Origin of the sequence: Pseudomonas sp. S10E 269 (assembly GCF_002798465.1) — a bacterium.
In the GTDB taxonomy this organism is placed as follows: domain Bacteria; phylum Pseudomonadota; class Gammaproteobacteria; order Pseudomonadales; family Pseudomonadaceae; genus Aquipseudomonas; species Aquipseudomonas pergaminensis.
This window is the reverse complement of the sequence record NZ_PHIJ01000001.1, coordinates 1-54,935: the sequence shown is the minus strand read 5'-3', so window position 1 is coordinate 54,935 and position 54,935 is coordinate 1. Positions and strand designations below refer to the sequence as shown.

The 54,935-nt window shown below is 62.2% G+C and carries 51 protein-coding genes and 3 pseudogenes (1 of these 54 running past the window's edge); 27 read left to right on the top strand and 27 right to left on the bottom strand.

Annotated features, from left to right (window positions below):
- Positions 1-362, bottom strand: partial view of a response regulator transcription factor gene (locus tag CWC48_RS00275; protein ID WP_100491106.1) — the 5' portion only. Its footprint begins 10 nt before the window's first position; 362 of the gene's 372 nt are visible here — the first part of the coding sequence; the start codon lies at positions 360-362; its stop codon lies off the left edge, out of view.
- Positions 362-1,924 (bottom strand): PAS domain-containing sensor histidine kinase, encoded by a 1,563-nt coding sequence (locus tag CWC48_RS00270; protein ID WP_100491105.1) that lies wholly within the window; start codon positions 1,922-1,924, stop codon positions 362-364. Before CWC48_RS00270 ends, CWC48_RS00275 begins: the two co-directional genes overlap by 1 nt.
- Before the next feature lie 197 nt (positions 1,925-2,121).
- Here CWC48_RS00270 and CWC48_RS00265 point away from each other — a divergent pair, with 197 nt between their 5' ends.
- Both CWC48_RS00265 and CWC48_RS00260 read left to right on the top strand, forming a co-directional pair.
- Entirely contained in the window at positions 2,122-2,538 is a 417-nt protein-coding gene (locus tag CWC48_RS00265) for an organic hydroperoxide resistance protein (RefSeq protein ID WP_099494521.1), read from the top strand.
- A gap of 148 nt (positions 2,539-2,686) precedes the next feature.
- Positions 2,687-3,658: a quinone oxidoreductase gene (locus CWC48_RS00260; protein ID WP_177409462.1), complete on the top strand. Its 972-nt coding sequence runs from the start codon at positions 2,687-2,689 to the stop codon at positions 3,656-3,658.
- Here the strand turns inward: CWC48_RS00260 and CWC48_RS00255 are convergent.
- Positions 3,639-4,865 carry an MFS transporter gene (locus tag CWC48_RS00255; RefSeq protein ID WP_100491104.1) on the bottom strand — a complete coding sequence of 409 codons (1,227 nt, stop codon included), beginning with the start codon at positions 4,863-4,865 and terminating at the stop codon, positions 3,639-3,641. The genes CWC48_RS00260 and CWC48_RS00255 overlap by 20 nt on opposite strands.
- A 173-nt stretch (positions 4,866-5,038) precedes the next feature.
- Here CWC48_RS00255 and CWC48_RS00250 point away from each other — a divergent pair, with 173 nt between their 5' ends.
- Entirely contained in the window at positions 5,039-6,331 is a 1,293-nt protein-coding gene (locus tag CWC48_RS00250; protein WP_100491103.1) for an epoxide hydrolase family protein, read from the top strand.
- A gap of 7 nt (positions 6,332-6,338) precedes the next feature.
- Here the strand turns inward: CWC48_RS00250 and CWC48_RS00245 are convergent, their stop codons facing one another.
- Both CWC48_RS00245 and CWC48_RS00240 read right to left on the bottom strand, forming a co-directional pair.
- Positions 6,339-9,209 (bottom strand): winged helix-turn-helix domain-containing protein, encoded by a 2,871-nt coding sequence (locus CWC48_RS00245; RefSeq protein ID WP_100491102.1) that lies wholly within the window; start codon positions 9,207-9,209, stop codon positions 6,339-6,341.
- A 90-nt stretch (positions 9,210-9,299) separates the two neighbouring features.
- A complete protein-coding gene (locus CWC48_RS00240; protein ID WP_099494529.1) occupies positions 9,300-10,514 on the bottom strand; it encodes a CynX/NimT family MFS transporter in 1,215 nt (404 codons plus the stop codon).
- A 105-nt stretch (positions 10,515-10,619) separates the two neighbouring features.
- Here CWC48_RS00240 and CWC48_RS00235 point away from each other — a divergent pair, with 105 nt between their 5' ends.
- Complete coding sequence (locus CWC48_RS00235; RefSeq protein ID WP_100491101.1) at positions 10,620-11,435, top strand: helix-turn-helix transcriptional regulator; 816 nt, start codon at positions 10,620-10,622, stop codon at positions 11,433-11,435.
- Here the strand turns inward: CWC48_RS00235 and CWC48_RS00230 are convergent.
- The 6 genes from CWC48_RS00230 to CWC48_RS00205 form a co-directional block, all read right to left on the bottom strand.
- Positions 11,406-12,752, bottom strand: a complete 1,347-nt coding sequence (locus tag CWC48_RS00230; protein WP_100491100.1) for a HAMP domain-containing sensor histidine kinase — start codon at positions 12,750-12,752, stop codon at positions 11,406-11,408. The two genes, CWC48_RS00235 and CWC48_RS00230, sit on opposite strands and share 30 nt — an antisense overlap.
- Positions 12,749-13,489 carry a response regulator gene (locus CWC48_RS00225; protein WP_099494558.1) on the bottom strand — a complete coding sequence of 247 codons (741 nt, stop codon included), beginning with the start codon at positions 13,487-13,489 and terminating at the stop codon, positions 12,749-12,751. The genes CWC48_RS00230 and CWC48_RS00225 overlap by 4 nt, the downstream gene beginning before the upstream one ends.
- A gap of 5 nt (positions 13,490-13,494) precedes the next feature.
- Positions 13,495-14,928 carry a catalase gene (locus CWC48_RS00220; RefSeq protein WP_100491099.1) on the bottom strand — a complete coding sequence of 478 codons (1,434 nt, stop codon included), beginning with the start codon at positions 14,926-14,928 and terminating at the stop codon, positions 13,495-13,497.
- 96 nt (positions 14,929-15,024) lie between these two features.
- On the bottom strand, positions 15,025-15,441 hold the full coding sequence (locus CWC48_RS00215; protein ID WP_100491098.1) for an organic hydroperoxide resistance protein: 417 nt from the start codon (positions 15,439-15,441) through the stop codon (positions 15,025-15,027).
- A 37-nt stretch (positions 15,442-15,478) separates the two neighbouring features.
- Entirely contained in the window at positions 15,479-15,850 is a 372-nt protein-coding gene (locus CWC48_RS00210; RefSeq protein WP_099494538.1) for an RNA polymerase sigma factor, read from the bottom strand.
- A gap of 79 nt (positions 15,851-15,929) precedes the next feature.
- Positions 15,930-16,709: a creatininase family protein gene (locus tag CWC48_RS00205; protein ID WP_099494540.1), complete on the bottom strand. Its 780-nt coding sequence runs from the start codon at positions 16,707-16,709 to the stop codon at positions 15,930-15,932.
- Positions 16,710-16,935: 226 nt separating this feature from the next.
- On the opposite strand from CWC48_RS00205, the gene CWC48_RS00200 reads away from it, so the two are divergent.
- Entirely contained in the window at positions 16,936-18,003 is a 1,068-nt protein-coding gene (locus CWC48_RS00200; protein WP_078047789.1) for an AI-2E family transporter, read from the top strand.
- A 3-nt stretch (positions 18,004-18,006) separates the two neighbouring features.
- Here the strand turns inward: CWC48_RS00200 and CWC48_RS00195 are convergent, their stop codons facing one another.
- The 3 genes from CWC48_RS00195 to CWC48_RS00185 all read right to left on the bottom strand — a co-directional run bounded on the left by CWC48_RS00195 (position 18,007) and on the right by CWC48_RS00185 (position 19,053).
- Entirely contained in the window at positions 18,007-18,189 is a 183-nt protein-coding gene (locus tag CWC48_RS00195) for a hypothetical protein (RefSeq protein ID WP_068931761.1), read from the bottom strand.
- A 91-nt stretch (positions 18,190-18,280) separates the two neighbouring features.
- Positions 18,281-18,475 (bottom strand): hypothetical protein, encoded by a 195-nt coding sequence (locus CWC48_RS00190; protein WP_068931762.1) that lies wholly within the window; start codon positions 18,473-18,475, stop codon positions 18,281-18,283.
- A 224-nt stretch (positions 18,476-18,699) separates the two neighbouring features.
- On the bottom strand, positions 18,700-19,053 hold the full coding sequence (locus CWC48_RS00185; RefSeq protein WP_068931763.1) for a hypothetical protein: 354 nt from the start codon (positions 19,051-19,053) through the stop codon (positions 18,700-18,702).
- A 156-nt stretch (positions 19,054-19,209) separates the two neighbouring features.
- Here CWC48_RS00185 and CWC48_RS00180 point away from each other — a divergent pair, with 156 nt between their 5' ends.
- The 3 genes from CWC48_RS00180 to CWC48_RS00170 all read left to right on the top strand — a co-directional run bounded on the left by CWC48_RS00180 (position 19,210) and on the right by CWC48_RS00170 (position 23,160).
- Entirely contained in the window at positions 19,210-20,028 is an 819-nt protein-coding gene (locus CWC48_RS00180) for a shikimate 5-dehydrogenase (protein WP_078047791.1), read from the top strand.
- 104 nt (positions 20,029-20,132) lie between these two features.
- Complete coding sequence (nosP, locus tag CWC48_RS00175) at positions 20,133-21,278, top strand: nitric oxide-sensing protein NosP (RefSeq protein ID WP_100491097.1); 1,146 nt, start codon at positions 20,133-20,135, stop codon at positions 21,276-21,278.
- On the top strand, positions 21,220-23,160 hold the full coding sequence (locus CWC48_RS00170; protein ID WP_100491096.1) for a NahK/ErcS family hybrid sensor histidine kinase/response regulator: 1,941 nt from the start codon (positions 21,220-21,222) through the stop codon (positions 23,158-23,160). Before nosP ends, CWC48_RS00170 begins: the two co-directional genes overlap by 59 nt.
- Positions 23,161-23,301: 141 nt before the next feature.
- Here the strand turns inward: CWC48_RS00170 and CWC48_RS00165 are convergent, their stop codons facing one another.
- Positions 23,302-23,967: a response regulator transcription factor gene (locus CWC48_RS00165; protein ID WP_078047794.1), complete on the bottom strand. Its 666-nt coding sequence runs from the start codon at positions 23,965-23,967 to the stop codon at positions 23,302-23,304.
- A gap of 27 nt (positions 23,968-23,994) precedes the next feature.
- Positions 23,995-24,534 carry a PQQ-dependent catabolism-associated CXXCW motif protein gene (locus CWC48_RS00160; RefSeq protein ID WP_078047795.1) on the bottom strand — a complete coding sequence of 180 codons (540 nt, stop codon included), beginning with the start codon at positions 24,532-24,534 and terminating at the stop codon, positions 23,995-23,997.
- Positions 24,535-24,687: 153 nt separating this feature from the next.
- Between CWC48_RS00160 and CWC48_RS00155 the strand changes: the two genes are divergently transcribed.
- Positions 24,688-25,314: a response regulator transcription factor gene (locus tag CWC48_RS00155; RefSeq protein ID WP_078047796.1), complete on the top strand. Its 627-nt coding sequence runs from the start codon at positions 24,688-24,690 to the stop codon at positions 25,312-25,314.
- 615 nt (positions 25,315-25,929) lie between these two features.
- Here CWC48_RS00155 and CWC48_RS00150 read toward each other — a convergent pair.
- Positions 25,930-26,577, bottom strand: a complete 648-nt coding sequence (locus CWC48_RS00150) for a pentapeptide repeat-containing protein (protein WP_100491095.1) — start codon at positions 26,575-26,577, stop codon at positions 25,930-25,932.
- A 57-nt stretch (positions 26,578-26,634) separates the two neighbouring features.
- Positions 26,635-28,530: a quinoprotein ethanol dehydrogenase gene (gene exaA, locus CWC48_RS00145; RefSeq protein WP_078047798.1), complete on the bottom strand. Its 1,896-nt coding sequence runs from the start codon at positions 28,528-28,530 to the stop codon at positions 26,635-26,637.
- Between the two features lie 254 nt (positions 28,531-28,784).
- Here exaA and pedF point away from each other — a divergent pair, with 254 nt between their 5' ends.
- The 8 genes from pedF (at position 28,785) to CWC48_RS00105 (ending at position 36,931) form a co-directional block, all read left to right on the top strand.
- The gene (gene pedF / locus CWC48_RS00140) at positions 28,785-29,246 is read left to right on the top strand and encodes a cytochrome c-550 PedF (protein ID WP_078047799.1); all 462 of its coding nucleotides are present in this window, start codon (positions 28,785-28,787) and stop codon (positions 29,244-29,246) included.
- A gap of 3 nt (positions 29,247-29,249) precedes the next feature.
- A complete protein-coding gene (locus tag CWC48_RS00135; protein ID WP_078047800.1) occupies positions 29,250-29,993 on the top strand; it encodes a quinoprotein dehydrogenase-associated SoxYZ-like carrier in 744 nt (247 codons plus the stop codon).
- The gene (locus tag CWC48_RS00130; protein WP_371857036.1) at positions 29,990-30,928 is read left to right on the top strand and encodes a quinoprotein relay system zinc metallohydrolase 1; all 939 of its coding nucleotides are present in this window, start codon (positions 29,990-29,992) and stop codon (positions 30,926-30,928) included. The genes CWC48_RS00135 and CWC48_RS00130 overlap by 4 nt, the downstream gene beginning before the upstream one ends.
- Before the next feature lie 13 nt (positions 30,929-30,941).
- On the top strand, positions 30,942-32,462 hold the full coding sequence (locus CWC48_RS00125) for an aldehyde dehydrogenase family protein (RefSeq protein ID WP_099494550.1): 1,521 nt from the start codon (positions 30,942-30,944) through the stop codon (positions 32,460-32,462).
- A 234-nt stretch (positions 32,463-32,696) separates the two neighbouring features.
- Entirely contained in the window at positions 32,697-32,768 is a 72-nt protein-coding gene (gene pqqA, locus CWC48_RS00120) for a pyrroloquinoline quinone precursor peptide PqqA (protein ID WP_010209364.1), read from the top strand.
- A gap of 104 nt (positions 32,769-32,872) precedes the next feature.
- Positions 32,873-34,036: an alcohol dehydrogenase-like regulatory protein ErcA gene (gene ercA / locus CWC48_RS00115; protein ID WP_078047802.1), complete on the top strand. Its 1,164-nt coding sequence runs from the start codon at positions 32,873-32,875 to the stop codon at positions 34,034-34,036.
- Positions 34,020-35,390, top strand: coding sequence for a hybrid sensor histidine kinase/response regulator (locus CWC48_RS00110; RefSeq protein ID WP_100491094.1), 1,371 nt, complete (start codon positions 34,020-34,022; stop codon positions 35,388-35,390). The genes ercA and CWC48_RS00110 overlap by 17 nt, the downstream gene beginning before the upstream one ends.
- Positions 35,391-35,467: 77 nt before the next feature.
- Positions 35,468-36,931, top strand: coding sequence for a DASS family sodium-coupled anion symporter (locus tag CWC48_RS00105; protein ID WP_100491093.1), 1,464 nt, complete (start codon positions 35,468-35,470; stop codon positions 36,929-36,931).
- A gap of 50 nt (positions 36,932-36,981) precedes the next feature.
- Here the strand turns inward: CWC48_RS00105 and CWC48_RS00100 are convergent, their stop codons facing one another.
- The gene (locus tag CWC48_RS00100; protein ID WP_078047805.1) at positions 36,982-37,629 is read right to left on the bottom strand and encodes a YceH family protein; all 648 of its coding nucleotides are present in this window, start codon (positions 37,627-37,629) and stop codon (positions 36,982-36,984) included.
- A gap of 115 nt (positions 37,630-37,744) precedes the next feature.
- Between CWC48_RS00100 and CWC48_RS00095 the strand changes: the two genes are divergently transcribed.
- Positions 37,745-38,254, top strand: coding sequence for a DUF1993 family protein (locus tag CWC48_RS00095; protein WP_078047806.1), 510 nt, complete (start codon positions 37,745-37,747; stop codon positions 38,252-38,254).
- Positions 38,255-38,322: 68 nt separating this feature from the next.
- Here the strand turns inward: CWC48_RS00095 and sstT are convergent, their stop codons facing one another.
- The gene (gene sstT, locus CWC48_RS00090; protein WP_078047807.1) at positions 38,323-39,543 is read right to left on the bottom strand and encodes a serine/threonine transporter SstT; all 1,221 of its coding nucleotides are present in this window, start codon (positions 39,541-39,543) and stop codon (positions 38,323-38,325) included.
- Positions 39,544-39,781: 238 nt separating this feature from the next.
- Here sstT and CWC48_RS00085 point away from each other — a divergent pair, with 238 nt between their 5' ends.
- The gene (locus CWC48_RS00085) at positions 39,782-40,939 is read left to right on the top strand and encodes an MFS transporter (protein WP_078047808.1); all 1,158 of its coding nucleotides are present in this window, start codon (positions 39,782-39,784) and stop codon (positions 40,937-40,939) included.
- Between the two features lie 4 nt (positions 40,940-40,943).
- On the opposite strand, the gene nhaR is transcribed toward CWC48_RS00085, so the two are convergent.
- On the bottom strand, positions 40,944-41,846 hold the full coding sequence (gene nhaR / locus CWC48_RS00080) for a transcriptional activator NhaR (protein ID WP_078047809.1): 903 nt from the start codon (positions 41,844-41,846) through the stop codon (positions 40,944-40,946).
- Positions 41,847-41,980: 134 nt separating this feature from the next.
- On the opposite strand from nhaR, the gene CWC48_RS00075 reads away from it, so the two are divergent.
- Both CWC48_RS00075 and CWC48_RS00070 read left to right on the top strand, forming a co-directional pair.
- Positions 41,981-42,232, top strand: coding sequence for a hypothetical protein (locus CWC48_RS00075; protein WP_078047811.1), 252 nt, complete (start codon positions 41,981-41,983; stop codon positions 42,230-42,232).
- Between the two features lie 41 nt (positions 42,233-42,273).
- A complete protein-coding gene (locus CWC48_RS00070; RefSeq protein ID WP_078047812.1) occupies positions 42,274-43,026 on the top strand; it encodes a TerC family protein in 753 nt (250 codons plus the stop codon).
- A gap of 695 nt (positions 43,027-43,721) precedes the next feature.
- Here CWC48_RS00070 and CWC48_RS00065 read toward each other — a convergent pair.
- A pseudogene (locus CWC48_RS00065) lies at positions 43,722-44,422 on the bottom strand (histidine phosphatase family protein).
- A gap of 251 nt (positions 44,423-44,673) precedes the next feature.
- Here CWC48_RS00065 and CWC48_RS00060 point away from each other — a divergent pair.
- The 4 genes from CWC48_RS00060 (at position 44,674) to CWC48_RS00040 (ending at position 48,691) form a co-directional block, all read left to right on the top strand.
- Positions 44,674-45,372, top strand: a complete 699-nt coding sequence (locus CWC48_RS00060) for a glutathione S-transferase N-terminal domain-containing protein (RefSeq protein ID WP_078047814.1) — start codon at positions 44,674-44,676, stop codon at positions 45,370-45,372.
- A 2-nt stretch (positions 45,373-45,374) separates the two neighbouring features.
- Positions 45,375-46,217 (top strand): PhzF family phenazine biosynthesis protein, encoded by an 843-nt coding sequence (locus CWC48_RS00055; protein ID WP_100491092.1) that lies wholly within the window; start codon positions 45,375-45,377, stop codon positions 46,215-46,217.
- Between the two features lie 124 nt (positions 46,218-46,341).
- Positions 46,342-47,316 (top strand): porphobilinogen synthase, encoded by a 975-nt coding sequence (gene hemB, locus CWC48_RS00050; protein WP_016977356.1) that lies wholly within the window; start codon positions 46,342-46,344, stop codon positions 47,314-47,316.
- 289 nt (positions 47,317-47,605) lie between these two features.
- Entirely contained in the window at positions 47,606-48,691 is a 1,086-nt protein-coding gene (locus CWC48_RS00040) for a DUF1615 domain-containing protein (RefSeq protein ID WP_100491091.1), read from the top strand.
- A 71-nt stretch (positions 48,692-48,762) separates the two neighbouring features.
- Here CWC48_RS00040 and CWC48_RS00035 read toward each other — a convergent pair whose 3' ends face one another.
- Positions 48,763-49,626, bottom strand: a complete 864-nt coding sequence (locus CWC48_RS00035) for a DUF4349 domain-containing protein (RefSeq protein ID WP_100491090.1) — start codon at positions 49,624-49,626, stop codon at positions 48,763-48,765.
- A 149-nt stretch (positions 49,627-49,775) separates the two neighbouring features.
- Here CWC48_RS00035 and CWC48_RS00030 point away from each other — a divergent pair, with 149 nt between their 5' ends.
- Positions 49,776-50,198: a PaaI family thioesterase gene (locus tag CWC48_RS00030; RefSeq protein ID WP_100491089.1), complete on the top strand. Its 423-nt coding sequence runs from the start codon at positions 49,776-49,778 to the stop codon at positions 50,196-50,198.
- Between the two features lie 181 nt (positions 50,199-50,379).
- Here the strand turns inward: CWC48_RS00030 and CWC48_RS00025 are convergent, their stop codons facing one another.
- The 3 genes and pseudogenes from CWC48_RS00025 to CWC48_RS00015 all read right to left on the bottom strand — a co-directional run bounded on the left by CWC48_RS00025 (position 50,380) and on the right by CWC48_RS00015 (position 52,964).
- A complete protein-coding gene (locus CWC48_RS00025) occupies positions 50,380-51,561 on the bottom strand; it encodes an acetyl-CoA C-acetyltransferase (protein ID WP_100491088.1) in 1,182 nt (393 codons plus the stop codon).
- Between the two features lie 11 nt (positions 51,562-51,572).
- The gene (locus CWC48_RS00020) at positions 51,573-52,232 is read right to left on the bottom strand and encodes a CoA transferase subunit B (RefSeq protein ID WP_078047819.1); all 660 of its coding nucleotides are present in this window, start codon (positions 52,230-52,232) and stop codon (positions 51,573-51,575) included.
- 34 nt (positions 52,233-52,266) lie between these two features.
- Positions 52,267-52,964: pseudogene (locus tag CWC48_RS00015) on the bottom strand (CoA transferase subunit A).
- A 133-nt stretch (positions 52,965-53,097) separates the two neighbouring features.
- Here CWC48_RS00015 and CWC48_RS00010 point away from each other — a divergent pair.
- A pseudogene (locus tag CWC48_RS00010) lies at positions 53,098-53,993 on the top strand (LysR family transcriptional regulator).
- A 58-nt stretch (positions 53,994-54,051) separates the two neighbouring features.
- Here CWC48_RS00010 and CWC48_RS00005 read toward each other — a convergent pair.
- Complete coding sequence (locus CWC48_RS00005; RefSeq protein WP_016977362.1) at positions 54,052-54,381, bottom strand: hypothetical protein; 330 nt, start codon at positions 54,379-54,381, stop codon at positions 54,052-54,054.
- Between the last annotated feature and the right edge of the window lie 554 nt (positions 54,382-54,935).

The window sequence follows — 54,935 nt, the reverse complement described above, 5'->3', positions numbered from 1 at the left end:
GGAAAGGCCGCGCTCAGCGCTTTGAGCAATTGCGCTTCGCTGAACGGCTTCATCAGGCAGTCCACCACGCCGGTGCGCATCAGTTTGAGCCGGTCGCCGGCATCGCCATGGGCAGTGATAAAGATCACCGGAATGCCATGGCCGCGCAGTTGGAGGGTGGCGTGCAGTTCCGGGCCGGACATGCCTGGCATCGCCACATCCAGGATCAGGCAGCGCGTGCCTGTCACATGGGGCGATGCCAGGAACGCTGGCGCCGAGGAAAACGCTTCGACCGCAAAACCGAACTCCCGGAGCAGGTCCGGCAGGGATTCGCGCACCGATTCGTCATCATCGACAACCGCTATAAGAACAGGCTGTTCCATCAGATTCCCTCCTTGGTCGAGTCGGCGTCCTGGTCGGTCATGCGCGGCAGGGCAAATCGGAAAGTGGCCCCGGGGCCGTCATGGGCGGTGGCCCACAACACGCCATCATGGCGCTCGATAATGGAGCGACTGATGGACAGCCCAATGCCCATGCCGGTGGCCTTGGTGGTGTAGAACGCCTGGAACAGGCGCTCGGCATCCTGCGGGTCGAAACCATTGCCGTTGTCCTTCACGGCAAGGTAGACGCTCTGTTGTTCATCCAGTCCGGTGGTGACATGCAGGTGCCGCGAACGACCCGTCATGGTGTTCATCGCCTCAGTGGCATTGAGGATCAGGTTGAGGATCACTTGTTGCAGTTGCACGCGGTCGGCGTTGACGGTGGGCAGCGCGTCGGCAAATTCCGGGATCAGCTTCACGTCATTGCGCTGCAATTCGCCCAGCAGCATGGCGATGACCTCCTGTGCCGCCTCGTTCAAATCGACTGGTTCGAGGGTGATGCATTTCTTCGAAAAGAGCGCACGCAGGCGGTTGATCACCTCGGCGGCGCGGTTGCCATCGCGAATGGTACGCCGCGCGGTCTCCAGGGCACCGGTGACATTCGGCGGGTCGGCGCCCAACATGCGCAGGCAGGTGCTGGCATTGGTGATGATGCCGGCCAGCGGCTGATTGACTTCGTGGGCAATCGAGGCGGTGACGGTGCTCAGGCTCGCCACACGTGCCAGGTGCGCCAGCTCCGCGCGCACCTTGCTCAGGGTTTCTTCCGATAACCGGCGTTCGATGGCGATGCTCGCCGCGAGCATTTCGGCGCGCTTGCGGTCTTCGATATCGGTGTTCTCGCCGTACCAGCGCAGCACCACGCCCCACGCATCACGTTGCGGTACCGCGCGCACCAGGAACCAGCGGTAGTCGCCGTCGAAGCGGCGCAACCGCGCCTCGTACTCTCCGGCTTCGCCCGACTGCAGCAGGGCACCCCAATACTGTGCCAGTTGCTCGGCGTCGTCGGGGTGGACCGAGCGCGCCCAGCCATCGCCGCGCGCTTCGTCCAGGCTCATGCCGGTGTAGTCGCACCAGCGCTGGTTGACGAAGCCGACACTGCCGTCGGGCGCCGCACTCCAGACAAATCCGGGAATGGCGTTGATGATGTTGCTGAGGCGGTCTTCCGAGGCGCTGGCTTCGGCCAGTGCGTGGGCGATTAAGGCTTTGTCGCGCTTTTGCTCGTTGATGTCCACGCTGATCACCCACCAGCGGAGGATCCGGCCCTGGCTGTCGCGCATCGGCTTGCCGTCACTGACAAACCAGCGGTAGGTACCGTCTGCCTGGCGCAGGCGCAGTTCCTTGCGATAGGGCTCGCCACTGCGTACCGCCTCGCGCCAGGCGTTGAGCGTGGTCTGCAGGTCGTCCGGGTGCACGGCCGCCTGCCAGCCGCAGCCGATGGCTGCGCTGGCACTGTGTCCGGTGTAGGCGCACCAGCCTTGGTTGACGTAGTCGACGCTGCCGTCCGCCACGGCGGTGAAGGCCACCCCAGGCAGTGCATCGACGACGCGATCGAATTCATTCGACATACCGGTTCTCTAGTGACAGGCGCCGTGCGCAGAGAATGCCCTGTGGGCGGCTGTTCGCCCATCATACTTAGGTGTCGCATGCCCACGCTGGCGGGCAGGCAAACGATACCATCGTGTTATCGATGGCGGGCACGAATGCTGTTTTGATTGAGTCGCGCATCCCGAGTGCGCTTTCCTCAATTTCCCGGAGCTCTGCCATGACCGCCAAACAAGTACTCTACACCGCCAAAGTCCACACCACCGGTGCCCGCGACGGGGGCACCTCGCGCAGCGACGACGGGCGCCTGGACATCCTCCATTCCCCGCCGGGCTCCAAAGGCAGCGGTACCAACCCCGAGCAACTGTTCGCGGCCGGCTGGTCGGCCTGTTTCAACGGCGCCCTGGGGTTGGCGGCGCGCAAGTTGAAGGTCGAGTTGCCGGCTGACGTGGCCATCGATGCTGAAGTCGACCTGTGCATGGAGGGCGACGCTTACTTCCTGCGGGCACGCTTGAACGTCAGCCTGCCGGGCTTGGAGCGGAATGTGGCGCTGGCGCTGATTGAAGGTGCCCACCAGACATGCCCGTACTCTAAGGCGGTGCGTGGCAACATCGATGTGGTGCTCAACCTAGTGTGAACGTAAGCCACTGTATCCAGCGTGACTGACGTTACACAGTCATTCAAACCTGCTGCTTTGCCGACATGCCGCAGATACACGTGCTGCACAGCATGGCGGCAGGTTTGGCGTCATCCGACGCTGACGGATGTTGAAGGCTGTGAACACGATGAAAGCAGTGATGATCAACGCATTTGGCGGCCCCGAAGTCTTGGCCGTGCAAGAGGTTTCACTGGCCCGGCCAGGGCCTGGGCAGGCACTGGTTCAGGTCATGGCCGCCGGGGTGAATTTCATGGATACCGGCGCGCGCCGAGGTCTCGGCGCCGCCAGCCCGTTGCCGCTGACGCTGGGCGCAGAGGGCGCGGGCGTGGTGCTGGCCGTCGGGCCGGAGGTGACTGAGGTAACACCCGGTGATCGGGTGGCCTGGTATTACGTCCCTGGCAGCTATGCGCAACAGGTCATCGCCCCGGTCAGCCAATTGGTGCCGTTGCCCGATGACATCGGCTTCGAAACCGCCGCCGGCCTGATGATGCAAGGCCTCACCGCGAGCAACCTGGTGTTTGACGTGCACGCGATCCAGAAGGGTGACGTGGCATTCATCCACGCTGCGGCGGGGGGAGTAGGGCTGATGCTGACGCAGATGGTCAAGCTGCTCGGCGGCCAGGCGATTGGCCGGGTTTCCCATGCCGACAAGGTTGACAGCGTATTGGCGGCTGGCGCCGATTACGTGGTGATCGGGCACGCCGGGCATATCGCCGGTCAGGTCGAACGCCTGGTGGGCAAGCACGCGGTAAATGTGGTGTATGACGGCACCGGCAATGAAGGTTTCAACGAGTCACTCAATCTGCTGGATTACTTCGGCACCTTGGCCCTTTTCGGCCCGTTCATGGACCCGATTGCGCCGATCGATATCTTTTCCATCCAGCGCAGCGTCAAGCTGACCTACCCGGTGGTGATGCATCATGTGCGTAACCGCGAGACCCTGCTGGCCCGCGCGCAGCAGTTGTTCGCCTGGGTAAGTACTGGAAGGCTCAAGGTGAACATCGGCCAGCATTATTCATTGGCGCAGGCGCACCAGGCACATCGGGATATCGAGTCACGCCGCAGCACAGGCAAGCTGATTATCCTGCCTCAAGCCTAGGCCGGCGCCTGCGCCAGATCAGCAGGGCAGCCAGCAATTGGCTGCCCGCATAGAAGGTAAACAGATCCTGGGGACGCCACTGGGCGTCGAGCAGTACACCGGCGAACGTGGGCGACACAATGGCCCCCAGCCTTCCCGCGGCCAGCACCAGGCCCACGCCGCGCGTACGTTCGGAGCTGTCGAACGTCTGGGGCGCGAGCACAAACAGCGCTGCAATGGCGGCATAGAGCAACAGGCCGGCCGTGAACCCCGTGGCAATCGCCAGCAGCGGTATGCGCGTGGCCGTCACCATCAGCAGCATCAGCACGGCATTGAGCAGCAGGCACATGCACAGCAACCGGTTGCAGCCCCAGCGAATTGCACCCAAGCCCAACAGCAGTGCACCGAACATGCCGCCAACCGTGAGCAACATGCCGCCGGTGATGCCGTGGCGTGCGGAAAAACCGCTATGGGTCAGCAGCATGGGGGTCCAGTTCATCACAAAATAAAACCCGAACATCAGCAAAAAGCATACGCAGGCCAAGGTGCAGGTCGATGCCCAGCGTCCGTGGCTGAACAGACCGCGATAACCTTGGCCTGGCCGCTCGGCCGCCAGCGCTACCTGCGACGCAGACTCGCGCAACCACAGCACGCCGGCCACGCCGACCAACAGCGTCAGGCCGCCCCCTGCCAGGAACACATAACGCCAACCGAGGCCGTCATTAAGCAGATGGGCCAGCACCCCACCCAAGGTGGCGCCCAGCGCAAAGGCCACCGATTGCAAGGCAATTGCCAGGCTGCGACGGGTGGGCGGTGCATGGTCGTGGGTCAGGACATTGGCGCCCACCAACACCGCGCCCACGCCGATACCCGTGAGCAAGCGCAGGCACAGCAAAGTGCAATAACCCTGGCTCCAGAAACACAGCACCATGGTCATGCCGCTGAGCATCAGGCTCGCCAGCAACACCCGGCGGCGTCCATGCCGGTTGGCCATCGGCGCAGCCCCCAACGAGCCGCAGGCCATGCCCACCAGGCTGGCGCTGAGCAGCAGGCCGATTTGCGCCGCGCTCAATGACCACTGCGCGGCCACGCGGCTGGCCGTGAACGCCATGGCCATGGCGTCCAGGCCGTCGATCACATTGAACAGCAAGCACAGCCCCACCACGATCCACGCAGCGCGCCACGTCGGAATGCCCGGTGTAGCCGAACTGATTGCCTGCCCACTCATTGGTTTTGGGTCCTTTATTTATCGAGGGTGGATGGCAGCATCGGGCGCTTCTGCTGGCAAGTCATACAAAGGTATCGACCGACACCTACGTGCAATCGTCCGCGGCAAACGCCGATGGTCTGATCGGTCTTGCACGGGCCACGAGGGCGCAGTGCCACGACAGGAGATTCATCATGCTTGCAGCTTCGTCCCATTACCTGCGGCTTCGCTGCCGGGCCTCGTTGCTCGGCCTGGCGCTGCTCGCCGGCAGCCAGGCCGCGTGGGCGGCCACCGACGCCATCCGTCCTTACCGCATTCACGTTGATGAAACCCAACTGACCGACCTGCATAAACGCATCGCCGCCGCCCGCTGGCCGGATAAGGAAACCGTCAACGACACCTCCCAGGGCGTGCAATTGGCGCAGGTACAGGCACTGGTCAAGTACTGGGGCAATGGTTACGACTGGCGCAAGGCCGAGGCCAAGCTCAATGCGCTGCCTGAGTTCATGACCACCATTGACGGGGTCGACATCCAATTCATTCATGTGCGCTCGCGCAATCCGAACGCGCTGCCGTTGATTCTTACCCACGGGTGGCCGGGTTCTCAATTTGAATTCCTCAAAACCATCGGCCCGCTGACCGACCCGGTCGCCTACGGTGGCCGCATCGAAGATTCGTTCGACGTGGTGATCCCATCGATCCCAGGCCACGGTTTTTCCGGCAAGCCCACCGAACTGGGATGGGGCCCGGACCGGGTCGCCAAGGCCTGGGATGTGCTGATGAAACGCCTGGGCTACCAGCATTACGTGTCCCAGGGGGGCGACCATGGCTCGGTGATCTCCGACGCGCTGGGCCGCCTGGCGCCCCCCGGTTTGCTCGGCATTCACCTGAACATGCCGGCCACCGTGCCGCCTGAACTGGTCAAGCCGATCAACAGTGGCGAACCGGCGCCCGCCAACCTCACCGAACCTGAGCGCACGGCCTACAACGCGCTGAGTACCTTCTTTGGGCGCAACGCGGCGTACGGCGCGATGATGGTCACTCGCCCGCAAACCATCGGCTATCTGCTGGCCGACTCGCCGGCCGGTACGGCCGCCTGGATGTACGAGAAATTCGCCGCCTGGACCGACAGTGATGGCAAGCCCGAGCGTGTGCTCAGTCGTGACGAAATGCTCGACGACATCAGCCTGTATTGGCTGACCAACAGCGGTGCGGCGTCTTCGCGTTTCTACTGGGAGAACAACAACAATAACTTCAGCGCCGCAGCGCAGAAGACCGACACCATCAAGGTTCCGGTTACCATTACCGCGTTCCCCCGCGAGATCTACCAGGCCCCGAAAACCTGGGCCCAGCGCGCCTATCCCTCGTTGTCCTACTACAGCCAGGTCAGCAAGGGCGGGCATTTCGCCGCCTGGGAACAGCCGCAACTGTTCAGCGAGGAACTGCGCGAGGCCTTCCGCCCATTGCGCCCTTTGGCCAAGCCCTGAGGCTTTTTCAGGTACGTTGAGCATCGTCCAGGCGCGCCTGTAGCAGGCGCAGGTCCTGGGTATCAAAGCCTTCCGAAAACTGCTCGCGGTGTTGGCCCAGCAAACGCTGGGCCTCACTGCCACGACCTTGCGCCTGCCACAGCGCGGCCAGGTCGATGGCACTGCGCAACGCCCAGCTGCGTGAGCCTTGCTGCTGACTCAGGCTCAAGGATTCTTCCAGCAGTGTCTCAGGCCGTTTGTTGTCGCCGGGCACTTGTGCCTTATGAATGCTGGCCTGGAGGCGCAGCAGTTCCGGCAGGGGGAAGGCATCGCCGCTGTGTCGACAGTGTTCGATGGTCGCCTTCACTTGTACCAGGGCCTTTTCAAATTGCCCTTCCAGGATCAAGCCCTCGGCCAGGGCGATCTCGAAGGAGGTTGTCAGCAATTCGTAGCGCATGCCGTGCAGGCGGGCCAGGGTTTCCTCAAGGACGGCGACGGCATTGCCGGGCTGGCCTGCGCGGATGGCGACCGCCGCGCCAAAGCCCATGGCTGCGGCGATATAGGGGCCGAAGGCGTTGGCTTCGGCAATGGACTTGAAGGTGTGCAGGCGCTCGGCGGCGGTGTGCAGGTCACCGGTCCAGATGTAAATCTGCAGGGTCCAGACCAGCGCGATGCAATAGGTGGTTGCATGGTCCAGCGCGGCGGCTTCGGTTTCGACCTGCTGGGCGCCTCGCCTGGCCTGGTCGGGAAAGCCCATCAGCCACAGGGTGCGCGCCAGGGCCAGGCCGGTGCGGTTGCGATGGTCGAAGCCGTAGTGAATGGTCAGACTGCGCTGCGACGGCACACTGTTGCGCAGGGAGTGTTCCAACGCGTGGCGCGCCAACGCCTGGTCCCCCAGCAAGTGATAACAGATGCCCGCAAGGGAGGCGGCCACCGCGATGGCTTCCGGCTTGGCGATCACTGCGCTGATCTCCACGGCGCGTTCGGCCCAGGCCAGGGACGCCTTAAAGTCACCAATGCGTTCGTAGAAAATCTGTAAACGCCCCAGCAGGCGCAGTTGCGAGCGGTGCTCGCCAAGGCTCATGGCAATGTCCAGGGCGCGTAACAGGGCTTTTTCTGCGGCGGCGCTGTTGCCCTTGGTGAACATCAGCACCAGGCCCAGGGCGGCTTGCAGTTCCATTTCGGTGGGCGTGCCGAAGTAGCCGAGTTCCAGCAACTCAGTGGCGCGGGTGCACCAGGTGCGGCATTCCACCAACAGGGAAAAATGCAGGAACAGTTGTGCACTCGCCGCCGCCAGCGGCAGTGCCAGGCCGGGGTCGCCCTGAGGGCCGAAGCTCCACTCCAGCGCGCTGCGGATATTGCCCAACTGGCAACCCAGCCGCGTGGCGCTGGCGAAGATCGCGTGAGGGGTGTCGCCCAGGTGCTTGAGCTGCTCCATATGGTACGCCGCATGCCTGAAGGCCAGGGCGTGCACCTCGGATGGGCCCCGCACCTGGAGTTTTTCCCGCGCATAGGCGCGGGTCATTTCCAGCAAGCGGTAAGAGGCCGTGGCGTTGCTGCGGTTCACGGTGACCAGGCCCTTGGCGGCCAGCTCATCCAGGGTCGCGGCCACGCTGACGGGGTCGATCCAGTCGTCGGCGGCAATGTGCGAGGCCGCCTCCAGGGCAAACGGTCCGACAAATGCCGCCAGCCGCTCGAACACCAGGCGTTCATTGGCCGAGAGCAGGTCGTAACTCCAGTCCAGCATTGCGCGCAGCGTCTGATGCCGTGGCAGCGCGGTCCGGCGACCGGCCCATCCCAGGGAAAAGCGCTCGCCGAGCAGGGCGTGAGTGGCGTGTACGCCATGCACCGCCACGCGCACTGCCGCCAATTCGATGGGCAGCGCCATGCCTTCCAGGCGTTGGCACATGTCGGCAATCAGACGTGCATCGCCGGGTGCCAGCGCCAGTGCGGCATTGCTGGCGTACACGCGCTCGACAAACAGTTGCACGGCGGTAAATCCCAGCAGTTGTTCAACGCTCAAGTCCTGCAACTCGCTGGGAAAGGCCAGCGGGTCGAGCCGATACACGTGCTCGCCGCGCGCCCGCAGCGGTTCGCGACTGGTGGCGAGAAGGGCCACGCCCGGGGCCGCATCCTGGATCTGTTCAACGAGGGCGCAGACCGCATCGATCAGGTGTTCGCAATTGTCGATGATCAGCAGCAACCGTTGCGCACGCAGGTGGGCGAGCAACACCTGCATCGGTTCTTCGGCCTGCACCGCAATGCCCAGTGCGCTGGCGAGGGCGATGGGCACCAAGTCCGGATCCTCGACCTGGGCCAGGTCGACGAAGTGCACGGCGTCTTCCTCTGCGCGGCAGTGGCCGGTTTCCACGGCCAGGCTGGTCTTGCCCACGCCGCCTGGGCCGACGATGGTGAACAGCTTGGGTTGTCGCAGCCGCTCCATCACCAGCGCCACATCGGCGTGGCGCCCGATCAGGCTGGGGCGCGGCGGCAGGCGGCCGACGCCATTGGCCACTCGAGGGTGGCTGTACGGGGCAGGCAAAGGGCGCGCCGCGCGCTCCATCGGCGCGACGAACGCGTAGCCAACGCCGACTTGGGTGTTGATATAGCGTGCACCGTCTTCGCCATCGCCCAGAATGCGGCGCAGCCCGGTCATGTGAAAACGCAGGCTGCCTTCTTCGACGATGATGTCGGGCCACACCAGGCTGATCAGTTCACGTTTGGACACCACGCGTCCTGGGCGTTCGAGCAGGGCGATCAGCAGGTCGAGGGCACGACCGCCGATTTCCAATGCCGCGCCATCTTTCGTGAGCAAGCGTTTGCCCGGAACCACGCGAAAAGGGCCGAAGGCAAAGTCCAGGCTCGCGGCCTCATGCAGGTCGTCAGGGGCGGACTCCACGGTTATCGCGCTCTCGAAAAGAGGAAGGTGTATTCAAGGGGATTGGAACCCTGTTTCGGTCTGAGCATGATAGGAGATCCCAACGTTGGTTCAAGTCCGTACAACCTCGGCCGCGTGTGGCGCGAGGGCGTTGGTCTGGGCCGGTTTGAGCATCGGCGTCAGGCACAGCATGAAGACCAGCACGGCAAACAGCATGGCGTAGGCTAGGCTGTAGTTGCCGCTGTGGTCGCGCAATGCACCGAAACACAGCGGGCCCAAGGCGGCCAACAGATAGCCGATAAACAGCATGAATACCGTCCAGGCACCGGCTTGTGCAGGGCTGCTGGCATTGTCCAGTGGCAGCGTCATGCCCACGGTGAACGCCATGCCCAGGCCGATCGCCACCAGCAACACGTACAGGGTTGGCCACGCCGTCGGCGCAAACGCCATGCCTGCGGTGCCCAACAGCGCGATCAATGTGCAGACGGCCAGCAGGCCGCGACGGTCATGGGCCTTGCCGGGGATCAGGCCGGCGCCGACGCTGGCAACCGCGAATACAGCGGTGAACAGCCCCAGCAAGGTGCCGGCGGACAGGTGGGTGACGGCCGTTTCCGTGGAGGACGGTGCCAGCCAGGCGAACAGGGCATAGACCACAAACTGGCTGGCACCGAAGTACAGCGCCACCAGCCACGCCTGGGGATTGCGCCACGGCAGTCGGATCGACCGGGCCGGTGCTGGGGCCAGCCGAGGCGCATCGGCCTCGAAACGCCGGGCCATCCACACCCAGCTGATCACCGCCGTGACGCTCAACAGGCTCCATGCACCGGCGCCTACACGCCAGCTGTGGGCGAGTTCGGTGATGGGCGCGGTGAACAGCGCAGAAAGGGTGGCCCCGACACTCAAGCCTGCGGCATAAATACCCATGAAAAACGCCGGACGGTGGGCAAAGTGGGTTTTGATCCAGCCCCCCATCAACGCGCCGGCGATGGCGATGCCGACACTGATCACAAAGGTGTTCAGCAGCAGCAGCGCGGCATTCGGCGAGACCGCCCGCAGCAGACACGCGGCACCGATCAGCACCAGGGCCGCAATCATGCAGCGGTCCGACCCGAAGCGTCGGCTCAAGCCTGGCGCAAGCAGGGCGAGCACACCCATGCACACGTCCGGGATCGACGTCAGCAGCGCCGCCTGGGTAAAGCTCAACCCATACTGGTCCTGGATCAACAGCAGGATCGGCCCGATGGACACGATGGCGGGGCGCAGGGCGATGGACAGCACCAACAGGCCGAGGACGGCTGCCAGGCTGTGCTTGTCAGTGGAGGTCATGTCGACGTGCTCTTCGGGTCGTGGAAGTCGAACCGATCGTAGCAATGTGCAAGAATCGACAAATGCCAGCTTATATCGACAAAGTGACAATGCGATGAGCCCACCATGAAGCAAGATGCCCGCGCCGTCGGTAAACCCGTCGAAATGAACGGACGCAGCGAGGACTACCTGGATTACCAGGACGTGCCCCGTGTGCTCATGGCCCTTGTGCGCAACCAGGCGGCCGGTGCCTATAACGCGCCGCACACCCATCGCCACGGCCAGTTGCTGTATGCGGTCAGTGGGGTGATGCGCGCCGTTGCCCAGGGCAGCCTGTGGTTCTTGCCACCCAAACGGGCACTGTGGATTCCCGCCGAAGAAGAACACGATCAACTGATGCTGACGCCGGTGCAGATGCGCTCGATCTATATCCAGGCCGACGCGGCCGCCGGTTTCGGTGACCGGTGCCGGATCGTCGATGTATCGCTGCTGTTGCGTGAGCTGATTCTGGTGCTGGCCAATGAGCCGATCGAGTACGAACTTGAAGGCCGCAATAGTCACGTGGTGGCGCTGATCCTCAGCGAGCTGGCCGCCGCGCGCACCTTGCCGTTGCAGATCCCGTGGCCGCTCGACCGCCGACTGCTGATGGTGTGCCGCGCGATACTTGAAACACCTGGGCAAACCCACACGGTGGCGTATTGGGCTGACCAGGTCGGCGCCAGTTCACGCACGCTGATCCGCTTGTTTCTCAAGGAAACCGGCCTGACCTACCGCCAGTGGGTGCAGCAGGTGCGCCTGGCCTGTGCCCTGGAACGGCTGGAGAATGGCGAGCCCATCGGCCGGATCGCCCAGGACCTGGGGTATGTGAGCGCCAGTGCCTTCAGTGCGATGTTTCGCCGCGCGATCGGCGTTTCACCGCGCGACTTTCTGGTCCGCGACTGACGGCATGGGTGACTGGCAGCGAGGCAGCAGCAACTGCGCGCACAACCCGCCGCCCTCGCGGTTGTACAGGGTCAGGCCGCCTTGCAGGGTGTGCGCCAGCTGTTGCGCAATGGCCAGGCCTAGCCCGGTGCCGCCGGTGGTGCGGTTGCGTGAGCTTTCGACGCGATAGAACGGCTTGACCACGTCGAGCAGTTGCGCCTCGGGAATGCCGGGGCCACGGTCAAGGATCTGGATCGACAGATGCGCATCGGCGTGGTGCTCGACGTTGACCGTGACGTCGCTGCCGAACTTCAACGCGTTGTCCACCAGGTTCACCAGCACCCGACGCAGTGCGTGGGGGCGGGTGTCGATCACGGTGCTGGTGGGCGCGGTGAGCACCACCTGTTTGCCGACGTCCTGATAGTCGAACACCAGGCTGTCGAGAAACGAATGCAGGTCGACCCGGCGACTGGCCTCGATGGTGCCGTCCATGCTGCGTGCATAGGCCAGGCCTTCCTGGACCAGGTGCTGCATTTCACTGAGGTCATTCCAGAGTTTTTCCCGCTCCACCGACTCCTCCATGAGCTCGGCACGCAGTTTCATACGCGTGATCGGGGTTTGCAGGTCGTGGGAAATAGCCGCGAGCAGTTGCATGCGTTCCTTGATGTGGGTGGCGATGCGTTCCTGCAGGGTATTGAAGGCCACGGCCGCGTAGGCCACCTCGGTGGGGCCGTTCTCATCCAGGCGCGCGCCGCCGCCGTTGGGGTCCAGGCGGTCGACCGCATTGGCCAGGCGTGTCAGCGGCTCAATCGCGGTGCGCACGGCCAGCAGGGTGCAGCCGAGCAGCAGCAACAGCTGCACCCCCAGTAACAGCGGCAGCCAGGGCGACAGCGGTGAGACTTGTGGGCGCACATCAATGGTCAGCGGCGTGCCATCGCGCAGGCGCAAGTGCGCCTGATAATGCGGGCGTTTGTCGGGGATGGTATTGAAGGTCAGGCTGTAGTCCTGGCCCAGGGTGGCCACCATCGAGTGCACCGAGGCGGGCGCGGTGGTCATGTCCATCGGCTGGCCAGGCTGGCCTTCATCCAGTTGGTAGCGATAGGTGGCATGTTCGAAGCGAGGCAGCCAGGCTTGACGCTCTTCTGCGGGCAGGCGTTCGAGCATGGCCACCGAGGTGCTGATGTCCTGTTCGAAATTGCCCAGCATCAGCGACATGGCGCTTTGGTAACGCTCATAAAACTGCAGCCCGAAGGAAAGCCCGTGGGCGATCACCAGGCTGGTCAGAAAGATCAGCGTCAGGCGCGAGGCCAGGGAGCGCGGCCAGCGCAGCCGTTTCACGAGGCTTCTCCCAGGATTTCCACCGGGTAGGTGAACACATAGCCTTCGCTGCGCACTGTCTTGACGTAGGCCGGGTCGCGCGCGTCATCCAGCAGGCGCTGGCGCAGGCGGCTGACCAGCAAGTCGATGGAGCGGTCGAACAGGTCGGCATCGCGGCCCTGGGTGAGATTGAGCAATTGATCGCGGCTCAGTACACGCTGGGGGTGGTCGACAAAGACCCGCAACAGGCGGTATTCGCCGCCGCTCAGGTTGACGATGGTGCCCTGGGCGTCCATCAGGTGGCGTGCGGTGGTGTCCAGCCGCCATTTGCCGAAGGCCACCAGGCGGCTGGCTTCGCTGACGATCAGGTTGGGCGGCAGTGAGCGAGTGCGGCGCAATATGGCGTTGATGCGCGCCAGCAGCTCGCGGGCGGCGAAGGGTTTGACCAAGTAATCATCGGCGCCCATTTCCAGGCCGATGATGCGGTCGGTTTCGTCGTTGCGTGCGGTCAGCATCAGGATCGGCGTGGCTTTGTGTTTGCCCGCACGCAGCTCGCGGCACAGCACCAGCCCATCGTCGCCCGGCATCATGATGTCGAGCACGATCAGGTCCACCGCCGTGGCATCGAGCAAGGCGCGCATTTGCCGACCGTCCGAGGCCACCGTGGTGCGCAAGCCGTTTTTCTTCAGGTAATTGCCGACGAGTTCGCGGATCTCACGATCGTCGTCGACAATCATAATGTGATCGATATGGTCCATCTGGCTCACCCTAAGAGTTCGATGGCGCGGGCAACACCCGCGCCATAGGTAGGATCGGCTTGCGTGCAGTGCTGGATATGGCGCGCTATGGCTTGGGGGCTGGCGCCCTGGATGGAACGCGCGGTGTTGTCGAACAAGGCCTGTTGCTGGGTGGCGCTCATCAAGCGGAACAGTGCGCCGGGTTGGGAAAAATAGTCCGTGTCTTCCCGGTGGTTCCAATGCGCAGCGCTGCCTTCCAGGGCCAGCGGTGGTTCGCGAAAGTCGGGTTGCTCCACCCATTGCGCGTGGCTGTTGGGTTCGTAGCCGAGGGTGCTGCCGGCATTGCCGTCGGTGCGCATCTGCCCGTCGCGGTGGTAGCTGTTGACCGGGCAACGCGGGGCGTTCACCGGGATCTGATGATGGTTCACGCCGACGCGGTAGCGCTGCGCGTCGCCATAGGCGAACAGGCGCGCCTGCAGCATCTTATCCGGCGAAAAGCTGATGCCCGGCACCACGTTGGCGGGGTTGAAAGCGGCTTGTTCGACGTCGGCGAAGTAGTTGTCGGGGTTGCGATTGAGCTCCAGGACACCCACTTCGATCAGCGGATAGTCCTGATGCGGCCAGACTTTGGTCAGGTCGAACGGGTTGATCGCATAAGTGCCGGCATCCGCCTCCGGCATGATTTGCACGTGGAGCGTCCATTGCGGGAAGCGGCCCTCTTCGATGCTGGTGTACAGGTCGCGCTGGGCGCTTTCACGGTCGTCGCCGACCACTTGGCTGGCCTGCTCGTCGGTGAGGTTGTGGATGCCTTGCGCGGTTTTCCAGGTGAATTTCACCCAGAAACGCTCGTTGGCCGGGCTGATAAAGCTGAAGGTGTGGCTGCCAAAACCATGCATGTGTCGATAGGACTGCGGCAACCCTCGGTCGCTCATCACAATCGTGACCTGGTGCAGGGCTTCGGGCAGCAGGGTCCAGAAATCCCAGTTGTTGCGCGCGCTACGCATGTGGGTGCGAGGGTCACGTTTGACGGCGTGGTTGAGGTCGGGAAATTTCAACGGGTCGCGCAGGAAAAACACCGGGGTGTTGTTGCCCACCAGGTCCCAGTTGCCTTGCTCGGTGTAGAACTTGATGGCGAAACCACGGATGTCCCGCTCGGCATCGGCAGCGCCGCGCTCGCCGGCCACGGTGGAAAAACGCACGAAGATATCCGTGGTCTTGCCCACGTGGGAAAACAGGTCGGCCTTGGTGAACCGGGTGATGTCTTGGGTGACGGTAAACCGGCCGAACGCGCCGGAGCCCTTGGCGTGCATGCGGCGCTCGGGGATGACTTCACGGTCGAAGTGCGCCAGTTTTTCCAGCAGCCAGACGTCCTGCAACAACACGGGGCCGCGGGGGCCGGCGGTCTGCGAATGGTTGTTGTCGACCACGGGTGCGCCGGCGGCTGTCGTCAGTTTTTTCATGCTCAAGTCCCCTTGTTTCTGATTGTTGTGTCAGGGAGCATCAAACCAGACCCCTCAGGGCACCGCGATTGCACGTAGGTATCGAGTCACTGAACCTCAGTTCAGGGTGAGGCTGACGTCGATGTTGCGGCGTGTGGCTTTCGAATAGGGGCAATTCTGGTGGGCCGCTTCAATCAATTGCCTGGCTACCTCGGGTTCTATCTCGGGCAACGATACGCTGAGGTGCGCCTGCAAGAAAAAACCCTGTGCGCCGTGCAGCAGGTCGACTTGGGCATCAATCGCCGCCGTGGCCGGAAACAGGATTTTCCGGGCATTGCAGGCATGGCGCAGCGCGGCCAGGAGCGATGCCGACCAGCACACCGCAAACAGTTGCTCGGGGTTGGTGCCGCTCCCCGGAGCACCGGGCGGGGAGAGCTTGATATCCAGCCGGCCATCCACGCTACGCCCTGCGCCCTCTCGACCGCCTGTGGTAGAGGTGTGGCCGGAATACAGAATTTTTTCGATGCTCAGCATGGGCATTTCCTGGGAAAAATCGACGGCAGTGGGAAAGTCAAATTGCCCACTGGATAGATGGCGAATTCAGCAGAGGGGTGACGCTGGTGGACGGCAGATATCCCAACAGCGTCGTACGGGCGATCTCCAGCAACCAGGCCCGGAACGGCGTGGCAGCGTCGTAGCCTGCGGCATTTTCCAGCACGGCCAGGAAGGCTTCACGTACCAGGTATTGGATGTTTTCATGGCGAATGCGCCCGGCCTGTGCCTGGCCCTCATAAAAAGCCACCAATAACGGTGTGACGTTGTCCCACAGTCGCCACACGGCGCCTCGGTCACCGTTGAGCACATGCTCCATCAATGTGCACAGCCTTTCATTGCCGAGACGGCCCACCTTGCACAGGCAATTGCCGCGATAACCTTCGGTCATGGTTGCATCCCTCTTGAATGCTGACGGTGATGAGATTCAAGAGTGATGCCTGGCCGCGTTGGCCACCAGTTATGCGGTGTTAGCAGTTGTTAGTCGAGGCGCTGACCGGGCCGAGCGGAGTTGATTCGTGGCTGAATGCCTCCAGCTCGCGTACCAGGCTTTCGGCCGCCAGCCTGACTAGCTCACCGCCTTTTTTCGGCGTCGCTTGGCCCGGGTCCGAGCCCATGCGGCCGTCCGGGAAGCGTGCGCGGAAGTCATGGGCCTCGCGAATCGGCCCGGAATTGGCGATTTGCGGCGAATAGGTCGCCGACTTGATCGCGTCCGGGTAGGCCCATTGAGTCACCGCAATCTCCGACGGCGTGGCGTGGATCCCGTGGCCGGTGGGGAACTGCCGGTTGGCCAGTGCACCAACGCCTTCCAGGTCCCACCAGTTGCTCAGTTTCAAGGCGAACCCGGCGGATTGCCTGGCGAAACTGGCGCGGGCATACAGTTGCGAAAATGCCGCTTCGATCGAGGCAATGTTGCCGCCATGGCCATTGAGGAAGAGGATCTTCTCGAAGCCGTGGGCAACCAGGGAAAGCACCCAGTCCTCAATGGCCGCGATAAACGTCGACGGGCGTAACGTGATGGTGCCGGCAAAGCCCAGGTGATGCTGGGCCATACCGATATTGAAGGTGGGGGCGATCAGGATATCCGACGTTTCCTGTGCCTGGTGGGCAATGATCTGCGGACACATCCAGTCGGTGCCTAGCAGGCCAATGGGGCCGTGCTGCTCGTTGGAGCCGATGGGAATCACAATGGTGCGGCTGCGTTCAAGAAATTGCTCGATTTCAGCCCAGGTGGACATGTGTAAAAGCATGATGGCCTCTCTGTTTGACAGAGCCCCGGTGGGAGCGTGATGGAGTATTGCAAGTGCACGCCAATCTCATCACGGGGCAGGGGCAGCGGACATTGCACGATGGTGTCGATCCACGCGCTGTGGGCGGGTCTATGCTTGTTCAATAACCGAGGGCACTCCCAGGTTTCGCTGCGGACTAAGCAACAGGGCCTACATGGGCCCTCTGCTTTTCTGACATGGACCGGACATGAATCAAACCAACCTGCAATTCAAAACCCTGCTGTTGCTGCTGGGCCTGGTGACCGTCGCCTTTATCTGGATACTGCTGCCGTTCTATGGCGCGGTGTTCTGGGCGGTGATCCTCGGCATCATCTTTGCCCCGATGCAGCGTCGCCTGCAGCTGCGCTTTGGCTGGAACCGTAACTTCACCTCCCTGGCCACCTTGAGCGCCTGCCTGGTCATTGCGATCCTGCCGGTGATCATCACCAGCGCCTTGCTGGTGCAAGAGGGCGCGACGCTTTATAAGAACGTGGAAAGCGGCAAGCTGGACGTGGCGGGGTATATCGAGCAATTCAAGAATGTGTTGCCGCCGTACTTCCAGCACCTGCTGGACCGCTTTGGCATGGGCAACCTGGAAGGTTTGCGCGAGAAAATCGTCAAGAGCGCGATGCAGGGCAGCCAGTTCTTTGCGACCCAGGCGTTCAGCTTCGGGCAGGGCACGTTTGATTTCCTGGTGAGCTTTTTCATCATGCTGTATTTGCTGTTCTTCTTGCTGCGCGATGGCCCGGAACTGGTGCGCAAGGTGCGCACGGCGGTGCCGTTGGCCGAGCCGCAGAAGCGCCGGTTGCAGCTCAAGTTCAACCGGGTGGTGCGTGCCACGGTCAAGGGCAATGTGCTGGTGGCCGTGACCCAGGGCGCGCTGGGCGGATTGATCTTCTGGTTCCTGGATATCCCCAGTGCGTTGCTCTGGGCGGTGCTGATGGCGTTTCTGTCATTGTTGCCAGCGGTGGGCGCGGGGATCGTGTGGGGGCCAGTGGCCGCCTACTTCCTGTTGAGCGGTTCGATCTGGCAGGGCGTGGTGCTGGCGCTGTTTGGCGTGTTTGTGATCGGCCTGGTGGACAACGTGCTGCGCCCGATTTTGGTGGGCAAGGACACCAAGATGCCCGACTACCTGATCCTGATCTCGACCCTGGGCGGTCTGTCGGTGTTTGGCTTGAACGGTTTCGTGATCGGGCCACTGGTGGCGGCGTTGTTCATGTCCAGCTGGGCGCTGTTCGTGGAGAGCAAGCCGCGAGTCAAGTTGCCATTACCCTGAACCTCAGGCATGCAGCCTGAAGTTCGAGGCCTGTTGCAGTTGTTTTTCAGCGGCCGACAAGGACGTGAGCGGGCCGCTGATGGGTTCGCCATCGCGCACCAGGTACCAGCAGGCGAGTAAACCCGACTCCCGAAGGCGGGCGGGGACGGCGCTGCCGATGACGGACATGATCTGAACAGTGGGCATAAGGACCTCCAATTGCTATGGAGGTCACCTTACGGGTTGGGCCTGCGTAGGAAAAATCACCTGTCTTGATAGTCGACATCGACGCGAGGCGTCAGTCCACCACCTGATCGAGCATGTTCACCACTTCCTGCTCGCTGACCAAACCCTTGCGCACCAGGTTTTCTGCCAGCAGCGCGAGGAACTTGGCGCTGCGGTGGCCTTCCAGGTGCTTGAGCTCGGTGAGGGCGTTGTAGACCTTGCTGGAAGTACAAAGGCCGGCGGTGCGGTGCGGGTTTTGCGTGGGCATGGTCAGTCGTCCTTGTTGTTATTGGGTGGACAGAATCGATAGTGGAAGTATGTCGTGACACAAACATGACAGCGCGAGGCCTGTTCGGGCAAGTAGACATTGGTGTTGATGATGTGCGATTTCAGCCCGATCAGTGTCCTCAAAGCGACCTTGGCGCTGTAAATCCGGACTTTTCAGGCAAAAAAAGGCCCCGCAACCTGCGGGGCCTGTTTCCAGATGAGTCGTTACCAGCCGCGACGGTAGTAGCCGTGGGGAGGGCCGTAGTAGCCACGGGGTGGGCCGTAATAGACCGGCGCCGGGCGATAATAAACCTGCTGTTGCACATACACCGGTGGCGGCGGTGCGTAGTAGACCGGCGGCGGCGCGGCATACACCGGCTGCGGTTGCACATACACCGGCTGCTGCACATAGACCTCACGCGGCTGGCTGGCAACCACGGAGCCCACGACTGCGGCGCCGACTAAAGCACCCAATACGGCCGGGCCACCCCAACCACCACCGTGGGCGGAGGCTTGGCCTGCCATAGCGAGTGCGCCAACAAGCAAGGCGATCTTGGGGATTGTACGAATCATGGTCATTCCTCGGTTAGCCCCAGCGCTTGTGGTCTGTCATCAATAGACTCAAGTAATGTCGCGGGGATACTTTTAAGACAACGTATTTCTAAAAAACAGCACAGCCGCTAGGTAAAGGTTGTGTAAGGTCTGTACCGATTTGCTTACTCAAAGGAGCTACCCATGCAGATGCACCCCAACAAAGACACCCAACTGTGCATGTCTCTGTCGGCGCGCCCGGGGAATTTTGGCCTGCGTTTTCATAACCACCTGTACGAACAGCTGGGTCTGAACTTCTACTATAAAGCCTTCAGCAGCCAGGATTTGCCCGGCGCGATCGGTGGTATCCGCGCGCTGGGCGTACGCGGTTGCGGGGTTTCCATGCCGTTCAAGGAGGCTGCCATTGCCTTGGTGGACGAACTCGACGATTCGGTCCAGGCCATCGACTCCCTGAACACCATCGTCAACACCGACGGGCACCTCAAGGCCTACAACACCGACTATATCGCCATTGAACAACTGCTGAAAAAGCACGCGGTGCCGAAAGACTCGACCTTCGCCCTACGGGGCAGCGGCGGCATGGCCAAGGCCGTGGCCAGTGCCTTGCGGGATGGCGGCTACGCCAATGGCGTCATAGTGGCGCGCAACGCGGCGGCAGGCCGGGCCCTGGCGCAAAACCTGGGCTATGCGTGGCAGGCCGAACTGGGCGACCTGCGCCCACAGATGCTGATCAACGTCACCCCCATTGGCATGACCGGTGGCGCCGAGGCGGATGCGCTCGCGTTTGATGCCGATGCGGTGGATTCTGCCGAGACTGTGTTCGATGTGGTAGCGATCCCCAGCGAAACACCGCTGATCGTGCGTGGCCGTGCCAAAGGCAAGCGAGTGATCACGGGCCTGGAGGTGATCGCCATCCAGGCCCTGGAACAGTTCGTGCTCTATACCGGCGTGCGTCCGACTCCCGAGCAGTTCGAGAAAGCCGTGGCCTTTGCCCGAGCCTGAGGAGTAGGGGGTTCATCCCAACGCATCCCCGACCCAGTACCCAAGTAGCATAGGTCTCCCTCCTGGCCCTTCGTACACTGGTGCCTCAGAGGGGGGAGCCAACGATGCACAACAGTGAAGGCGTAGTCAGTGCCATGTCCCAGGCCACGGATGCCGGGCAGGCCGCCGAAGAGCTGGCGCGGCAACTGCTGCACCCGTACTTGGGGTTTGTGCTGTTTTTCTGCTCGGCGTCCTATGACCTGCAGGCCCTGGGCCAAGCGCTGCAACAGTGCTTTGGCAGCGTACGCGTGGTCGGCTGCACCAGCGCCGGCGAAATCACCCCTCAAGGCTATGGCCGTAACTGCATCACGGCGGTGGGCTTCAACCATGCGCACTTTTCCATCGCCACTGAACTCATCGACCAGGTGGAGCATTTCAGCCTGATCAACGCCCAGGACATGGTCGAGCGCCTGGTCGGCGGCTGCCGCAGCAATACCCTGGCGCCGATCAAGGGCAACACCTTTGCGCTGACATTGCTCGATGGCCTGTCCAGCCGTGAGGAAATGGTGCTGGCGGCCCTCAGCGCGGCCCTGGGGGATATTCCTCACTTCGGCGGTTCGGCGGGTGATGACAACTTCCTCACCCACACCCACGTGTACTTCAATGGCGTGTTCCACAGTGGCGCGGCGGTGGTGGTGCTGGTCAATACCTGGCTGGATTTCGAGGTGTTCACCACCCACCACATCCTGCCGCGCACGGAAAAACTGGTGGTCACCGGCGCTGACAGTCCCTCGCGCCGGGTCTTCGAACTCAACGCCGAGCCCGCCGCCGAAGAGTACGCACGGCACATCGGCGTGGCCGTGGCCGATCTCGACCACCGCACCTTCGCCGCCCACCCACTGGCCGTGCGCATCCACGACCAGTACTACCTGCGCTCGATCCAACAGGTGCACGACGACCTGAGCCTGAGTTTCTACTGCGCGGTGGAAAACGGCATCGTGCTGACGGTCATGAAACCCGGGCCGATCCTGCCCAACCTGCAAACCCTGTTCGGCGGCCTTCAAGCGCGCCTCGGCGACCTGTTGCTGACCATCGGCTGCGATTGCTTTTTGCGCCGCCTGGAACTGGAAGACGCCGGCGACCTGGAACAGATCGGCGGTTATTTGCGCGACCAGCGGGTGATGGGTTTCAACACCTACGGAGAACAGTTCAATGGCATGCACATCAACCAGACCTTCACCGGGGTCGCCATTGCCCGAGGCCGACGCTGAACTGCTCGCCCAGTTGGCCCGGCTGCAACAGGACAACCACAAGCTGGCCCGGATCAACGCGGCGCTGATCGAGCGCATCGAGTCCGGCATGACCCAGGGCAACAACCCCTACACCACCTTCCAGCATTCGGTGGTGCTGGCCGAGCAAGTGCGCGAACGCACCGACGCTTTGAACCAGGCGATGGCCGAGCTCAAGGCCAGCAACCACCTGCTGATCAACGCGCGGCTGCGGGCCGAAGCCTTGCGCGGCGAGCAGGTGGCGGCGCAGAAAGCCCAGGAGAGCGAACGCTGGATCCGCCTGATCACCGACAACGTGCCGGCGCTGATCGGCTACCTGAATTCTGACCTGGTCTACGAATTCACCAACAAAGTCTATGAAGAATGGTACTGCTGGCCGCGCGGCATGATGCTCGGCCAGAGCCTGCGCCAAGTGCACAGCGAGCAACATTGCCAGCGCCTGGACGCCTACGTCGCCCGCGCGCTGGCCGGCGAGAGCGTGACTTTCGAGTTCGCCGAAACCAACATCAACAACCAGGAGCGCTACATGCTGCGCTCCTATGTGCCGAATATGCTCGCCAGTGGCGAAGTGGTGGGGATCTTCGTGTTGATCCGCGACATCACTGAACGGCGCCGCACCGCCGAGGCCCTGCATCAGGCCTATCAGCACCTGGAGCAACGCGTGGCCCAGCGCACCTCGGAACTCACGTCGCTCAACGACCAGTTGCTCAAGGAGATCGACGAGCGCCGGCGCATGGAAACCCGTCTGCGCGAAGCCAAGCTGGAAGCGGAGCAGGCCAACCTATCGAAGACCAAATTCCTTGCGGCGGTCAGCCACGACCTCTTGCAACCGCTGAATGCCGCGCGCCTGTTCACCAGCGCATTGCTGGAGCGCCCCAGCGAAACCCTGGTGCGCAATGTGAGCAACTCCCTGGAAGACGTGGAAAACCTGCTGGGCACGCTGGTGGATATTTCCAAGCTGGATGCCGGGGTGATCAAGGCTGATATCGCCCCGTTTGCCCTGAGCGAATTGCTCGACAACCTGGCTGCCGAATACACCGAACTGGCGCGCAGCGAAGGGCTTGAGCTGCACTTTGTCGGTTGTTCGGCATTGGTGCGCAGCGATATCCAGTTGCTCGCGCGGATCCTGCGCAACCTGTTGAGCAATGCCATTCGCTACACCTACTCAGGGCGCGTGGTGCTGGGTTGCCGACGCCAGCAGCAGCGCTTGCTGATCCAAGTGTGGGACAGCGGCATGGGCATTGCCGAGGACCGGCTTGAAGAGATTTTCCAGGAGTTCAAACGCGGCGATATCCAGCGTCCGGACCAGGACCGTGGGCTCGGGTTGGGCCTGGCGATCGTGGAGAAAATCGCCGGCATACTGGGCCATCGCATCAGCGTCAAGTCCTGGCCGGGCAAGGGCTCGATGTTTTCGGTGGAAGTGCCGCTGAGTGCCACTGCGCCAAAGTCATTGCCGACGCTGTGCATGAGCGAGCCGATGCTGGAGCGCTTGCAAGGCGCGCGCGTGTGGGTGTTGGATAACGACGCCGCGATTTGCGCCGGTATGCGCACCTTGCTCGAAGGCTGGGGCTGCCGGGTGATCACCGCGCTGTCGGAGCAGGACCTGGCGCGGCAGGTGGACAACTACCATGCCGAAGCGGACTTGCTGATTGCCGACTACCACCTGGACGACGACCAGAACGGTGTGGACGCCGTTGCCCGCATCAACGCCCGGCGCGGCAGTGCGGTGCCGGCACTGATGATCACCGCCAACTACAGCAATGAGTTGAAGCTGCAGATACGCGAATTGGGGCACACGTTGATGCACAAGCCGGTGCGGCCGATGAAGCTCAAGACCGCCATGAGTCATCTGCTTGGAAAATAAACACTGAAACACCTGCGCACGCAGATCAAATGTGAGAGCTGGCTTGCCTGCGAAAGCGGTGTATCAGTTACGGCTGTGCAAACTGACCCAGCGCTTTCGCAGGCAAGCCAGCTCCCACCTCGACCTCGTCGTCTTGACGTTTCAGCGGCGCAGGTACGAGCCGAAATCGATATCCCCAGCGCTGAGAATCGCCTGCACCCGATTGTGCACATTCAGTTTGCGCAGAATCGCCGACACATGCGCCTTCACCGTGGTCTCGGCAATCTCCAGCGTGTAGGCGATCTGCTTGTTCGACTCGCCCTTGGTCATCCGTTCCAGTACCAGCAACTGCTTGCGCGTCAGCGCTTGCAGCAGTTCTGGCGCAAACCCGGGGCTGTCGTTCATGCGGCGCTGCCCGCTGTTGCGCTGGGTGCGGATGATGTCCGGCGGCAGGTACACGTTGCCGTTGAGAATCTGCTGGATCGCTTCGGTCATTTGCAGGCGGGGTGACGACTTGGTGATAAAACCCACGGCGCCGTAGGTGATGGCTTGCAGCACGATCTGCTTGTCTTGCTCGGCCGAGACGATCACCACCGGGATGGTCGGTGACTCGTTGCGCAGGTTGATCAAGCCGTTGAGACCATGCATGCCGGGCATGTTCAAGTCCAGCAGGATCAGGTCGAGGTCGTCGTGTTCCTGGGTCAAGGCGAGGGCGCTGTCCAGGTCGGCGGTTTCCATCACGTCGCTGCCGGGGAAACCGTCGCTGATGACGTTATGGATCGCCTCGCGAAACAGCGGGTGATCGTCGGCAATCAGAATTTTGTACATGGCCGTTCACCTTCTTGTTGTGGTTTTTTATTCAAAGGGTTCGGGTGTCGCAGCCATCACTGGCAGGTTTGCCGCTTCCCATGCGTCCAAGCCATCGCGGTACCAATACACAGAGGTATAGCCCAGGTTGGCGGCTCGTTTTACCGCGTTCCAACTCAGCCAGCAATCGGCGCGGCAGTAGAACACCAGCGGGCGTGCGAGGTTGCCGCCGGTGAAGGTGTACAGGTGTCGCGCGAAATAGCCTTGCCATTCGGGCGTGAGGTCGCCGTCGCCGGTATTGGCCAGCCAGTGGCTGCCGGGCAGGTTGGCATGGGGCTGGTCCTCGATGAAGCGGCCTTGCAGCCATTGGCGACGGTACACATCGACCAGCACGGGTGCGGGTGTCTGGGTCAGCAGGGCTTGCAGGGCAGGGGTGTCGACGATGGTCGCACCGGGCAGTTGAGCGGGCGTAGGGCTGCGGTACAGGCTGACGCGGTAGCCATCGGGGGAAAACAGTGGGGCGTCGGCCTGTACGGGCGTGAAGAACAGGCACAACAGTGCCGCAAGTGGCAGTCGAGCGGGCAGCATGGCGGGTCCGATCCTTATCGTTATGCACCCATTACACGCGAGTCCCGCTGCCTTGGGAATGCGACGATAGACAGGAAAATCAGTACCAAAGTAGTAGGTCTTGGTGGGTGCAGGGGCTCTAGCATGGGGTGATGCGCAGCCATTGGAGGCACTATGAATATCCTGCTGGTCGATGATCACGCCGTGGTCCGCCTGGGTTATGCCGGGCTGTTGCGCGACGGACTGCCGGGCGTGGTAGTGCGCGAAGCGGCGAGTGGCGAGGAAGCCCTGGCGCGGGTGCACGAAGCGGTGCCCAACCTGGTGATCATCGGCTTCGGCTTGCCGGGCATCAGCGGCCTGGAAACCACACGACGCCTGCGCCAGCGCCTGCCACAATTGCGCGTGCTGTTTTTCAGCCAGCATGCCGAGCTGCCCCTGGTGCGCCAGGCTTTGGACGCGGGCGCTTCGGGATATCTCACCAAGAGCGCTTCGCCTGCGGTGATGCTTGAAGCGGTTGAGCGCATTCTTGACGGCCACACCTATATCGAACAGGACCTGGCCACGCAGCTGGCCTATCACCCCACGGACCGGCGCTTGCAGAGTATGACCCAGCGTGAGCTGGAGATTTTCCTGATGCTCGCCAAGGGCACCCCGGCACGCGCCATCGCTGCCCAGCTGAGTATAAGCAGCAAGACCGTGTCCAACCACCTGACCCTGCTCAAGAGCAAATTGCAGGTGAGTTCCCATGCAGAGCTGGTGCACCTGGGTATCGACATGGGGGTGGTGCGCGTGGCGGGCTGAACCCACCCCCATTACCTGTAGGAGCCGGCTTGCCGGAGATGGCGTCACCGGCGTCTGTCTGCTGTACCGAGTTGCCTGCATCGCCGGCAAGCCAGCTCCTACACGTCCTGCTTTTGCTTCGACCACTCAGGCCGGCTGCCAGGCCGCCGTGCTCTTGCTTTTGATCTTGATCCTAGGCGCCCCGTCAAACACGCTGGCCGGAATTCGACAGGAATTTGGGGGGTAAACCGGCAGGGATGCCGGTTTAGCCGCCCCGCGCCATGGATGGCGCGTGGCGGCGGCCCCCCAAATACCTGTCGGATTACGGGCACACCGAGCCTAGGCGAGGTGCCGAGTGTTGGGGCGAAGGCCTTTTGCTTACTTTTGGGCCTTTCCAAAAGTGAGCCGCTGTAAGAGCGGAACCATAGGCGGCCGTTACCCAAACAACGGATATGTACCCAGTCTGATCCAACATCCAGGTCGGCTGTCAGGCCGCCTTCGCAGGCAAGCCAGCTCCCACATTTGGATCGCTGGGGTATCAGTTAGATTGCGGCCAGATGCCACGCCGCCAGCGGGAACAAGCTCACTCCCCACAGATCCTCATCGCCGGCAAGCCAGCTACAGAGTGAGGTGTGTCTAGCGATCCCAGGTGGTAGGGCAGTCCTTGCAGCCTTCCATGTTCGCATCCTGGAAATTCGCATAGTGCTGGCGACTGCCCGTGAGCGTGGCCTTTTCCAGGTTGCTTTCACCGAACTTGGCTTCTTGCAGGTTGGCCTCGCTGAGGTCCGCCCCCTGCAGATCGGCCTTGCTCAGCCAGGTCATTTCCAGGTCGGCCGCCCTTAGGTTGACCTTGTGCATCTTCGCGCCCGACAGCCTTGCAAATTGGAGGTAGGCGGCGCTCAGGTTGGCGTTTTCAAATTGCGCGCCCTGGGCAAACATCCCCCAGCCTTGCACGGCCATCAGCGTGGCGCCGGTAAAGTCGGCCAGACGCAGGTTGGCCTGTTGCAGGCTGGCGCGGGTGAGGTTGGCGCCTTGCAGCTGGGCTTTCTCCAGGTTGGCCAGGTCGAGGTTGGCGTGGCGCAAATCCGCATCGCGCAGGTCGGCGCCGGCCAGGTTCATTTTGCTCAAGTTCTGGTTACTCAGGTTGGCGCCCTTGAGGTTGGCGCCGGGGCATTGGCTGTGTTCGGCGAGGGTGCAGCCGTTGATGACGAGGGGGGCGTCGTCGCCATCGTCGGCGTGGGCCAGGGGCAGGCTCAGCAGGAGCAGTAAAGGCAAGAGTTTCATGGCGGGGCCTCTAAAGAAGGAAGGCCGGGAGAGCCTATGGATTCCCCCGGCCGAAGGTTACTTCTGGGCGGTTTTCTGATCCCAGCTCGGGATCTTGAACACCCAGAACGACCCACCCTGTGCCACTGGCTTGGTCAGCTCAGCCATGTCGCCGCCCCACAGCGGCACCGCACCGCCGTAGCCGACGGTGACGCCGATGTACTGCTCGCCATCCTGCTCCCAGGTGATCGGCGGCGAGACGATGCCGCTGCCGGTCTGGAACTTCCACAGCTCCTTGCCGGTTTTCGCATCGAAGGCCTTGAAGAAGCCATCGCCAGTGCCGGTGAACACCAGATTGCCCTTGGTCGCCAGCACGCCGGCCCACAAGGGCAGGTGTTCCTTGTGCTCCCACACCACCTTGCCGGTGGTCGGGTTCATCGCCCGCAGGGTGCCGACGTGGTCGTCATACATGCGCTTGATGCGGAACCCCATGCCCAGGTACGCCGAGCCCTTCTTGTAGTTGACCTCTTCGGTCCAGTATTCCTCTTTCCACTGGTTGCCAGGGATATAGAACAGGCCGGTGTCCTGGCTGTAGGCCATGGGGTTCCAGTTCTTGCCCCCCAGGAACGGCGGCGAGACTTCCACCGGCTTGCCCTTGGTTTCACCCGGCAACGGCTTGGCCGGACGCTGGCCTTCGTTTTCCACGGGGCGGCCGGTCTTCAGGTCGATGTGGCTGGCCCAGGTGATGTTGTCGACAAACGGGAAGGCGTTCTGCAGCTTGCCGTTGTTGCGGTCGACCACATAGAAGAAGCCGTTGCGGTCGGCATGGCCGGTGGCCTTGATGACCTTGCCGTCCTTGTCCTTGTAGTCGAACAGCACCAGTTCGTTGTTGCCGGAGAAGTCCCAAGCGTCGTTCGGGGTGTGCTGGTAGAACCATTTTACTTCGCCGGTACTGGGGTCTACACCGACCTGGCCGGAGGTGTAGAGGCTGTCGAAATCGTGGGGGTTGCCGTCCTTCGATGTACGCGCCCAGGTGTTCCATGGGCCGGGATTGCCGGCGCCAACGATGATGGTGTTGGTCTCGGCATCGAAGCTCGCACTCTGCCAAGGCGCGCCGCCGCCGTGGCTCCAGGCCTCGACCTTGCCGGTTTCGGTGGTCGGGTCATCCGGCCACGACGGCGCTTTGACGTCGCCGGTCGGGGTGCTGTCCTTGCCATTCAGGCGGCCCATGTGGCCTTCCACGAACGGGCGCATCCAGACTTCTTCGCCGGTGTCCGGGTCGCGCGCATACAGCTGGCCGACCACGCCGAATTCATCGCCGGAGCTGCCGTGGATCAGCAGCACCTTGCCGCTGACTTTGTCTTTGATCAGCACTGGGGCGCCGGTCATGGTGTAGCCGGCGGCGTGGTCACCGAATTTTTTGTTCCACACCACTTTGCCGGTGTTTTTGTCGAGGGCGATCAGGCGCGCGTCGAGGGTGCCGAAGTAGATCTTGTCGCCAAAGATCGCCGCGCCACGGTTGACCACGTCGCAGCACGGGCGAATGTTGTCGGGCAGGCGGTGGTTGTAGGTCCACAGGCGCTTGCCGGTCTTCGCATCAAGGGCGAACACGCGGGAATAGGAGCCGGTGACGTAGACCACGCCGTCGCTGACGATGGCCTGGGATTCCTGGCCGCGCTGCTTCTCATCGCCGAACGAGTACGACCAGGCCGGCGTGAGCTTGAACACGTTCTTGTCGTTGACCTGCGCCAGTGGGCTCCAGCGTTGGGCGTTGGTGCCCATGCCGTATTGCAGCACGTCCTTGGTGGTCAGGTGGTCGTTGGCGATGTCTTCCCAGGTGACATTGCGCGTCTGCTTCGTTGCGGGTTCGGCAGCGGCATAGCTTGCAGCACTGAGGGACAGGCTGCCCACCAGCAGAAAGGCTTGCACGGCAAGGCTCAAAGGTGAGAGGGCGGGTAGCGATCTTATTGTCATGGTTGCAGTTCCCAGTGGAGGTTTTGGCCTGCACAGGTTGCTGCCTGGATGCGGCGGCGAATACGGAAAAAGTCCCGGTGTTGCCGGGACAATTTCCCGAACCGCCTCTGATTTAGCAGTGCCCCACAAGGCCTGCTACCAACGGATGAGAACCCGCCCACCAAAGCAGCATACGGGTGCCGCCGGGGGCTTCCTAAGATGGTTGCCATAGCCTCTGCGAAGAGGTTTTGCGTGCAATCCTGAGGGAAAAAATAATGACAACAAAACGCAACGCCTTGATCACCGCCTGCCTGTTTGCCGGCGCGCTCAGTGCCGGTTCCGTCTGGGCCCACGGCAACGTGACACCCACCGCCGTGGAAACCAAAGGCCTTACCCCGATCAAGGAGGCCGGCGTGCCATTGGACGCCGATGGCTGGGCTGCCACCAACCCCTATCGCACCACCCCGGAGCACGACAAGGCGGTGGAAGTCGGTGCCTCTGCCTATAACCAGAACTGCGCCGCCTGCCATGGCCTGGAAGCCAAGTCCGGTGGGATCGCCCCCGACCTGCGCATGCTCGACGCCGGTGACGCCGGCGATGAATGGTTCGTAGAGCGCGTGCGCCACGGCGCCGTGCGCGATGGCCGGGTGTACATGCCGAAAATGGCTGACTACCTGAGCCAGGAAGCCCTGTGGGCGGTGCGCACCTACCTCGACAGCGTGCACGTCGAGGAGTAAGCCATGCGCCTGCGTGGGTGGTGGATCTGCTGCTGGCCGGTGCTGGCCTGGGGCGCGCCCGTGGACCCGGTGCCTTCGGTGATGTGGGCCTACTATCACCAGCGTTTTCTCGACAATGCAGCGTTCGTGTTCGACGAGCGGGTGAAACTCTTGGCGCCACCGTTCGCCGAGGATGCGCGCCAGGTGCCGCTGGAGATCGACGCCCGCGCGTTCAAGGGTGACGTGGTCAGGATCCTTGCCTGGGCCGAGCTGAACCCGCTGCCGCAGATCGTCGATTTCCAGCCGCTGGAACGCGTGCTGCCGTGGCTGTCGATCCGGATTCGCATCGAGCAGGCCACGCCGTTGCGTGCAGCGGTGTTGACCAGGGATGGCATGTGGCATGTCGGCTCGACGCTGATCGATGCCGCCGGCGGCGGTTGCACGGCGCCCAGCGTGGTACGCACCCAACCGGGTTGGGAGGAGCACCTGGGCGAAGTGCTGGGCGGCCGTTACCCGCGCGCCGAGTTCAGCCGCGTGAAGCTGCAAGTTGCCCACCCGATGGACAACGGCATGGTCAGCGGCATTCCCGAATTCTTTATCCACCAGGCCGAGCTGCGCGGTGACGACAACCGGCTATTGGCGCGCCTGGAGCTGTTTCCTGCGGTCAGCGAAAACCCCAACCTGGCCTTTGATATCGAAGGTGCAGGCGCCACGCGCCTGACCCTGCGCGACACTAGCGGCAGCCAGTTCGAGGCGGCCATCCCATGAACCTGCGCTGGATTATGGTGTGGCTGGTGCTCTTCAGCCTGCCGGCGCTGGCGGAGCTGGATTACGCCCTCACACCCCGTTTGATCGCCGACAACACTTGGTTGCTGGAAGGCAGCACCGACAATTTCGCCAAGGCCAACGGCGGCAACGTCGTCAATGTCGGGTTCATCGTCACCGAAGCCGGCGTGGTGGTGATCGACACCGGGCCGTCCAGGCGCTACGGCGAAGCCCTGCGCCAGGCCATCGCCCGCGTCACCGACAAACCGGTGATCCAGGTGTTGCTGACTCACCACCACCCCGACCATGCACTGGGCAACCAAGCCTTCAAGGACGTGCCCATCGGTGCCCTGGCCGGCACCACCGTGTTGCTGCATGAGCAGGGCGACAGCATGGCCGAGAACCTGTACCGCATGGTCGGCGACTGGATGCGCGGCACCGAAGTGGTAATGCCCAACCAGACCCTGCAACCCGGCGTGAAAAGCTTCGGCAGCCACGACCTGCAACTGCTGCAGCTGCGCGGCCATACCGGTGCCGACCTGGCGATCTTTGACCAGAAGACCGGCGTGCTGTTTGCCGGTGACCTGGTGTTTTACCAACGTGCGCTCACCGCGCCTCATTCACCGGGGCTGCTGATCTGGCTGGCGGATATCGCCACTCTGCAAGGTTTGCCCTGGACGCTGATCGTACCCGGCCACGGCCCTATCGCGACCGACGCCAAACCCTTCGAGCAGATGCGCGACTACCTCACCTGGCTCGACCAATTGCTGCGCGACGCCGCCGCACAGGGCAGCGACATGGCGGAGCTGATCCGCAGCCCGATTCCCGAGCGTTTCGCCGCCATCAGTCTCAGCCGCTATGAGCTGATCCGCAGCGTCAGCCACTTGTATCCGCAGTACGAACGCACACAGATGCAGCCCCTCACGACCCAACAATAACCGAGGCCTCACCATGATCTATGCACAACCTGGCACCCCTGGCGCCGTCGTCAGCTTCAAGCCGCGCTACGGCAATTACATCGGCGGCGAGTTCGTCGCGCCGGTCAATGGCGAATACTTCACCAACACCTCGCCGGTGACCGGCGAAGTGATTGCCGAATTCCCGCGCTCCAGCGCCGCCGATATCGACAAGGCCCTCGACGCCGCGCACGCGGCTGCCGATGCCTGGGGCAAGACCTCGGCCCAGGACCGTTCCCTGGTGCTGCTGAAAATCGCCGACCGCATCGAACAGCACCTCGAAGCACTGGCCGTGGCCGAGACCTGGGACAACGGTAAGGCCGTGCGCGAAACCCTCAACGCCGACGTGCCCCTGGCCGCTGACCATTTCCGTTACTTCGCTGGCTGCATCCGCGCCCAGGAAGGCGGCGCCGCCGAGATCAACGAGCTGACCGCCGCCTACCACTTCCACGAGCCCTTGGGCGTGGTTGGGCAAATCATCCCGTGGAACTTCCCGCTGCTGATGGCCGCGTGGAAACTCGCACCGGCCTTGGCCGCCGGTAACTGCATCGTGCTCAAGCCAGCCGAGCAGACGCCGCTGTCGATCATGGTGTTTGCCGAGCTGATCGGCGACCTGCTGCCGCCTGGCGTGCTGAACATCGTGCACGGCTTTGGTCGCGAAGCGGGGGAGGCGCTGGCCACCAGCAAGCGCATCGCCAAAATCGCCTTTACCGGCTCCACCCCGGTGGGCGCGCACATCATGCATGCGGCCGCCGAGAACATCATTCCGTCCACCGTGGAGCTGGGCGGCAAGTCGCCGAATATCTTCTTTGAAGACATCATGCAGGCCGAGCCGCAATTCATCGAGAAAGCCGCCGAAGGCTTGGTCCTGGCGTTCTTCAACCAGGGCGAAGTGTGCACCTGCCCGTCGCGGGCGCTGGTGCAGGAGTCGATCTATGAGCCGTTCATGGCTGAGGTGATGAAGAAGATCGTCAAGATCAAGCGCGGCAACCCGCTGGACACCGAGACCATGGTGGGCGCCCAGGCGTCCGAGCAGCAATACGACAAGATCCTCTCCTACCTGAAGATCGCCCAGGAGGAGGGCGCGGTGCTGCTCACCGGTGGCGCGGCCGAGCGTTTGGAAGGAGACCTCTCCAGCGGCTATTACATCCAGCCGACCCTGCTCAAGGGGCACAACAAGATGCGCGTGTTCCAGGAAGAAATCTTCGGGCCGGTGGTGGGCGTGACCACCTTCAAGGACGAAGCCGAAGCCCTGGCGATTGCCAACGACAGCGAGTTCGGCCTGGGTGCCGGCCTGTGGACCCGCGACATCAACCGCGCCTACCGCATGGGCCGGGCGATCAAGGCCGGACGGGTGTGGACCAATTGCTATCACCTGTACCCCGCGCATGCAGCCTTTGGCGGTTACAAGAAGTCGGGCGTCGGGCGTGAGAACCACAAGATGATGCTCGACCATTATCAGCAGACCAAAAACCTGCTGGTGAGCTACGACATCAACCCGCTGGGCTTCTTCTGATTCAACGCGGTCAAAACTGTGGGACCGGGCTTGCTCGCGAAAGCGGTGGATCAGTCAACCTATATGTGGCTGACACACCCTATTCGCGAGCAAGCCCGCTCCCACATTTTGACTTCTGTACATTCGCGACTAATGCAGTGTCTTCGCTACTTCGAAAGTAGTATTCGCCCTCTCAACCTCACATGCATTAATGCCTATACCGGAACCCTCCGGCCCAACAAGAGGACTGCCCCCATGTGGACCAAACCTGCGTTTACCGACCTGCGTATCGGCTTCGAAGTCACGATGTACTTCGCTAGCCGCTGACTGCGGGTGCTGTCGGAAGGATGCCTCTTTGGTCTGATTGCATTCGCAGCCGGATGGGTTAGTGTGGAGCGCATTCTTCCAAAATAATAAAAACAGGCTTTCCAATGAGCCCTAATCTGAGCCTTCTGCGTAAATTCGTCTCGCCTGAAATCATCTTTGGTGCCGGTTGCCGGCACAACGTTGGCAACTACGCCAAGACCTTCGGCGCGCGCAAGGTGCTGGTGGTCAGCGACCCCGGTGTGATCGCCGCCGGTTGGGTCGCCGATGTGGAAGCCAGCCTGCAAGCCATCGGCATCGACTACTGCCTGTACACCGCCGTGTCCCCCAACCCGCGTGTCGAAGAAGTGATGCTCGGTGCCGAGGTGTACCGCGAAAACCACTGCGACGTGATCGTCGCCATCGGCGGCGGTAGCCCCATGGATTGCGGCAAGGCCATCGGCATTGTGGTGGCCCACGGGCGCAGCATCCTCGAATTCGAAGGTGTCGACACCCTTCGCGTGCCCAGCCCGCCATTGATCCTGATTCCGACCACCGCCGGCACCTCGGCGGATGTCTCGCAGTTCGTGATCATCTCCAATCAGCAGGAGCGCATGAAGTTCTCCATCGTCAGCAAGGCGGTGGTCCCGGATGTGTCGCTGATCGACCCGGAAACCACCGCCAGCATGGACCCGTTCCTGTCCGCCTGCACCGGCATCGACGCGTTGGTGCATGCCATCGAAGCGTTCGTTTCCACCGGTCATGGCCCGCTGACGGACCCCCATGCGCTGGAGGCGATGCGGTTGATCAACGGCAACCTGGTGCAGATGATCGCCAACCCCAGCGACATCGCCCTGCGTGAGAAAATCATGCTGGGCAGCATGCAGGCCGGGCTGGCGTTTTCCAATGCGATCCTGGGCGCGGTGCACGCCATGTCCCACAGCCTGGGGGGCTTCCTCGACTTGCCCCACGGGCTGTGCAACGCGGTGCTGGTCGAGCATGTGGTGGCGTTCAACTACAGCTCGGCGCCGGAGCGTTTCAAGGTGATTGCCGAGACGTTCGGCATCGACTGCCGGGGCCTCAACCATCGACAAATCTGCGCGCGGCTGGTGGACCATCTGATCGCGCTCAAGCACGCGATCGGCTTCAACGAAACCCTCGGCCTGCACGGCGTGCGCGTGGCGGATATTCCGTTCCTGTCCCAGCATGCGATGCACGACCCGTGCATCCTCACCAACCCGCGTGAGTCCAGCCAGCGTGACGTCGAGGTCGTCTATGGCGAAGCTCTCTGACGACCAGCAACGTGCCCTTGCCGGGCTATTGGGGCTGGGCAACCATTCGGCACGCAAGAGCCACTACCCGGAACTCACCGCCCGGCTGGATGAGCTGGAGTCCGAGCGCAAGCGTTATATCCGCCTCAACGACGAGCTGGAACAACGCGTTGCCGCGCGCACCGACGAGTTGCTGGAAGCCAACCACAACCTGCAACAGCAGATTGCCCAGCGCGAGCAGATCGAACAGGACCTGCGCGACGCCCGCGACGCCGCCCAGGCGGCCAACCGCAGCAAAGACAAATACCTGGCCGCCGCCAGCCATGACCTGTTGCAGCCGCTCAACGCCGCACGGCTGTTGATCGCCACCCTGCGTGAGCGCCAGTTGCCCAGCGTCGAGCAGGTGCTGGTGGAACGCACGCACCAGGCGCTGGAAGGCGCCGAGGATTTGCTCACCGACTTGCTGGACATCTCACGACTCGACCAGGCCGCAGTCAAGCCGGATGTGGCGCTGTATCGCCTCGACGAGCTGTTCGCACCGCTGGTCTCGGAATTTCAATCGGTGGCCCAGGCGGCGGGGTTGAACCTGCGGGTGCACACCGGGCCTTATGCGATCAGCACCGACTTGCGGCTGCTGACGCGGATCCTGCGTAATTTCCTCAGCAATGCCTGCCGCTATACCGACGAAGGTTGCATCCTGCTGGGCGCGCGCAAGCGGGGCGATTGCCTGCGCCTGGAAGTGTGGGACACCGGGCGCGGGATTGCGGCGGACCGGCTGCAGGCGATTTTCCTCGAGTTCAACCAGCTCGACGTCGGCCGCGCGGCGGACCGCAAGGGCGTAGGGTTGGGCTTGGCGATTGTGGAGCGTATCGCCGAGATTTTGCGGTACCCGATCGCCGTGCGCTCCTGGCCGGGGCGCGGTTCAATGTTCAGTATCGAGGTGCCGTTGAGTGCCGACATGCCCCTGCCGATCAGCCAGTTGCCGGTGCAGCCGACCACCGGCAACCCCCTGCCGGGCCGGCGTTTGCTGGTGATCGATAATGAGGTGAGCATCCTCGAAAGCATGCGCGCGCTGCTCGGGCAGTGGGGGTGTGAAGTGGTCACCGCCACTGACCAGGCGGGTGCGTTGCTGGCGCTGCAGGGCCGGGCGCCGGAGCTGATCCTGGCGGACTATCACCTGGACCACGGGGTGGTGGGCTGCGCGGTGGTCAAGCACCTGCGCGAGCATTTCGAGCAGAAAATCCCGGCCGTGATCATCACGGCAGACCGTACCGACCAATGCCGACGCGCCCTTCGCCGGCTGGAAGCGCCCTTGTTGAACAAGCCGGTCAAGCCCGGCAAGTTACGCGCGGTGCTCAGCCAGTTATTGGCCTAGGGCGTTGACACCAGTCAACACGCCGCGCGGCGCTTTGCCTCATGCTCAAGGCCTGATCTAGAGCCTTGGAGCACCCCATGAGCGCGGCATCTTTCAAACTCCCCCTGGGCCTGCTGATCGCCGTGCTGGTGATGGCCGGGGTGTTGTTGTTGCCGCTGCCCGCCGACTTGCCGGTGGCCGGGCACCGCATGCTGGCGATCCTCGCCTTTGCCGTGGTGGTGTGGATCACCGAGGCGGTGTCCTATGAGGCCAGCGCGATCATGATCACTTCGCTGATGGCCTTTCTGCTTGGCACCGCGCCGTCGCTGCAAGACCCCACGCATGTGATCGGCACCAGCCCGGCAATCAGCATGGCGCTCACCGGGTTCTCCAACCCGGCGCTGGCGTTGGTGGCGGGGGCACTGTTTATCGCGGCGGCCATGACCCACACCGGCCTGGACCGGCGCATCGCCCTGGTCACCCTGAGCCGTGTCGGCACCAGCACCCGGCGCATCCTGCTGGGGGCGATTGCGGTGACGATCCTGCTCAGCCTGGTGGTGCCCAGCGCCACCGCGCGCAGTGCCTGTGTGGTGCCGATCATGATGGGGGTGATTGCTGCATTCGGCGTGGACAAGCGCTCGAACATCGCCGCCGGCATCATGATCGTCGTGGCCCAGGGCACCAGCATCTGGAACGTCGGGATCCAGACCGCCGCCGCGCAGAACCTGCTGACGGTCGGCTTCATGGACAAGATGCTCGGCCAGCGTGTGTCGTGGATCGACTGGCTGATCGCGGGCGCGCCGTGGGCGTTGATCATGTCGGCGGTGCTGCTGTTTCTGGTCCTCAAGTTGCTGCCGCCAGAGACCGACAGCATTCCCGGTGGCAAGGAAGCGGTGGCGCAGTCGCTGGTGGAAATCGGCCCGATGACCGGGCCACAGAAACGCTTGCTGAGCGTTTCCGTGTTGTTGCTGCTGGCCTGGGCTACGGAAGGGCGCTTGCACAGTTTCGACACCACCTCGACCACTTACGCCGGCTTGGTGTTTTTGTTGTTGCCGGGGATCGGCGTGATGACCTGGAAGGATGTGCAGTCGCGTATTCCGTGGGGCACGGTGATTGTGTTCGGAGTGGGCATCAGCCTGGGTACGGCGCTGCTGACCACCCAGGCCGGGCAATGGCTGGGGGCTACCGTGGTGGCGCACACGGGGTTGGATCAGGTCGGGCCGTTGGGTGTGTTTGCGATTCTTGGTGCGTTCTTGATCCTGATCCACCTGGGTTTTGCCAGCGCCACCGCACTGACCTCGGCGTTGCTGCCGATCCTGATTGCGGTGTTGCAGACCTTGCCGGGTGAATTCAGCCGCCTGGGCATGACCATGCTCTTGGGGTTTGTGATGAGCTACGGGTTTATCCTGCCGATCAATGCGCCACAGAACATGGTGTGCCTGGGAACGGGCACGTTCACGGCGCGGCAGTTTGCCAAGGTGGGGATTCTGGTGACGCTGGTGGGGTATGCCTTGATGCTGGTGTTCGCGGCGACCTATTGGAGCTGGCTCGGTTGGGTGTGACCCCGCCAGGCGCACCCGGGCACGCGCAGGTGCCCGGGTGCGCACATGCGTCAGGCCTGTTCCAACCGAGCCAGGCGCTCCTCCAGCGCTGCGATCCGCGCTTCCAGTTCTTCCAGCCGGTCGACGGACACCGCCGCCCCGCGCTCTACCGGACTGCCGCGCGCGGCCAGAATCGCCTCGATGTCCGCCGGATCACCCAAGGCATGGGTATAACGGTCTTCCCGCTGGCCCGCCTGGCGCGGCACCAGTAACGCCAGCCCCCGCGCAATCAGGCGCTCGAGCTGGTGCACGACCTGCTCGGCGTCTTCGAAGTCGTGCATACGCCCGCTGCGGGTCAGCAGTTCATTGACGGTCTGCGGCCCCCGCAAGAACAGCAGCCCGGTCAGGATCACCTGGGCCGGCACCAATTCCAGTGCCTTGTCCACGCGATGCTCCCAGCGGTCGGCACGGCTGCCCATCACCAGGCGGGTAAAGCCTTGGCCTTCAAGCACGCGCAGGCTCTGACCGACTTGGCCCTGGCTGAGGTTCATCACTGGCTCGCGGCTGGTCTTCTGATTGCAGGCCAGCACCAGGGCGTTGAGGGTCAGGGGGTAGGTTTCCGGGTTGGTCGCCTGTTTTTCGATCAGGCAACCCAGGATGCGGATTTCCGTGCTGTTCAGGCGCGGCTCAGGGGTGTCGGTGTCGTGCTCGGCGGTCATCGCGCTTTCCCTATGCAGTGAAGTGCCTAGCGTAAGCCGGAAAAAATAAAAGACAAGCTGCGGGCATGTCTATAATCGCCGCTGGTTCAAACCGTGCCATAACCATGAGACTGCCATGACTATTTCCCTGTACGCCGCTTCCATCCCGGTCTTCAAGCAAATGCTCACCGCCCTGAGCGGCGTGTTGACCAAGGCCGAAGCCCACGCTACCGCCAAGAACATCGAGCCGAACGCCTTGCTGCAGGCCCGCCTGTTCCCGGACATGTTCCAACTGGTGCGCCAGGTGCAGATCGCCGTCGATTTCGCCAAGGGTGTTTCCGCACGCCTGGCCGAGATCGAAGTACCGAAATATGAAGACACCGAAGTTACCTTCGCCGACCTGCAGGCGCTGATCGCCAAGGTCCTGGCCTTTATCGACACCGTTACGCCTGCGCAGATCGACGGCAAGGAAGGCATCGAGATCATCACCCGTCCTGGCACGCCGAAAGAAAAGCGCTTCAGCGGCCAGTCCTACCTGCTGACCTACGGCCTGCCGCAGTTCTTCTTCCACGTCACCACGGCTTACGCCTTGCTGCGCCATAACGGTGTGGAAGTGGGCAAGCGCGACTACATGGGCGCTTTCTAAGCACCCAGCCACAAAAAAGCCCGGGGCGTTCTTCAGTGAACGACCCCGGGCTTTTTTTCGCCTGGCGGTTAAGCCGGCTGTTCTTCCTTGCCCAGGCAAGCGGCGGCGGTGAACAGCACATCGGTGGATGAATTCAACGCGGTTTCCGCCGAATCCTGCAGCACGCCAATGATGAAACCGACCGCCACCACCTGCATGGCAATCTCGCTGGGAATGCCAAACAGGCTGCACGCCAGCGGAATCAACAGCAACGAACCGCCCGCCACGCCAGAAGCACCGCAGGCGCAGATGGCCGCGACCACGCTGAGCAGCACCGCCGTGGGCAGGTCGACGGCGATGCCCACAGTGTGCACGGCGGCCAGGGTCAGCACGGTGATGGTGATCGCCGCGCCGGCCATATTGATGGTGGCACCGAGCGGGATCGACACCGAGTAGGTGTCTTCGTGCAGGCCCAGGCGTTTGCTCAGTGCCAGGTTGACCGGAATGTTCGCCGCCGAACTGCGGGTGAAGAACGCGGTGATCCCGCTTTCGCGCAGGCACATCAGCACCAGTGGGTACGGGTTGCGGCGCAGTTTCCAGAACACGATGGCCGGGTTGATCACCAGCGCTACGAACAGCATGCAGCCGATCAGCACCAGCAGCAGGTGAGCGTAGCCGAGCAGGGCGCCGAAACCGGAGGTGGCCAGGGTGGAGGCCACCAGGCCGAAAATGCCCAGCGGCGCAAAGCGGATTACCACGCGCACGATCAGCGTGACGCCGTTGGACAGGTCGTCGATCACGGTGCGGGTGGTTTCGCCGGCATGCCGGATGGCAACCCCCATGCCGATGGCCCAGGCCAGGATGCCAATGAAGTTGGCATTCATCAGTGCGCTGACCGGGTTGTCCACCACGCTCAGCAGCAGGCTTTGCAGCACTTCACCAATGCCGCCCGGGGCGCTCACTGTCGCATCGTGGGTCGCCAGCACCAGCGAAGAGGGAAACCACATGCTCGCAATTACCGCGACCACGGCAGCGGCAAAGGTGCCCAGCAAGTACAGGAACAGGATCGGTTTGATATGGGTTTCCTGGCCGTGCTTGTGGTTGGCGATCGACGCCATCACCAGCACAAACACCAGGATCGGCGCCACGGCCTTGAGCGCAGCGACGAATACCTTGCCGATAAACCCGGTGGCCCTGGCCGCCTCGGGCAACAGCATGGCCAGTAGAATGCCAGCCGTCAGGCCGATAATGATTTGCGTGACCAGGCTGACACGCGCCAGTCGTTGCAGGAGGGAAGGGGCAGCAGTCATAAACATTGTCTCTAGTTTTTTGAAGGCACAGCAGCGCACGCAGAAACGGCTGTAGGACGCGGATCGCGAAGTCTAGCATGCTGTATGAACATATCCTGACGGTGCGGCATTGCGTCATCCCGGCCCGCTGGCCTTGGCCAAATCCAGACATACTCTGTTAAGATTCCTTTCTCTCATCTTTCCTCTCTGTCAGCGGGCCCTTCGGGCTGTCGTTGATGTCGTCGTTTCTGGAGTTTTCATGTTGTTTCCCATCCTGCTGCTGTCGGCCGCCGGCTTTACCGTGCTGACCACAGAATTCGTGATTGTCGGCCTGCTGCCGTCCATTGCCCGCGACTTGAACGTGAGCGTGTCCCAGGCCGGGCTGCTGGTGACCTTGTTCGCATTTACCGTGGCGGCCTTTGGTCCGTTTCTCACGGCGTACTGCGCGCGTTTCCCACGCAAGCGGCTATTTATCAGCATCCTGATCATGTTTGGCGTGGCCAATACAGTGGCGGCGCTGGCACCGAATATCTGGGTGATGGCGCTGGCGCGGTTGATCCCGGCCCTGGGCTTGCCAGTGTTCTGGGCCTTGGCCAGTGAGACCGCGGTGGACATCGTCGGCCCCGAATACGCCGGGCGCGCCATCGAAAAGATCGGCTTCGGGATCGTCTGCGCCACGGTGTTCGGCATTCCGGTGGGCACGCTGATTTCCGATATGTTCGGCTGGCGTACCGCATTTGCGATCCTCGCGGTCGTGGCGGTGGCCAAGGCCTTGCTGCTGTTTATCTACCTGCCGGTGACAAAGCCGAAGAACGATGAGGTGACGTTGCGCTCGCAGTTCAAGATCCTGCGCAACCCGCTGATGCAGGGCCATATCCTGCTGTCGATCCTGGTGTTCAGCGGCATGTTCACGGCCTACACCTACCTGGCGGACATCCTTGAGCGCCTGGCCGGTTTCGACGGTACGTTGGTGGGCTGGTGCCTGATGGGCTTTGGTGCGGTCGGGCTCATCGGCAACTCGCTGGGCGGGCGTGCGGTGGATCGCCACCCGTTGATCGCGTCCATGGTGTTCTGCGGCTTCATGATCGCCGGCATGGTTGCGCTGGTACCGGCGATTCACTCCACCGTCGGCCTGGCGGCGGCGATGGCCGTGTGGGGCGTGACCCAGGCGGCCATGTTCCTGGTCAGCCATGTGCGCCTGATGAAGGCCGCGCCCCATGCGCCGGCATTTGCCGCGTCGCTGAATATTGCCGGCGCCAACCTGGGGATTGGCCTGGGGGCGATGGTCGGCGGCCATGTGATCGACACCCTCGGCCTGGGCAGCCTGGGCTTTGCGGCATCCGGGTTTATCCTGGTGTCGATCTTGCTGGCGTTGTGGCTGATGACTGCCAAGCAACCGGTTGCCTCCCAGGCTTGAACCGTCAGGGCAGGGTGGTAAACAATTCGCGTCGCGCGCCTTCGGTAATCGCCACGATACCGGGGTGCTTGACCTTGCGCTCCACCGAGATCGCGTAGAACGACTCGGTCACGGCCACGGTCTGGCCAATCAGCGCCACGCCGTACTGGCGCACCACCTCATCGGCAATCACGCTGGGGGCGATGAAGATCCCGCTGCCGGATTGACCGAAAGCCTGCATCAAGGCGCTGTCATCGAACTCGCCGATAATCTTCGGTTGGATCTGCTGCTCGGCAAACCAGCGCTGCAACCGGCTGCGCACCACGGTTTCCGCGCCGGGAATCAACAACGGTGCGCCGTGCAGGCACTGTGGGAAGTCCCCCCCGTAGGCGTCAGCCAACGCCTGGGTGGCGAAAAAACTGATGCCACATTCCCCCAGTTTCTGGCTGTAGCCCTTGATGTCCAGGTGTGTGGGCATGGGGCTGTCGGAAATCACCAGGTCCAGGCGCTGGATCGCCAGGTCGGCCAGCAGGCGTTCGAGTTTGTCTTCGCGGCAGGTGATGCGGATCGGCTCGCTCAACTCCATGGTCGGCGCGATCAGCCGGTAGACGATGGACTTGGGCACCACATCCGCCACGCCGACGCGGAACAGGATCTGCTGTTCGTCGGGTTGCGCGCGCAGCATCGCCTCCAATTCATTACCCGTCTGGAACATCTGTTCGGCGTAGGGCAGGGCCTGGCGACCGGCTTCGGTCAGTTCCAACTGGCGGCCGACGCGCTGGAATAGCGCCACGCCGTAGGTCTCTTCCAGCAGGCTGATCTGCCCACTGATGGTCTGGGGCGTGAGGTTGAGTTGCTCACAGGCGCGCACGATGCTGCCGGTCTTGGCCACCACCCAGAAGTAGTGCAGTTGTCGGTAATTGAGCATAGCGGCCATCACTTCGTGAAAACCGAAGTATATGCGAGAAAAATACGAATTTTCCTGAACTGTCCGCCTGCATAGAATGCCTCGCTATCGCGGGGCCACTATTTGGACCCAATGGTTCTAACGAGGAAGACATCATGAAACTCAATTCCCTGGGCGCGGCAGCGTTGCTTGCGCTTTCATTGGTAGTGATCGGCGGTTGCGATCAGGTCGAGAAAAGCGCGCAGCAGGTGCTGGGCAAGGCCACCGAGTCGGCCAAGCAAGCGATCGATGACACCCACAAAGCCGCCGAACAGGCATTGAGTGAAGCGACAAACGGCCTGATCACCCCGCAGAAGAAGGATGACCAGGAAGAGAAAGAAGCCGAATCGAACCGCAACGAAGCTTAATGACCCGCCCCTCATTTCCCGTACAACGTCAGGACTGACCTATGGACTACCTTTTACAACTGGCCGCCAGCCCCACCGCCTGGGTTGCCCTGGCAACCTTGATCGTCATGGAGATCGTGCTGGGCATCGATAACCTGATCTTCATCTCGATCCTCACCAACAAATTGCCGGAGAAGCATCGGGCCAAGGCACGACGCATCGGTATCAGCATGGCGTTGGTATTGCGCCTGGGCCTGTTGAGCACCATCGCATTTATCGTACAACTGACGACGCCGGTGTTCGAAGTGTTCGGCCAGGGCTTCTCGTGGAAGGACATGATCCTCATCGCCGGTGGCCTGTTCCTGGTGTGGAAGGCGACTACCGAGATCCACCACAGCATGGACCCGGAGCCGGAAGAGAAGGAAACCAGCACCAGCAACGTCGTGGCGATCGGTTTTGCCGCGGCCATCGGCCAGATCCTGTTGCTCGACCTGGTGTTCTCCATCGACAGCATCATCACCGCCGTGGGCATGACCGAGCACTTGCCGATCATGATCATTGCCGTAGTGACCTCGGTCATCGTGATGCTGGTGGCAGCCGAGCCGTTGGCCAAGTTCATCAATGACAACCCGACCGTAGTCATGCTGGCCCTGGGCTTCCTGATCATGATCGGTATGACATTGATCGCCGAAGGCTTCGGCGCCCACGTGCCTAAAGGCTACGTATACGCAGCCATGGCATTCTCGGCGGCCATCGAATGCTTGAACATCGCCCGCCGCAACCGCCACAAGCGCTTGCTGGCTGCCCGACAATAACAGCAGAAACACAGGCTCGCTCCGCTCCCACCGCCAACCACGATGCGAAGCGAGCCGCTCTTGATCCTGCTCTTGATCCTGCTCTTGATTCGCTTTTGATCTAAGGCGCCCCGTCAAACACGCTGGCCGGAATTCGACAGGGATTTGGGGGGTAAACCGGCAGGGATGCCGGTTTAGCCGCCCCGCGCCATGGATGGCGCGTGGCGGCGGCCCCCCAAATACCTGTCGGATTACGGGCACACCGAGCCTAGGCGAGGTGCCGAGTGTTGGGGCAAGAGCCCTTTGGTTACTTTGGGGCTTTTCCAAAGTGACCCGCCGTAAGGGCGGAACCATTAGCAGCCGTAACCTAAATAACGGATATGTACCTGGTCTGATCCAACATCCAGGTCGGCTGTCAGGCCGCCTTCGCAGGCAAGCCAGCTCCCACATTTGGATCGTGGGGTGGCAGTTAGAGAGCGGTCGGCTGTTAGGCCGCCTTCGCAGGCAAGCCAGCTCCCACATTTGGAGCGTGGGGTGGCAGTTAGAGCGTGGTCGGCTGTCAGGCCGTCTTCGCAGGCAAGCCAGCTCCCACATTTTTGGATCGCAGGGTTACAGTCAGATAGCTGTAGTCCCCAGCGGGAGCAAGCTCCCTCACCACAGCTCCAGCACCGTACCCAACTACCTAAACTCCCAGAAACCCAACCGGCCTTGCGCCGTCAGGAATCTGCGCTCACCTGTGTAGGATCCGGGCAGCTCTCATCGCCATTGTTCAAGCCTTGCTTGTAATTGCGGCTCAGCAGCGAAGCCTTGCCGTTATGCCAGGTCAGCGTCAACACGTACAGCGTGTCGTAGTCGCTACCGGACCAATCTTCGGTAATCGTGTGCTTTTCCCCCGAAGCTTCACTCGCCACCTTGTTGATCAGTTCAGGCAGGTAACCGTGTGACCAGGCGGTATAGATCGTGGCGTTATGGTACTTGTCTTCCACCAACTCGTCGGCGAGGTCACTCGTGTCGTTGGCCGAAAACTTGATGTTCACCGGCAGGCCCAACTTAATGGCGCTGGGGCTGATGGTCATCAAGGGCGGATGTAGCTGTAGGAATTGTCCAACTCGCCTTCTTCCACATTGCGGGTCGGGTTGGCGGCGAAGACGAAATCGGCCTTGCCGAATTTTTCCGGCAGCACCGTGGCCAGGTTCATTGCGCGGTTGAGGCCCTGGCAATTGAGTTGGCCCAGGCCGCCAGCGGGTTTTTCCGCGTGGCGCAGGAACACCAGGGTTTGCACGCCGTCCACCTGTTCGGCACGGCTGATGCGCGACTCCAGGGTGAGGCCGATGGCGCCGCCGACCAGCAGCAGCGGCAACATGATGTATGAATATCGTTTCAGGCGCAGCGCAAGGCACAGAGGCTTGATTGTCATAAGTGTCGAGTCTTCAGTGCATCGGGTGAGGGCGGACAAGCCCGGCCCCAGTGACGCTAAAAGCGTCCTGCGGTGTTCCCTGTCGATATGGCGAGGTGCCTCCGTTCACCGATTGAGCGCACTTAAGAGTGCGCAAGGGCTTATTGGTTCGCCCACGCGGGAGAATAGACAGCGCTTGTTGCGTATTGATGACCCATGCAGGACATCGCCGGGATGACTATCATGGGGCCTTTCTGCACAGGGATTTCCCGATGAACCCACTCGCTGCATTCCCGATCAACAGCAAATGGCCCGCCCAGCACCCTGAGCGCCTGCAACTGTACTCGCTGCCTACCCCCAACGGGGTAAAAGTGTCGATCATGCTTGAAGAACTGGGCCTGCCCTATGAAGCGCACAAGGTCAGCTTCGAGACCCAGGACCAGCTATCGCCCGAGTTCCTGTCCCTGAACCCGAACAACAAGATTCCCGCGATCATTGACCCCAATGGCCCCAGCGGCCAGCCGCTGGCGTTGTTCGAGTCTGGCGCGATCCTGATCTATCTGGCGGAGAAAACCAGCCAGTTGCTCTCCGAAGACCCGGCCACGCGCTATGAAACGATCCAGTGGCTGATGTTCCAGATGGGCGGTATCGGCCCGATGTTTGGCCAACTGGGGTTCTTCAACAAATTCGCCGGCAAGGCCTACGAAGACAAGCGCCCCCGCGACCGCTACGCCGCCGAATCCCGCCGCCTACTGGACGTGCTGGAAAAACGCCTGCTGGGCCGTACCTGGATCATGGGCGATGAGTACAGCATCGCCGACATCGCGACATTCCCGTGGATCCGCAACCTGATCGGCTTCTACGAATCCGGTGACCTCGTGGGTATCGCTGATTTCCCCAATGTACTGCGCGCGCTGGACGGTTTCGTCGCACGGCCGGCGGTGATCCGTGGCCTGAATATTCCGGGTTGAACATGCCGACTTTCGATTTCAAGCAGCTCGACGTATTCAGCTGCGTGCCGCTCAAGGGCAACCCGCTGGCAGTGGTGTTCGGTGCCGACAGCCTGAGCGACCGGCAGATGGCGGATTTTGCCAACTGGACCAACCTCAGCGAAACCACGTTCTTGCTCACACCCCGCGATCCCAGGGCTGACTACCGGGTGCGCATTTTCACCACCTTGAAGGAATTGCCGTTCGCCGGGCACCCTACGCTGGGCAGTTGCCACGCGTGGCTGCAGGCAGGCGGTATCCCGAAAGGCGAGGAGATCATCCAGGAGTGCGAAATCGGCCTGGTGCGTATCCGCCGTCAAGGTGAGGAGCTGGCGTTTATCGCGCCACCGTTGATGCGCTCCGGCCCGGTGGAAGCCGCTGTGATAGAGCGCGTGCGCTTGGCGCTGGGGTTGGCGCCCGACGCGATTGTGCGCAGCCAGTGGGTGGATAACGGCGCGGGCTGGCTGGCAGTGATGCTGGCCGAGCGCAACCAAGTGCTGGACCTGCAGCCGGACTACGCGCAACTGCTCGGCCTGGCCGTGGGCGTGATCGCCCCTTGCGACCCCACTCGCGACGAGGTGGACACGCAATTTGAGGTGCGCGCCTTTATTGCAGGCGACGGCGCCCAGGAAGACCCGGCCACCGGCAGCTTGAACGCCGGGCTTGCGCAATGGTTGCTCGGCGAGGGCCTGGCGCCCGAGCGCTACGTGGTCAGCCAAGGCACGGCCATTGGGCGTGCGGGGCGGATTCACGTTGAGCGCCAGGGCGATGAAATCTGGGTCGGTGGTGCCGTGGCGGTGTGCATCGACGGGCGTGTACAGCTCTAGATCAATAAATTGTTACGGCCTGCGCAATACACTGTTGGCCCCTCGGCGTTTGTGCTGCGAGGGCCTGGGGGCATAAGCTTTCGCCCCACTATTTTCGTTTTCTGCCATTTTTTTCAGGATTGCCATGACCAGTCAGTTCCCCCAAGCCCGCCCACGCCGCCTGCGCCGCTCCCCGGAGCTACGGGGCTTGTTCCAGGAAAGCGAATTCACCCTCAACGACTTGGTGTTGCCGATCTTCGTCGAAGAAGAAATCGACGACTTCGTGCCGATCACCAGCATGCCGGGCGTGTTGCGCATCCCTGAGAAGAAACTGGCCGGCGAGATCGAGCGCTACGCCCGTGCCGGTATCAAGTCGGTGATGACCTTTGGCGTGTCCCACCACCTGGACGCCAGCGGCAGCGACACCTGGAAAGAACGCGGCCTGGTCTCGCGCATGTCCTCGATCATCAAGGACGCCGTGCCTGAGATGATCGTGATGTCCGACACCTGCTTCTGCGAATACACCGACCACGGCCACTGCGGCGTAATGCACGGTGCCCATGTCGACAACGACGCGACCCTGGTCAACCTCGGCAAGCAGGCCGTGGCGGCGGCCCGTGCCGGTGCCGACGTCATCGCCCCGTCGGCGGCGATGGACGGCCAGGTCCAGGCGATTCGCCGTGCCCTGGACGATGCCGGTTTCACCCATATCCCGATCATGGCGTATTCCACCAAGTTCGCCTCGGCTCTCTACGGCCCGTTCCGCGAAGCCGGCGGCAGCGCACTCAAGGGCGACCGCAAAAGCTATCAGATGAACCCGATGAACCGCCGCGAAGCCGTGCGTGAGTCGCTGCTGGACGAGCAGGAGGGCGCGGATGCACTGATGGTCAAGCCCGCCGGCGCCTACCTCGACATCATCCGCGACATCCGCGAAGCCTCGCGCCTGCCGGTGGCGGCGTATCAGGTGAGCGGCGAGTACGCGATGATCAAATTCGGCGCCCAGGCCGGCGCGATTGATGAAGACCGCGTGGTACGTGAGACCTTGGGCTCGATCAAGCGCGCGGGTGCGGATTTGATCTTCACCTACTTCGCGATGGATTTGGCATTGGCCGGCATCTAAACGTACCTCCACTGTAGGAGCTGGCTTGCCGGCGATAGCATCACCTCGGTGTTACTAAACACCGAGGTGCCTGTATCGCCGGCAAGCCAGCTCCTACGGTTTTGTGGGGTGTCAGCGCTGTGTGAACGTCAGGTTCAATTCCAACCCCGCAAAGGTTGTCGCAAAGCTGCGGCGCAACCAATTCTGCGTTTTGCGGGTTACTGGCGAGCACGCAAGGTGGGCGAACCCTGGTTAGACTTACCGGTCGATATCTGCAATGCCCCGGCCCGTCGCCACCCAAGGAAGCTCCATGTACCCAAGCCGACTGATCCTGTGCCTTGCCACTTTACTGGTACTGGCCGGTTGCTCTACCACACGCAACCCGCAACAGCCGGAGCGCAGCGAGGCCGAGGTGAAGGCGCAGATTGTGCGGCTGCTGCCGGCCAAGGTGCCGGACCGCAATGGCTGGGCCCAGGACATCTACACCGCCTTCGACACCCAGAAAATCTACCCCAGCACGGAAAATATCTGTGCCGTGCTGGCGGTCACCGAGCAGGAGTCCACCTACCAGGTCGATCCGCCTGTGCCGAACATGGGCAAGATCGCCCAGGACGAGATCCTTCGGCGCGCCGGGAAAATCCACGTACCGGCCTTTGTCGTGCGCAGCGCGCTGCAACTGCGCTCGCCCACCGGCAAGACCTACGCCGACCGCCTGAGCGCGGCGCGCACGGAGAAGGACCTGAGCGGCATCTTCGACGACTTCATCAGCATGGTGCCCCTGGGCAACACGCTGTTTGGCGGGTTCAACCCGGTGCACACCGCAGGCCCGATGCAGGTGAGTATCGACTTTGCGCAGAAACAGGCACTGGGTTATCCCTATACGGTGGACGGCAGTATTCGCCGCGAGGTTTTCACCCGGCGTGGCGGCATGTACTTCGGCATTGCGCATTTGCTCGGTTACCCGGTGAACTATGACCAGCCGCTGTACCGCTTTGCCGACTTCAATGCCGGTTGGTACGCCAGCCGCAATGCCGCGTTCCAGGCGGCTGTCAGCCGCGCCTCGGGCACCGAGTTGGCGCTGGATGGGGATTTGATTCGCTACGGTTCATTGCTCCCCGGCACCACCGAATTGGCAGTGCGTTCATTGGGCGCGAAGCTGGATATGCGCAACCCCAGCATCCGCAGTCAACTGGAGCAGGGCGAGCAACTGGATTTCGAGGACACCACCCTCTACAAGCGCGTGTTTGCCCTGGCCGACAAGGCCGCGGGCAAACCGATGCCACGGGCGATCCTGCCGGGCATCGTGCTCAAGAGCCCCAAGATCACTCGCAACCTCACCACGGCGTGGTTCGCCAAGCGGGTGGATGAGCGTTATCAGCGGTGCATGAAGCGCTGATCAGCTTTGTGGTGAGCGGGCTTGTCCCGCGCTGGGTGCGTAGCAGCCCCAATCAAAGACACTGAGGACTTTCAGGTGTCACTCTGCGGCTCATTCTGGGGGGACTTCGCACCCCAGCGCGGGGCAAGCCCGCTCACCACAGGGCGGCTCTTCACAACAAAGCGGCGCCACAGCCACACCCACAACCACACCACCGGAAACGCCAGAATCACGAACGGCAGTACATAGGCCGACCGCTCCAGGGCGTCGGCAGTGCCGTCCACCAGGTTGTCGCCCAAGCTGCTGAACATGCGGCTGAACCTCGACTGCTGGTTTGCACCATCGGAGGAGCGGAAGTTCAGGGTCACACGATTGGTATCGAGGCGGCGTTGCTGGCCGGCGGCAACCTGTGCCAGTTCCTGCAGCTCGTTTTCAATGCCCGCCTGTTCCTTGCTTAAGGCAATCAGGTCACTGACGGTGATGTCCTTGCGTTTGGCCAGTTCGTCGAGGCGTTGCTGCTGGGCTTGCAGACGGTCCTGGCGACGGCGCACATCGGCAACGGCATCGGCCAGGTCTTCGGCGGTGGTGATGCGCTGGCCGAGTTTGCCACCTTCAGCGGCCATCGTGACCATCGGCTCCACGCCGGTCGGCGCGATGCGCAGGATGATCTGGCCGCCGCTGTCGTTTTCGGTGATGCCGAGGATATTGCAGGCGCCAAAACGCGCGGTTTCGCAGGCTTCGCGAGTGGCCTGCATGCGCGGTGAAAGCAAGGCGCCGGGAAGGGCCAGGCTCAGTTCGTGTTCGTAGGCCAATTGCGCGCCGGCACGGCTTTGTTCGCCGTTGATCACCCGTGCGCGCGAGTGGTCACTGGGCGAGCAGCCAACCAGGGCCAAGCCGGCCAGCAGTGTCAAAAGAGGGGCACGAAGTGCGAGGGATTTGCCGTCCGGGTGGCGCATTGCAGTTCCTTGAGGGAGTTGATGCGGCGATTAAAGCGGGTCTGGTGGATTAACGCAAAGCATCGCGGGGGATTTGCGCGGTAGATGGTAATGGCTGCTGCTTGCGGCCAGGCGTACATCTCAACCTTCACTCCAGGGAAGAATCCGCCATGATCACTCACGCCGTACCTGAAGGTTTTGTTTCATTGCCCCGCAGCAGTCCATTGCTGGATCTGCTCGGCCCAGCCTATTGCCGAGGGGAGGGCCTGCAACTGAAGATCGGCCTGCGTGCCGACAATCGCCACGCCAATGGACGCGGCACCGTGCATGGGGGCGTGTTGGCGACCCTGGCGGACATCGGCATGGGTTACGCGATGGCCTTTTCCAGCGAGCCGCCACTGCCGTTGATTACTGCGAGCATGACCTTGGATTACCTGGGGGCGGTGCAGGTCGGGGAGTGGATTGTGGTGCGGTTGGAGCATCACAAGCGGGGGCGGCAGATGGCGTTTGCCACGGTGAGCTTGCAGGTGGGGGAGAAGGTGGTGGCGCGGGCGAATGCGGTGTTTGCGGTGCCCCAATCCGACAGGCAATAACGATCAAATGTGGGAGCGGGCTTGCTCGCGAAAGCGGTGAGTCAACCATGAATCTGGTGACTGACACACTGCGTTCGCGAGCAAGCCCGCTCCCACATTTGAACTGCGTTTTGCAGATAGAACGCATTAAGAAAAGGCCTGGTTTTCGTGGAACCAGGCCTTTTCCGTGTTGCTCTTTGAATCAGTTGCGTTCGAGGGCGAGGGCTACACCCTGGCCGCCACCGATGCACAGGGTCGCCAGGCCTTTCTTGGCATCGCGTTTGATCATTTCATGCAGCAGCGTCACCAGCACGCGGCAGCCTGAGGCACCAATCGGGTGGCCAATGGCGATGGCGCCGCCGTTGACGTTGACCTTATCGGCGTCCCATTCCAGCTCTTTGCCCACTGCCAGGGATTGCGCGGCGAAGGCTTCGTTGGCTTCGATCAGGTCCAGGTCGCCCAGGCTCCAACCGGCTTTGTCCAGGCACCGGCGGGTGGCCGAGACCGGGCCAATGCCCATGATGGCGGGGTCAACGCCGGCGTTGGCATAGCTGGCGATACGTGCCAGCACTGGCAAACCGAGGGTCTTGGCCTTGTCGGCACTCATCAGCAGCACCGCAGCGGCGCCGTCGTTGAGGCTGGAAGCGTTGCCGGCGGTGACGCTGCCGTCTTTCTTGAACGCCGGTTTGAGCTTGGCCAGGGACTCGGCAGTGGTGCCGGCGCGAGGCTGTTCATCCACAGCGAAGGCCACAGGATCGCCTTTACGCTGGGGAATCAGGATCGGGGTGATCTCATCGACAAAGCGGCCTGCTTCAATAGCAGCAGCGGCTTTTTGCTGAGACGCCGCAGCGAACGCGTCCTGGGCTTCACGGCTGATGCCGTACTTGTCCACCAGGTTCTCGGCGGTGATGCCCATGTGGTAATCGTTGAACGCATCCCACAGACCGTCGGTGATCATGCTGTCGACCATTTTGGCGTGGCCCATGCGCAAACCGGTGCGCGCGGCGGGCAGCACATACGGAGCCAGGCTCATGTTCTCCATGCCGCCGGCGATGATCACCTCGGCGTCACCGCAACGGATGGCCTGGGCGCCCAGGTGCAGGGCCTTGAGGCCCGAGCCGCAGACTTTGTTCAAGGTCAGGCTCGGCACAGCATGAGGCAGGCCGGCAAGGATCGAAGCCTGGCGTGCCGGGTTCTGGCCGCTGCCTGCGGTGAGCACTTGGCCGAGGATCACTTCATCCACTTCGGCGGGGTCCAGGCCGGTCTGTTCCAACAGGCGACGGATCACGGCGGCGCCCAGTTCCGGTGCCGGAATGTTCGCCAGCGAACCCTGGAAGCTGCCCACGGCGGTGCGGGTGGCAGCAACAATCACGACGTCTTGCATGGAATCTGTCCTCACTGGAAGTGCATTTCTGGAACGTGGTCCGGGACGATCAGTTTACCGGCGGTCTTGCTCACAATCTCTTCAACGCTGACGCCAGGTGCGCGTTCCTTGAGGACAAAAGCGCCATTTTCGATTTCCAGGTACGCCAGGTCCGTCAGCACGCGCTTGATGCAGTTGGCGCCGGTCAGCGGCAGGCTGCACTGGCTGAGCAGTTTGGACTCACCGTCCTTGGAGGCGTGGGTCATGATCACGATGATGTTTTCTGCACCGGCCACCAGGTCCATGGCGCCGCCCATGCCTTTGACCAGCTTGCCGGGGATCATCCAAGAGGCAATGTTGCCTTGCACGTCGACTTCGAATGCGCCGAGTACGGTGAGGTCGACGTGGCCACCACGGATCATCGCGAAGGACTCGGCGGAAGAGAAGATCGACGCACCGATACGTGCGGTCACGGTCTGCTTGCCGGCGTTGATCATGTCGGCATCAATTGTCTCTTCGGTCGGGAATGGTCCCATGCCAAGCAGGCCGTTTTCCGATTGCAGCATCACTTCCATGCCTTCGGGGATGTAGTTGGCCACCAGGGTCGGAATGCCGATGCCCAGGTTGACGTAGTAACCGTCCTGCATTTCGCGGGCGACGCGTTGAGCCATTTGTTCGCGGGTAAGAGCCATTTTATGAGTCCTTATTGTTCGGGCTGGGGGCGGATTATTTGCGCACGGTGCGCTGTTCGATGCGCTTCTCGAACGTGCCGCAGATGATCCGGTCGACGTAGATGCCTGGGGTGTGGATCTGCGCCGGGTCCAGCTCGCCCGGTTCGACGATTTCCTCGACTTCGACCACGGTGATCTTGCCGGCGGTGGCGGCCAGCGGGTTGAAGTTCTGGGCGGTGTGGCGGTAGATGACGTTGCCGAAGTGGTCGGCTTTCCAGCCTTTGACAATGGCGAAGTCGCCGGTAATGGATTCTTCCATCAGGTACGGGCGACCGTTGAATTCGCGGGTCTCCTTGCCTTCGGCGACTGGGGTGCCGACGCCGGTGGCGGTAAAGAAAGCCGGGATGCCGGCGCCGCCTGCGCGCATTTTTTCGGCCAGGGTGCCTTGGGGGTCAGCACCACTTCGATTTCGCCGCTGAGCAACTGCTTCTCGAACAGCGCGTTTTCGCCGACGTAGGACGCGATCACCTTGCTGATCTGCTTCTCTTCGAGCAGCACGCCCAGGCCAAAGCCGTCGACGCCGCAGTTGTTGGACACCACGGTCAGGTCGCGGGTGCCTTTGCGCTTGATCTCGGCGATGAGGTTTTCCGGAATACCGCACAGGCCAAAGCCACCGGAAAGCACGGTCATGCCATCTTCCAGGCCTGCCAGCGCTTCTTCATAGGACGCCACGCGTTTATCGAAACCTGCCATATGCACCTCTTTTATTGTTTGTGGGCCAGCCAATGAACCGAGTGTTGCTCCGACGGATTGATTTGTTAAGTTCTTTTTTAAGGTTGATTGATTTAAAAAACAGCATAGTTGCCCAGCCGTTTGGAGACGCGCCATGACAGTTAAACAGATGCGGGCGTTTCTCGCCGTGGCCCAAAGCCTGAGTTTTGCCGCCGCCTGTGAGCGCCTGCACCTTTCCCAGTCGGCGCTGAGCCTGACCATCAAGGGCCTGGAAGAAGGCCTGGGCGGGCGCCTGTTCAGCCGCAATACGCGCAATGTCGCGCTGACCCCTGAAGGTGAATCCCTGCTGCCCCTGGCGCGCCGGTTGATTGCCGATTGGACAACGCCGAGACGAACTGCGCCAGCGCTTCACCCTGCAGCGTGGGCGGGTCACGGTGGCGGCGATGCCCTCGTTTGCGGGCAACCTGTTGCCACCGATCCTGAAGATATTCCGCGCCCGGTACCCGCAGGTGAATGTCACGGTGCATGACTTGATCAACGAGCAAGTGCTGGAGATGGTGCGCGACCGGCAGGTGAACTGGGCGTAAGCGTTTGAGCCTGCTGAAGGTTCATCACTGGCGTTTACGCCGTGTACCTCGATCGCTTCATCGCCGTGGTGCCGGGTGATTCGCCCTTGGCTGCCTGCGCCGAAATCGATGGATAACTTGCTGGAGCAGCCATTTATCACGTTGCAACGACCGTCGACAGTACGGGTGATGCTGGAAGAACATTGGGCGCTTTACAGATAAGTTACCGGTCGCCCTGGAAAGCCATCAGCTGGCGACAGTGGGCAAGATGTCGCGAGTGGTTTGGGCGTCAGCGCGGTGCCGGCGTTGTGCGCACGCCAAATGGAGGAGGCGGGCGCCCATTGCATTACCTTGAGCGATCCGGTGATCGAACGGCCGATGGTGTGCTGACCAAGCCAGGCATGAACTCTCGGCAGCGGCGCAAGTATTGTTTGATATTTTCCGGGATGAAGCGGCAAAAGGGCGGTTTCCGGCATTGTTATAATCAGGCATTAAAAAGCCCGCTTGAATGAACAAGCGGGCTTAAATATTTATGCTGTGTATCAGCAGTATCTATCAATCACCTTAACGTGCGATTGGCCCTTGAGGTTCTGCCATTCGGTATTAAGTGTGTGGAAGACTTGCTCGATAAAGTTGCGATCGGCCGCCGCTTTCTTGCCGACATAACCCTGGCCGCGGCGGTACATCTTCAGGCGCGCCGCCAGTTCGCGGTTATTGCGGTCGAACTCGGCTTCTTCGGTGTGGGGCGCCAGGCAGTCAATTTGGACTTCGCCCGATTTGCCAATCCACAGGATATGGTCGTCGAGTGTGTCTTTCTGCGCTGCGAACATCTCAGCCAATTCATCGATAGTTGGTTGGTTGTTCAGATTCATGTGTAAGCCCCTTGACCAGTTGGCGATCTATCAGTTGGTTCGTTAAAACATCTTTAGTTGTCTCCGGTTGCGAAAACCGGGCGTCAGCGACTGTCTGCCGAGTACGGGCAGGGTCTTGAACCTGATGCATGTAGTCTTGCTGATGAACTGCTACGCAATGCTTTCATAACGAAGACAAGCCGCATTTGAGCGCCTTGTACCGAGCCCTTCGGGCCGGTCAGCTTCATCAATCCGCCTTGTGGGCAGTGCACATCCGGAAAAAACAGCTCGGCGGTCAGACGAGCTTGTTCAAAACACGTGTTGCCAACGCTCCCGATCCGGGAGACGTCTCGATAATGCAAGGACAAAAACGTTACGTCAACGGTTATGTAGTGATTATTTTTGCTCACTACATAAATTGCCGTGGGGACGGGAGAATGCGGGAAAACGTGACTTGGGCGTCATTTTCTGGAGGGGTGAGTCGTAGAACCGAGAGGATGAATTCAACACAAAACACTGTAGGAGTAGGCTTGCCGGCGATAACGGTTTTTGATCCGTGGTGAATGGGTTATTGC

Excerpts from the sequence above, each read along its gene's own strand:
- CWC48_RS00215 (WP_100491098.1), bottom strand. The coding sequence starts at position 15,441 with ATGCTGAGCATCGAAAAAATTCTGTATTCCGGCCACACCTCTACCACA.
- CWC48_RS00210 (WP_099494538.1), bottom strand. The coding sequence starts at position 15,850 with ATGACCGAAGGTTATCGCGGCAATTGCCTGTGCAAGGTGGGCCGTCTC.
- pedF (WP_078047799.1), top strand. The coding sequence starts at position 28,785 with ATGACAACAAAACGCAACGCCTTGATCACCGCCTGCCTGTTTGCCGGC.
- CWC48_RS00100 (WP_078047805.1), bottom strand. The coding sequence starts at position 37,629 with ATGACCGCCGAGCACGACACCGACACCCCTGAGCCGCGCCTGAACAGC.
- CWC48_RS00185 (WP_068931763.1), bottom strand. The coding sequence starts at position 19,053 with ATGACCATGATTCGTACAATCCCCAAGATCGCCTTGCTTGTTGGCGCA.
- CWC48_RS00220 (WP_100491099.1), bottom strand. The coding sequence starts at position 14,928 with ATGAAAAAACTGACGACAGCCGCCGGCGCACCCGTGGTCGACAACAAC.
- CWC48_RS00025 (WP_100491088.1), bottom strand. The coding sequence starts at position 51,561 with ATGCAAGACGTCGTGATTGTTGCTGCCACCCGCACCGCCGTGGGCAGC.
- CWC48_RS00265 (WP_099494521.1), top strand. The coding sequence starts at position 2,122 with ATGACCGCCAAACAAGTACTCTACACCGCCAAAGTCCACACCACCGGT.
- CWC48_RS00170 (WP_100491096.1), top strand. The coding sequence starts at position 21,220 with ATGGCATGCACATCAACCAGACCTTCACCGGGGTCGCCATTGCCCGAG.
- CWC48_RS00160 (WP_078047795.1), bottom strand. The coding sequence starts at position 24,534 with ATGCTGCCCGCTCGACTGCCACTTGCGGCACTGTTGTGCCTGTTCTTC.
- CWC48_RS00225 (WP_099494558.1), bottom strand. The coding sequence starts at position 13,489 with ATGGACCATATCGATCACATTATGATTGTCGACGACGATCGTGAGATC.
- nhaR (WP_078047809.1), bottom strand. The coding sequence starts at position 41,846 with ATGCTCAATTACCGACAACTGCACTACTTCTGGGTGGTGGCCAAGACC.
- CWC48_RS00135 (WP_078047800.1), top strand. The coding sequence starts at position 29,250 with ATGCGCCTGCGTGGGTGGTGGATCTGCTGCTGGCCGGTGCTGGCCTGG.
- CWC48_RS00155 (WP_078047796.1), top strand. The coding sequence starts at position 24,688 with ATGAATATCCTGCTGGTCGATGATCACGCCGTGGTCCGCCTGGGTTAT.
- CWC48_RS00165 (WP_078047794.1), bottom strand. The coding sequence starts at position 23,967 with ATGTACAAAATTCTGATTGCCGACGATCACCCGCTGTTTCGCGAGGCG.
- exaA (WP_078047798.1), bottom strand. The coding sequence starts at position 28,530 with ATGACAATAAGATCGCTACCCGCCCTCTCACCTTTGAGCCTTGCCGTG.
- CWC48_RS00260 (WP_177409462.1), top strand. The coding sequence starts at position 2,687 with ATGAAAGCAGTGATGATCAACGCATTTGGCGGCCCCGAAGTCTTGGCC.
- CWC48_RS00020 (WP_078047819.1), bottom strand. The coding sequence starts at position 52,232 with ATGGCTCTTACCCGCGAACAAATGGCTCAACGCGTCGCCCGCGAAATG.
- CWC48_RS00095 (WP_078047806.1), top strand. The coding sequence starts at position 37,745 with ATGACTATTTCCCTGTACGCCGCTTCCATCCCGGTCTTCAAGCAAATG.
- CWC48_RS00035 (WP_100491090.1), bottom strand. The coding sequence starts at position 49,626 with ATGCGCCACCCGGACGGCAAATCCCTCGCACTTCGTGCCCCTCTTTTG.
- CWC48_RS00110 (WP_100491094.1), top strand. The coding sequence starts at position 34,020 with ATGGCGAAGCTCTCTGACGACCAGCAACGTGCCCTTGCCGGGCTATTG.
- CWC48_RS00030 (WP_100491089.1), top strand. The coding sequence starts at position 49,776 with ATGATCACTCACGCCGTACCTGAAGGTTTTGTTTCATTGCCCCGCAGC.
- CWC48_RS00250 (WP_100491103.1), top strand. The coding sequence starts at position 5,039 with ATGCTTGCAGCTTCGTCCCATTACCTGCGGCTTCGCTGCCGGGCCTCG.
- CWC48_RS00005 (WP_016977362.1), bottom strand. The coding sequence starts at position 54,381 with ATGAATCTGAACAACCAACCAACTATCGATGAATTGGCTGAGATGTTC.
- CWC48_RS00240 (WP_099494529.1), bottom strand. The coding sequence starts at position 10,514 with ATGACCTCCACTGACAAGCACAGCCTGGCAGCCGTCCTCGGCCTGTTG.
- CWC48_RS00085 (WP_078047808.1), top strand. The coding sequence starts at position 39,782 with ATGTTGTTTCCCATCCTGCTGCTGTCGGCCGCCGGCTTTACCGTGCTG.
- CWC48_RS00070 (WP_078047812.1), top strand. The coding sequence starts at position 42,274 with ATGGACTACCTTTTACAACTGGCCGCCAGCCCCACCGCCTGGGTTGCC.
- CWC48_RS00200 (WP_078047789.1), top strand. The coding sequence starts at position 16,936 with ATGAATCAAACCAACCTGCAATTCAAAACCCTGCTGTTGCTGCTGGGC.
- CWC48_RS00270 (WP_100491105.1), bottom strand. The coding sequence starts at position 1,924 with ATGTCGAATGAATTCGATCGCGTCGTCGATGCACTGCCTGGGGTGGCC.
- CWC48_RS00205 (WP_099494540.1), bottom strand. The coding sequence starts at position 16,709 with ATGCTTTTACACATGTCCACCTGGGCTGAAATCGAGCAATTTCTTGAA.
- CWC48_RS00105 (WP_100491093.1), top strand. The coding sequence starts at position 35,468 with ATGAGCGCGGCATCTTTCAAACTCCCCCTGGGCCTGCTGATCGCCGTG.
- CWC48_RS00055 (WP_100491092.1), top strand. The coding sequence starts at position 45,375 with ATGCCGACTTTCGATTTCAAGCAGCTCGACGTATTCAGCTGCGTGCCG.
- CWC48_RS00075 (WP_078047811.1), top strand. The coding sequence starts at position 41,981 with ATGAAACTCAATTCCCTGGGCGCGGCAGCGTTGCTTGCGCTTTCATTG.
- CWC48_RS00190 (WP_068931762.1), bottom strand. The coding sequence starts at position 18,475 with ATGCCCACGCAAAACCCGCACCGCACCGCCGGCCTTTGTACTTCCAGC.
- CWC48_RS00125 (WP_099494550.1), top strand. The coding sequence starts at position 30,942 with ATGATCTATGCACAACCTGGCACCCCTGGCGCCGTCGTCAGCTTCAAG.
- CWC48_RS00060 (WP_078047814.1), top strand. The coding sequence starts at position 44,674 with ATGAACCCACTCGCTGCATTCCCGATCAACAGCAAATGGCCCGCCCAG.
- hemB (WP_016977356.1), top strand. The coding sequence starts at position 46,342 with ATGACCAGTCAGTTCCCCCAAGCCCGCCCACGCCGCCTGCGCCGCTCC.
- CWC48_RS00150 (WP_100491095.1), bottom strand. The coding sequence starts at position 26,577 with ATGAAACTCTTGCCTTTACTGCTCCTGCTGAGCCTGCCCCTGGCCCAC.
- CWC48_RS00195 (WP_068931761.1), bottom strand. The coding sequence starts at position 18,189 with ATGCCCACTGTTCAGATCATGTCCGTCATCGGCAGCGCCGTCCCCGCC.
- nosP (WP_100491097.1), top strand. The coding sequence starts at position 20,133 with ATGCACAACAGTGAAGGCGTAGTCAGTGCCATGTCCCAGGCCACGGAT.
- CWC48_RS00255 (WP_100491104.1), bottom strand. The coding sequence starts at position 4,865 with ATGAGTGGGCAGGCAATCAGTTCGGCTACACCGGGCATTCCGACGTGG.
- CWC48_RS00040 (WP_100491091.1), top strand. The coding sequence starts at position 47,606 with ATGTACCCAAGCCGACTGATCCTGTGCCTTGCCACTTTACTGGTACTG.
- CWC48_RS00130 (WP_371857036.1), top strand. The coding sequence starts at position 29,990 with ATGAACCTGCGCTGGATTATGGTGTGGCTGGTGCTCTTCAGCCTGCCG.
- CWC48_RS00235 (WP_100491101.1), top strand. The coding sequence starts at position 10,620 with ATGAAGCAAGATGCCCGCGCCGTCGGTAAACCCGTCGAAATGAACGGA.
- ercA (WP_078047802.1), top strand. The coding sequence starts at position 32,873 with ATGAGCCCTAATCTGAGCCTTCTGCGTAAATTCGTCTCGCCTGAAATC.
- sstT (WP_078047807.1), bottom strand. The coding sequence starts at position 39,543 with ATGACTGCTGCCCCTTCCCTCCTGCAACGACTGGCGCGTGTCAGCCTG.
- CWC48_RS00180 (WP_078047791.1), top strand. The coding sequence starts at position 19,210 with ATGCAGATGCACCCCAACAAAGACACCCAACTGTGCATGTCTCTGTCG.